46 protein-coding genes are annotated in these 57,671 nt (G+C 45.8%); 18 read left to right on the forward strand and 28 right to left on the reverse strand.

Going from position 1 to position 57,671, the window contains the following annotated elements; all coding sequences use genetic code 11:
* The 9 genes from CWO08_RS15985 to rpoC all read left to right on the forward strand — a co-directional run.
* Positions 1-676 (forward strand): EF-Tu/IF-2/RF-3 family GTPase (locus CWO08_RS15985; RefSeq protein WP_258185372.1); only part of this gene is annotated, 676 nt, incomplete at its 5' end.
* Between the two features lie 223 nt (positions 677-899).
* The gene (secE, locus tag CWO08_RS15990) at positions 900-1,277 is read left to right on the forward strand and encodes a preprotein translocase subunit SecE (protein WP_010435558.1); all 378 of its coding nucleotides are present in this window, start codon (positions 900-902) and stop codon (positions 1,275-1,277) included.
* Positions 1,278-1,290: 13 nt separating this feature from the next.
* Complete coding sequence (gene nusG, locus CWO08_RS15995; RefSeq protein WP_010435556.1) at positions 1,291-1,839, forward strand: transcription termination/antitermination protein NusG; 549 nt, start codon at positions 1,291-1,293, stop codon at positions 1,837-1,839.
* 213 nt (positions 1,840-2,052) lie between these two features.
* Positions 2,053-2,481, forward strand: coding sequence for a 50S ribosomal protein L11 (gene rplK / locus CWO08_RS16000; protein WP_010435555.1), 429 nt, complete (start codon positions 2,053-2,055; stop codon positions 2,479-2,481).
* 4 nt (positions 2,482-2,485) lie between these two features.
* Positions 2,486-3,190 carry a 50S ribosomal protein L1 gene (gene rplA / locus CWO08_RS16005; RefSeq protein WP_048659214.1) on the forward strand — a complete coding sequence of 235 codons (705 nt, stop codon included), beginning with the start codon at positions 2,486-2,488 and terminating at the stop codon, positions 3,188-3,190.
* Between the two features lie 250 nt (positions 3,191-3,440).
* Positions 3,441-3,935 (forward strand): 50S ribosomal protein L10, encoded by a 495-nt coding sequence (gene rplJ / locus CWO08_RS16010; RefSeq protein ID WP_010435550.1) that lies wholly within the window; start codon positions 3,441-3,443, stop codon positions 3,933-3,935.
* Between the two features lie 57 nt (positions 3,936-3,992).
* Positions 3,993-4,361, forward strand: coding sequence for a 50S ribosomal protein L7/L12 (gene rplL / locus CWO08_RS16015; protein ID WP_017631516.1), 369 nt, complete (start codon positions 3,993-3,995; stop codon positions 4,359-4,361).
* Between the two features lie 235 nt (positions 4,362-4,596).
* On the forward strand, positions 4,597-8,625 hold the full coding sequence (gene rpoB, locus CWO08_RS16020) for a DNA-directed RNA polymerase subunit beta (protein WP_017060526.1): 4,029 nt from the start codon (positions 4,597-4,599) through the stop codon (positions 8,623-8,625).
* Positions 8,626-8,717: 92 nt separating this feature from the next.
* The gene (gene rpoC / locus CWO08_RS16025) at positions 8,718-12,920 is read left to right on the forward strand and encodes a DNA-directed RNA polymerase subunit beta' (RefSeq protein ID WP_017060527.1); all 4,203 of its coding nucleotides are present in this window, start codon (positions 8,718-8,720) and stop codon (positions 12,918-12,920) included.
* A 391-nt stretch (positions 12,921-13,311) separates the two neighbouring features.
* On the opposite strand, the gene CWO08_RS16035 is transcribed toward rpoC, so the two are convergent.
* Positions 13,312-13,809 (reverse strand): Rsd/AlgQ family anti-sigma factor, encoded by a 498-nt coding sequence (locus CWO08_RS16035; protein ID WP_048605474.1) that lies wholly within the window; start codon positions 13,807-13,809, stop codon positions 13,312-13,314.
* A 165-nt stretch (positions 13,810-13,974) separates the two neighbouring features.
* Here CWO08_RS16035 and nudC point away from each other — a divergent pair, with 165 nt between their 5' ends.
* Together nudC and hemE are read left to right on the forward strand one after the other, a co-directional pair.
* Positions 13,975-14,784 carry an NAD(+) diphosphatase gene (gene nudC / locus CWO08_RS16040; protein WP_108020771.1) on the forward strand — a complete coding sequence of 270 codons (810 nt, stop codon included), beginning with the start codon at positions 13,975-13,977 and terminating at the stop codon, positions 14,782-14,784.
* Between the two features lie 299 nt (positions 14,785-15,083).
* Complete coding sequence (gene hemE, locus CWO08_RS16045; RefSeq protein WP_017060530.1) at positions 15,084-16,151, forward strand: uroporphyrinogen decarboxylase; 1,068 nt, start codon at positions 15,084-15,086, stop codon at positions 16,149-16,151.
* A 103-nt stretch (positions 16,152-16,254) separates the two neighbouring features.
* On the opposite strand, the gene CWO08_RS16050 is transcribed toward hemE, so the two are convergent.
* Complete coding sequence (locus CWO08_RS16050) at positions 16,255-16,848, reverse strand: uracil-DNA glycosylase family protein (protein ID WP_102433247.1); 594 nt, start codon at positions 16,846-16,848, stop codon at positions 16,255-16,257.
* The gene (locus CWO08_RS16055) at positions 16,848-17,774 is read right to left on the reverse strand and encodes a D-2-hydroxyacid dehydrogenase (RefSeq protein WP_055319891.1); all 927 of its coding nucleotides are present in this window, start codon (positions 17,772-17,774) and stop codon (positions 16,848-16,850) included. The genes CWO08_RS16050 and CWO08_RS16055 overlap by 1 nt, the downstream gene beginning before the upstream one ends.
* Before the next feature lie 71 nt (positions 17,775-17,845).
* Here CWO08_RS16055 and CWO08_RS16060 point away from each other — a divergent pair, with 71 nt between their 5' ends.
* Positions 17,846-18,433: a YjaG family protein gene (locus tag CWO08_RS16060; RefSeq protein WP_017062699.1), complete on the forward strand. Its 588-nt coding sequence runs from the start codon at positions 17,846-17,848 to the stop codon at positions 18,431-18,433.
* An 80-nt stretch (positions 18,434-18,513) separates the two neighbouring features.
* Here the strand turns inward: CWO08_RS16060 and CWO08_RS16065 are convergent, their stop codons facing one another.
* Positions 18,514-19,695: a CNNM domain-containing protein gene (locus CWO08_RS16065; RefSeq protein WP_102433245.1), complete on the reverse strand. Its 1,182-nt coding sequence runs from the start codon at positions 19,693-19,695 to the stop codon at positions 18,514-18,516.
* A 270-nt stretch (positions 19,696-19,965) separates the two neighbouring features.
* Here CWO08_RS16065 and hupA point away from each other — a divergent pair, with 270 nt between their 5' ends.
* Both hupA and CWO08_RS16075 read left to right on the forward strand, forming a co-directional pair.
* On the forward strand, positions 19,966-20,238 hold the full coding sequence (gene hupA / locus CWO08_RS16070; RefSeq protein WP_004729753.1) for a nucleoid-associated protein HU-alpha: 273 nt from the start codon (positions 19,966-19,968) through the stop codon (positions 20,236-20,238).
* 47 nt (positions 20,239-20,285) lie between these two features.
* Positions 20,286-20,984, forward strand: coding sequence for a DUF1481 domain-containing protein (locus CWO08_RS16075; RefSeq protein ID WP_048659209.1), 699 nt, complete (start codon positions 20,286-20,288; stop codon positions 20,982-20,984).
* 182 nt (positions 20,985-21,166) lie between these two features.
* Here the strand turns inward: CWO08_RS16075 and purD are convergent, their stop codons facing one another.
* Positions 21,167-22,456 (reverse strand): phosphoribosylamine--glycine ligase, encoded by a 1,290-nt coding sequence (purD, locus tag CWO08_RS16080; RefSeq protein WP_048612396.1) that lies wholly within the window; start codon positions 22,454-22,456, stop codon positions 21,167-21,169.
* 282 nt (positions 22,457-22,738) lie between these two features.
* Entirely contained in the window at positions 22,739-24,349 is a 1,611-nt protein-coding gene (gene purH / locus CWO08_RS16085; RefSeq protein WP_108020772.1) for a bifunctional phosphoribosylaminoimidazolecarboxamide formyltransferase/IMP cyclohydrolase, read from the reverse strand.
* A 325-nt stretch (positions 24,350-24,674) separates the two neighbouring features.
* On the opposite strand from purH, the gene zntR reads away from it, so the two are divergent.
* Positions 24,675-25,115: a Zn(2+)-responsive transcriptional regulator gene (zntR, locus tag CWO08_RS16090; RefSeq protein WP_048659207.1), complete on the forward strand. Its 441-nt coding sequence runs from the start codon at positions 24,675-24,677 to the stop codon at positions 25,113-25,115.
* A gap of 89 nt (positions 25,116-25,204) precedes the next feature.
* Here zntR and fis read toward each other — a convergent pair whose 3' ends face one another.
* The 9 genes from fis to CWO08_RS16135 all read right to left on the reverse strand — a co-directional run bounded on the left by fis (position 25,205) and on the right by CWO08_RS16135 (position 34,997).
* Entirely contained in the window at positions 25,205-25,501 is a 297-nt protein-coding gene (fis, locus tag CWO08_RS16095) for a DNA-binding transcriptional regulator Fis (RefSeq protein WP_004729744.1), read from the reverse strand.
* Between the two features lie 23 nt (positions 25,502-25,524).
* Positions 25,525-26,493 carry a tRNA dihydrouridine synthase DusB gene (gene dusB / locus CWO08_RS16100; protein ID WP_032546269.1) on the reverse strand — a complete coding sequence of 323 codons (969 nt, stop codon included), beginning with the start codon at positions 26,491-26,493 and terminating at the stop codon, positions 25,525-25,527.
* A gap of 140 nt (positions 26,494-26,633) precedes the next feature.
* On the reverse strand, positions 26,634-27,521 hold the full coding sequence (gene prmA / locus CWO08_RS16105) for a 50S ribosomal protein L11 methyltransferase (RefSeq protein WP_009844690.1): 888 nt from the start codon (positions 27,519-27,521) through the stop codon (positions 26,634-26,636).
* A 170-nt stretch (positions 27,522-27,691) separates the two neighbouring features.
* Complete coding sequence (gene accC / locus CWO08_RS16110; protein ID WP_017062706.1) at positions 27,692-29,035, reverse strand: acetyl-CoA carboxylase biotin carboxylase subunit; 1,344 nt, start codon at positions 29,033-29,035, stop codon at positions 27,692-27,694.
* A gap of 15 nt (positions 29,036-29,050) precedes the next feature.
* Positions 29,051-29,506 (reverse strand): acetyl-CoA carboxylase biotin carboxyl carrier protein, encoded by a 456-nt coding sequence (gene accB, locus CWO08_RS16115; protein ID WP_048659206.1) that lies wholly within the window; start codon positions 29,504-29,506, stop codon positions 29,051-29,053.
* Between the two features lie 74 nt (positions 29,507-29,580).
* Positions 29,581-30,030: a type II 3-dehydroquinate dehydratase gene (gene aroQ, locus CWO08_RS16120; protein WP_010435475.1), complete on the reverse strand. Its 450-nt coding sequence runs from the start codon at positions 30,028-30,030 to the stop codon at positions 29,581-29,583.
* A 322-nt stretch (positions 30,031-30,352) separates the two neighbouring features.
* Entirely contained in the window at positions 30,353-32,302 is a 1,950-nt protein-coding gene (acs, locus tag CWO08_RS16125) for an acetate--CoA ligase (RefSeq protein ID WP_009844693.1), read from the reverse strand.
* A gap of 218 nt (positions 32,303-32,520) precedes the next feature.
* Positions 32,521-33,153: a 3'-5' exonuclease gene (locus CWO08_RS16130; protein WP_048663023.1), complete on the reverse strand. Its 633-nt coding sequence runs from the start codon at positions 33,151-33,153 to the stop codon at positions 32,521-32,523.
* 11 nt (positions 33,154-33,164) lie between these two features.
* On the reverse strand, positions 33,165-34,997 hold the full coding sequence (locus tag CWO08_RS16135; protein ID WP_108020773.1) for a DUF294 nucleotidyltransferase-like domain-containing protein: 1,833 nt from the start codon (positions 34,995-34,997) through the stop codon (positions 33,165-33,167).
* 230 nt (positions 34,998-35,227) lie between these two features.
* Between CWO08_RS16135 and CWO08_RS16140 the strand changes: the two genes are divergently transcribed.
* Entirely contained in the window at positions 35,228-36,418 is a 1,191-nt protein-coding gene (locus tag CWO08_RS16140) for a 3-phenylpropionate MFS transporter (RefSeq protein WP_099165046.1), read from the forward strand.
* 111 nt (positions 36,419-36,529) lie between these two features.
* The gene (locus CWO08_RS16145) at positions 36,530-39,961 is read left to right on the forward strand and encodes a PAS domain-containing hybrid sensor histidine kinase/response regulator (protein WP_107899214.1); all 3,432 of its coding nucleotides are present in this window, start codon (positions 36,530-36,532) and stop codon (positions 39,959-39,961) included.
* 93 nt (positions 39,962-40,054) lie between these two features.
* Here CWO08_RS16145 and CWO08_RS16150 read toward each other — a convergent pair whose 3' ends face one another.
* From CWO08_RS16150 to CWO08_RS16165, 4 genes are all read right to left on the reverse strand, one after another.
* Positions 40,055-41,440 carry a lyase family protein gene (locus CWO08_RS16150; protein WP_102530071.1) on the reverse strand — a complete coding sequence of 462 codons (1,386 nt, stop codon included), beginning with the start codon at positions 41,438-41,440 and terminating at the stop codon, positions 40,055-40,057.
* Positions 41,441-41,452: 12 nt separating this feature from the next.
* Entirely contained in the window at positions 41,453-41,836 is a 384-nt protein-coding gene (locus CWO08_RS16155) for a hypothetical protein (protein ID WP_026084247.1), read from the reverse strand.
* A gap of 192 nt (positions 41,837-42,028) precedes the next feature.
* Entirely contained in the window at positions 42,029-43,732 is a 1,704-nt protein-coding gene (locus CWO08_RS16160; protein WP_017062715.1) for a sodium:solute symporter family protein, read from the reverse strand.
* A 10-nt stretch (positions 43,733-43,742) separates the two neighbouring features.
* Positions 43,743-44,009 (reverse strand): DUF4212 domain-containing protein, encoded by a 267-nt coding sequence (locus CWO08_RS16165; protein WP_010435433.1) that lies wholly within the window; start codon positions 44,007-44,009, stop codon positions 43,743-43,745.
* A gap of 416 nt (positions 44,010-44,425) precedes the next feature.
* On the opposite strand from CWO08_RS16165, the gene CWO08_RS16170 reads away from it, so the two are divergent.
* Positions 44,426-46,177, forward strand: coding sequence for a potassium/proton antiporter (locus tag CWO08_RS16170; protein ID WP_108020774.1), 1,752 nt, complete (start codon positions 44,426-44,428; stop codon positions 46,175-46,177).
* Here the strand turns inward: CWO08_RS16170 and CWO08_RS16175 are convergent.
* The 9 genes from CWO08_RS16175 to CWO08_RS16230 all read right to left on the reverse strand — a co-directional run bounded on the left by CWO08_RS16175 (position 46,174) and on the right by CWO08_RS16230 (position 57,393).
* Positions 46,174-46,803: a response regulator transcription factor gene (locus CWO08_RS16175; RefSeq protein ID WP_108020775.1), complete on the reverse strand. Its 630-nt coding sequence runs from the start codon at positions 46,801-46,803 to the stop codon at positions 46,174-46,176. The two genes, CWO08_RS16170 and CWO08_RS16175, sit on opposite strands and share 4 nt — an antisense overlap.
* Positions 46,804-47,014: 211 nt before the next feature.
* A complete protein-coding gene (locus CWO08_RS16180; protein ID WP_108020776.1) occupies positions 47,015-48,880 on the reverse strand; it encodes a protein-disulfide reductase DsbD in 1,866 nt (621 codons plus the stop codon).
* Between the two features lie 175 nt (positions 48,881-49,055).
* Positions 49,056-49,544 carry an arginine repressor gene (locus tag CWO08_RS16185; protein WP_048659199.1) on the reverse strand — a complete coding sequence of 163 codons (489 nt, stop codon included), beginning with the start codon at positions 49,542-49,544 and terminating at the stop codon, positions 49,056-49,058.
* A 326-nt stretch (positions 49,545-49,870) separates the two neighbouring features.
* Positions 49,871-50,335, reverse strand: coding sequence for an aspartate carbamoyltransferase regulatory subunit (pyrI, locus tag CWO08_RS16195; protein ID WP_004729721.1), 465 nt, complete (start codon positions 50,333-50,335; stop codon positions 49,871-49,873).
* A 15-nt stretch (positions 50,336-50,350) separates the two neighbouring features.
* On the reverse strand, positions 50,351-51,280 hold the full coding sequence (pyrB, locus tag CWO08_RS16200) for an aspartate carbamoyltransferase (RefSeq protein ID WP_017062721.1): 930 nt from the start codon (positions 51,278-51,280) through the stop codon (positions 50,351-50,353).
* A 481-nt stretch (positions 51,281-51,761) separates the two neighbouring features.
* The gene (locus CWO08_RS16210) at positions 51,762-52,772 is read right to left on the reverse strand and encodes an ornithine carbamoyltransferase (RefSeq protein ID WP_048663019.1); all 1,011 of its coding nucleotides are present in this window, start codon (positions 52,770-52,772) and stop codon (positions 51,762-51,764) included.
* Between the two features lie 147 nt (positions 52,773-52,919).
* Positions 52,920-53,831 (reverse strand): carbamate kinase, encoded by a 912-nt coding sequence (arcC, locus tag CWO08_RS16215; protein WP_048659197.1) that lies wholly within the window; start codon positions 53,829-53,831, stop codon positions 52,920-52,922.
* A 72-nt stretch (positions 53,832-53,903) separates the two neighbouring features.
* Positions 53,904-55,127, reverse strand: a complete 1,224-nt coding sequence (gene arcA / locus CWO08_RS16220) for an arginine deiminase (RefSeq protein ID WP_017062724.1) — start codon at positions 55,125-55,127, stop codon at positions 53,904-53,906.
* Positions 55,128-55,944: 817 nt separating this feature from the next.
* Positions 55,945-57,393: a YfcC family protein gene (locus tag CWO08_RS16230; protein WP_048659196.1), complete on the reverse strand. Its 1,449-nt coding sequence runs from the start codon at positions 57,391-57,393 to the stop codon at positions 55,945-55,947.
* Between the last annotated feature and the right edge of the window lie 278 nt (positions 57,394-57,671).

Here is a 57,671-nt window from a genome sequence, read left to right on the forward strand (position 1 = left end):
TATCCAAGGTTCTGCACTTGGCGCACTAAACGGCGAGAAGCAGTGGGAAGACAAGATCGTTGAGCTTGCAGAAGCACTAGATTCTTACATTCCTGAGCCAGAGCGTGCAGTTGACCAACCGTTCCTACTACCAATTGAAGATGTATTCTCAATCCAAGGTCGTGGTACTGTTGTAACTGGTCGTATCGAGCGCGGTATCCTACGTGTAGGTGACGAAGTAGAAATCGTTGGTATCAAAGAGACTACTCTTACTACTTGTACTGGTGTTGAAATGTTCCGTAAACTGCTTGACGAAGGTCGTGCAGGTGAGAACGTTGGTGCACTTCTACGTGGTACTAAGCGTGATGACGTTGAACGTGGTCAAGTACTTTCTGCGAAAGGTTCTATCAACCCACACACTAAGTTTGAGTCTGAAGTATACGTACTTTCTAAAGACGAAGGCGGCCGTCACACTCCTTTCTTCAAAGGTTACCGTCCACAGTTCTACTTCCGCACAACTGACGTAACAGGCGACATCACTCTACCAGAAGGCGTAGAAATGGTAATGCCAGGTGACAACGTTCAAATGACTGTTGAGCTAATCGCTCCAATCGCAATGGACGAAGGTCTACGTTTCGCAATCCGCGAAGGTGGCCGTACAGTTGGTGCTGGTGTTGTAGCTAAAATCTTTGCATAAGATTTGACGAACCACTAGTAAAAAGGGCATCATTTGATGCCCTTTTTCTGCGCTAAAAAAAGAGTTGGATGTTTTGACATCGATTTTTGCTCTTAGCAAAGAATTAAACGGTCGTTTTGACTAAAATGACTGTTAGATGTGTTGTTTTGCAACGCAAAGGAATGTGCCCTGCAACAGCGGGGTTATTGTCGTCTATATTTAAGACTTATCACAGGTTGGTTTTATGAAAGCAAACGCTGAAACTCCTGATAGCTCAGGTGCAGCAGATACAATGAAGTGGATTGTCGCTTTTGTTCTGTTGGCTGCTGCTGTTGTGGGTAATTACCTGTATGGTGAATTGTCTGTTGTAATTCGCGCTGCAGGTGTAGTTGTGCTGATTGCTGCCGCACTAGGCGTTGCAGCAACAACAACTAAAGGTAAAGCTGCGATCGATTTTGCAAAAGAATCTCGTATGGAGATTCGTAAAGTTGTTTGGCCTACTCGCCAAGAAACTATGCAAACTACATTGATCGTTTTAGCTGTATGTATTGTTATGTCTCTAGTGCTTTGGGGAATTGACGGCATTATGGTCCGTCTAGTTTCTCTAGCAACTGGGGTGTAGAGGGTTCTGATTCATGAGTGAAGCTCCAAAAAAACGTTGGTATGTAGTTCAAGCCTTTTCTGGCTTTGAAGGTCGTGTTGCACAGTCGCTACGCGAGCATATTAAAATGCACAACATGGAAGAACTATTTGGCGATGTGCTAGTACCTACTGAAGAAGTAGTGGAAATGCGTGCTGGCCAACGTCGTAAAAGTGAACGTAAATTCTTCCCTGGCTACGTATTAGTTCAAATGATCATGAATGATGAATCATGGCACTTAGTACGCAGCATTCCGCGTGTTATGGGCTTCATTGGTGGTACCTCTGATCGTCCTGCACCAATCACTGATAAAGAAGCTGATGCTATCTTGAACCGTCTAGAGAAAGCGAGCGAGTCTCCACGTCCTAAGACAATGTTCGAAGCGGGTGAAGTGGTTCGTGTGAACGATGGTCCATTTGCTGACTTCAACGGTACTGTTGAAGAAGTAGATTACGAGAAAAGCCGCATTAAGGTATCTGTATCGATCTTTGGTCGTGCAACACCAGTTGAGCTTGAATTTGGTCAGGTTGAAAAACTGGACTAAAACTCTGACATTTGAGCAAGCTGTGGATAAATGCTTCATAAGTTGTTCAAAATAAAAGAGTATAAAAAATCACCTTTTTAGGGTTGTTAAAGGCGCGAATTATGATTATAATTTCGCGCCTTTTTGCTTCTGCGGAAGTAAAAAAGAGTTAATTGAATTTATGGGGAGCTCGCCTTACGGCTAGCGCATGTACCCAAAATATTAGGAAATATCATGGCTAAGAAAGTTGAAGCTTATATCAAACTGCAAGTTGCAGCTGGTATGGCAAACCCAAGTCCACCGGTTGGTCCTGCTCTAGGTCAACACGGCGTGAACATCATGGAATTCTGTAAAGCGTTCAACGCAAAAACAGAATCTGTTGAGAAAGGTCTACCTACTCCAGTAGTTATTACTGTTTACAACGACCGTTCTTTCACGTTCGTAACTAAGACTCCACCTGCTGCTGTTCTTCTTAAGAAAGCTGCTGGCGTTAAGTCTGGTTCAGGTCGTCCAAACACTGAGAAAGTTGGTACTGTAACTGACGCTCAAGTACAGGAAATCGCAGAAACTAAAGCTGCTGATATGACTGGTGCTGACATCGAAGCAATGAAGCGTTCTATTGCTGGTACTGCTCGTTCAATGGGCCTAGTGGTAGAGGGATAAGATCATGGCTAAACTTACTAAGCGTATGCGCGTAATCCGCGACAAAGTTGACGCGACTAAAGAATACGAAATCAACGAAGCTGTTGCTCTTCTTAAAGAACTAGCGACTGCTAAATTCGTTGAGTCTGTAGATGTTGCTGTTAACCTAGGCATCGATGCTCGTAAATCTGACCAAAACGTTCGTGGCGCAACTGTGCTACCTCACGGTACTGGCCGTGACATCCGCGTTGCTGTGTTCACTCAAGGTGCAAACGCAGAAGCAGCTAAAGCAGCTGGCGCAGATATCGTTGGTATGGAAGATCTTGCTGAGCAAGTGAAAAAAGGCGAAATGAACTTCGACGTTGTTGTTGCTTCTCCAGATGCAATGCGTGTTGTTGGTCAACTAGGTACAATCCTAGGTCCACGCGGCCTTATGCCAAACCCTAAAGTTGGTACTGTAACTCCTAACGTTGCTGAAGCGGTTAAGAACGCTAAAGCTGGTCAGGTTCGTTACCGTAACGACAAGAACGGCATCATCCACACTACTATCGGTAAAGCATCTTTCGAAGCTAACCAGCTTCAAGAGAACCTAGAAGCTCTTCTAGTTGCTCTTAAGAAAGCTAAGCCTTCTTCAGCTAAGGGTACTTACCTGAAGAAAGTGAGCATCTCTACTACGATGGGTGCTGGTGTTGCTGTTGATCAAGCTAGTCTTGACACTCAAGCAAACTAATTTGCTTAGGCGCAGATTTAGTGTATACTTCTGCGCCTAATATTTGTGGTTGGGTGGTTTTAAAGCAATTTGAAATCATCTATCCCAAGACCGTAGGCGCTGTCGATTTTCATTAGATTATTGATAGCTTAATAAAACCTACGTAGGCGATGTTGTGGTTTGAAGTGAATTTATTCATTTTTAAATAACATCGTAAACGCTCATTACATTTTGTATTGAGTGCTGTAATCACAACCAGAGGTTAATCCAAATGGCTTTAAATCTTCAAGACAAAAAAGCAATTGTTGCTGAAGTCAACGAAGCTGCCAGTGGTGCACTTTCTGCAGTTGTAGCTGATTCTCGTGGCGTTGAAGTTGGCGCAATGACTTCTCTACGTAAACAAGCTCGCGAAGCGGGTGTTTACATGAAAGTTGTTCGTAACACACTAGCACGCCGTGCGGTTCAGGGTACAGACTACGAGTGTCTAGTAGACACTTTCACTGGTCCAACTCTGATCGCATTCTCTAATGAGCACCCAGGTGCTGCAGCGCGTCTTTTCAAAGACTTCGCTAAAGAGAATAAAGATTTCGAGATCAAAGCTGCTGCATTTGAAGGCGCAGTTACTGATGCTGAAGTACTAGCGACACTACCAACTTACGACGAAGCTATCGCACGCCTAATGATGTGCATGAAAGAAGCTTCTGCTGGCAAGCTGGTTCGTACTATCGCTGCTGTTCGCGACCAAAAAGAAGAAGCTGCGGCATAAGCCTTGCTTTTCACTGGTTGCTATTTAAACTTATTGTTGACTTAAAAGAGAATTGTTATGTCTATTACTAACGAGCAAATCCTAGACGCAGTTGCAGAAATGTCTGTAATGCAAGTTGTTGAGCTTATCGAAGCTATGGAAGAGAAATTCGGCGTTACTGCAGCTGCTGCTGTTGTAGCTGGCGGCGCAGCTGGCGGCGACGCTGCTGCTGAGCAAACTGAATTCGACGTTATCCTAACTGCTGCTGGCGCTAACAAAGTACAAGTTATCAAAGCTGTACGTGGCGCAACTGGCCTAGGTCTTAAAGAAGCTAAAGGTCTTGTAGACTCAGCTCCTGCAGCGCTTAAAGAAGGCGTTGACAAAGCTGAAGCTGAAGCTCTTAAAGCACAGCTAGAAGAAGCTGGCGCTTCTGTTGAAATCAAGTAATTATTACTTAATTTCATAGCCGCAAGGCTAATGGCTGGTGGTTTATTAACCACCGGCCTTTTTGCGCTGTAGGGCTATGACGAAATTTCCGCTGTTTAACCGTCATAATCCGAGCAAAAAAACAGTCATTTTTTCGAAATGATTGTTCACTACCACTAAACAGCTGTTTGTCACCACCCCCTCTGAAGAGTGTTTTGGGTGGTTTGGGTCACTTATCAGCGAGCTGAGGAACCCCATGGTTTACTCTTATACCGAGAAAAAGCGCATCCGTAAGGATTTTGGTACTCGTCCACAAGTTTTGGACATTCCATACCTGTTATCGATCCAGCTTGATTCTTTCGACAAATTCATCGAACAGGATCCAGAAGGTCAATACGGTCTTGAAGCTGCTTTCCGTTCTGTATTTCCAATTCAGAGCTACAACGGCAATTCTGAGCTGCAATACGTTAGCTACCGTCTTGGTGAGCCAGTTTTTGACGTTAAAGAATGTCAAATCCGCGGTGTTACTTACTCAAAGCCACTACGCGTAAAACTACGTCTAGTTATCTTTGATCGAGATGCACCAGCAGGTACTGTAAAAGACATTAAAGAACAAGAAGTCTACATGGGCGAAATTCCGCTTATGACAGACAATGGTACTTTCGTAATTAATGGTACCGAGAGGGTTATCGTATCCCAGCTGCACCGAAGCCCAGGCGTGTTCTTCGACAGTGATAAGGGTAAGACCCACTCATCAGGTAAAGTTCTTTATAACGCACGTGTAATTCCTTATCGTGGCTCATGGTTAGACTTTGAGTTCGATCCTAAGGATAACTTATTCGTACGTATCGACCGTCGTCGTAAGCTACCAGCATCGATTATTCTTCGTGCACTTGGTAAATCGACTGAAGAGATCCTTGATCTATTCTTCGACAAAGTGAACTTCGAAGTTAAAGACCAAACTCTTCTTATGGAGTTGGTTCCTGATCGTCTACGTGGTGAAACTGCGTCATTCGACATCGAAGCAAACGGCAAAACTTACGTTGAGACTGGTCGTCGTGTTACTGCTCGCCATATCCGTCAACTTGAGAAAGATGGCGTTGAGCACATCGAAGTACCAGTAGAGTACATCGTTGGTAAAGTTGCATCTAAAGATTACATCAATGAAGCAACTGGTGAGATCATCGTTGGCGCGAACCAAGAGATTAGCCTAGAAGCACTTGCTAACCTGTCTCAAGCAGGCCACAAGGCTCTACAAACTCTGTTCACGAATGACCTAGATCACGGTCCATTCATGTCAGACACTCTACGTGCAGATAGCACAGTAGATCGCATCTCTGCATTGGTAGAAATCTACCGCATGATGCGTCCTGGCGAGCCACCAACGAAAGAAGCTGCAGAGTCTCTATTCGAAAGCCTATTCTTCTCTGAAGAACGTTACGACCTATCAACTGTAGGTCGTATGAAGTTCAACAGCTCTATCGAGCGTGAAGAAGAAGAAGAGCGCGGTACTCTGGATGAATCAGACATCATCGAAGTGATGAAGAAACTGATTGGTATCCGTAACGGTATTGGTGAAGTGGACGATATCGACCACCTTGGCAACCGTCGTATCCGTTCTGTAGGTGAAATGGCAGAAAACCAATTCCGTGTTGGTCTAGTTCGTGTAGAACGTGCCGTTAAAGAACGCCTAAGCCTTGGTGACCTTGATGCAATCATGCCTCAAGATCTTATCAACGCTAAGCCGATCTCTGCTGCAGTTAAAGAATTCTTTGGCTCTTCACAGCTTTCACAGTTCATGGACCAAAACAACCCATTGTCAGAAGTTACGCACAAACGTCGTATCTCTGCTTTAGGTCCTGGTGGTCTTACTCGTGAGCGCGCAGGCTTCGAAGTACGTGACGTTCACGTAACTCACTACGGTCGTCTATGTCCGATCGAAACGCCTGAAGGTCCAAACATCGGTCTAATTAACTCGCTATCTGCGTTTGCACGTTGTAACGATTACGGTTTCCTAGAAACTCCGTACCGTCGTGTAGTTGATGGTGTAGTAACAGAAGAAGTTGATTACCTGTCTGCAATCCAGGAAGGTCAATTCGTAATCGCGCAAGCAAACACCATTCTTACTGAAGAAGGTACGTTTGCAGATGAGCTAATCACAGCTCGTCAAAAAGGTGAATCTGGTCTTCACCCACGCGATCACGTTGACTACATGGACGTTGCGACAAACCAGGTTGTATCTATCGCTGCTTCGCTTATCCCGTTCCTAGAACACGATGATGCGAACCGTGCATTGATGGGTGCCAACATGCAACGTCAAGCTGTACCAACACTTAAGGCTGATAAGCCTCTAGTAGGTACGGGTATCGAACGTAACATCGCAGTTGACTCTGGTGTTACAGCGGTTGCTAAACGTGGTGGTCAAGTTCAGTCTGTAGACGCTTCTCGTATCGTAGTTAAGGTTAACGAAGATGAATTGGTACCTGGCGAAGCTGGTATCGATATCTACAACCTAACTAAGTACACGCGTTCGAACCAAAACACATGTATTAACCAACGTCCAACTGTACTTCCAGGTGAACCAGTTGCACGCGGTGATGTTCTTGCTGATGGTCCTTCAACAGACCTTGGTGAACTTGCTCTTGGCCAAAACATGCGTATCGCATTCATGCCTTGGAACGGTTACAACTTCGAAGACTCGATCTTAGTATCTGAGCGCGTAGTTCAAGAAGACCGTTTCACGACAATCCACATCCAAGAACTATCTTGTGTGGCTCGTGATACTAAGCTGGGTTCTGAAGAGATCACAGCTGATATTCCAAACGTAGGTGAGTCTGCTCTGTCTAAACTAGACGAGTCAGGTATCGTTTACATTGGTGCTGAAGTTAAGGGTGGCGACATCCTAGTTGGTAAAGTAACCCCTAAAGGTGAAACTCAACTGACTCCTGAAGAGAAGCTACTACGTGCTATCTTCGGTGAGAAAGCATCTGATGTTAAAGATACTTCTCTACGTGTACCAAACTCTGTTTCGGGTACTATCATCGATGTACAAGTCTTCACTCGCGATGGCGTAGAGAAAGACAAGCGTGCACTTGAAATCGAACAGATGCAGCTTAAAGAAGCTAAGAAAGACCTAACTGAAGAGTTCCAAATTCTTGAGGGTGGCCTTCTTAACCGTGTTAAAGCTGTACTTCTGTCTGGTGGTTACTCTGAAGCTAAGCTTGATACTATCGGTCGTAAGCAATGGCTAGAGCAAGTTCTAGAAGACGATGCGCTACAAACACAGCTTGAGCAACTTGCTGAGCAGTGGGATGAGCTAAAAGCAGACTTCGATAAGAAGTTTGAAACTAAGCGTCGTAAAATCACTCAAGGTGATGATCTAGCGCCTGGCGTTCTTAAGATTGTTAAAGTTTACCTAGCGGTTAAACGTCGTATCCAGCCTGGTGATAAGATGGCCGGTCGTCACGGTAACAAAGGTGTAATCTCTAAGATTAACCCTGTTGAAGACATGCCATACGATGAGAAAGGTCAGCCTGTAGACATCGTACTTAACCCGCTGGGTGTACCATCGCGTATGAACATCGGTCAGATCCTAGAAGTTCACTTAGGTTTGGCTGCGAAAGGTATCGGTGACAAGATCAACCAAATGGTTAAGGAACAACAAGAACTGCATAAGTTCCGTGAGTTCCTACAGAAGGTTTACGATCTTGGTGATACTCGTCAGAAAGTTGATATTGCTGAACTGTCTGATGATCAAGTTCGTACACTGATCAAGAACCTACGTGGCGGTCTACCGATTGCTACTCCTGTGTTCGACGGTGCTTCTGAATCTCTAATCAAAGAACTACTTAAACTGGGTGATCTGCCAGAATCTGGTCAGCTTAAACTGTTTGATGGTCGTACTGGTGATTCGTTTGAGCGTCCTGTAACTGTTGGTTACATGTACATGCTGAAACTGAACCACTTGGTTGATGACAAGATGCACGCTCGTTCAACTGGTTCTTACAGCCTAGTAACTCAGCAACCACTTGGTGGTAAAGCTCAGTTCGGTGGTCAGCGTTTCGGTGAGATGGAAGTATGGGCACTAGAAGCATACGGTGCTGCATATACTCTACAAGAAATGCTAACAGTTAAGTCGGATGACGTTAACGGCCGTACTAAGATGTATAAGAACATCGTAGACGGTAACCATAGCATGGAACCTGGTATGCCTGAGTCGTTCAACGTACTGTTGAAAGAGATTCGCTCGCTAGGTATCAACATCGAGCTAGAAGACGAAGAGTAATCCCTCCTCTTTTTTAAAAGAAGATAGGATTATTTGGTAAAAGGGAGCTTGCTACAGCAGTGAGCTCCTTTAACTCCTTACAGGAGCTGAATGTGAAAGACTTATTAAACTTTCTAAAAGCACAGCATAAGACCGAAGAATTTGATGCAATCAAAATCGGTCTATCTTCACCAGACATGATCCGTTCATGGTCTTTTGGTGAAGTTAAAAAGCCGGAAACAATTAACTATCGTACGTTCAAACCTGAACGTGATGGTCTGTTCTGTGCACGTATTTTTGGTCCAGTTAAAGACTACGAATGTCTTTGTGGCAAATACAAGCGCCTGAAGCACCGTGGTGTTATCTGTGAGAAGTGTGGCGTTGAAGTTACACAAACTAAAGTTCGTCGTGACCGCATGGGCCACATCGAGCTAGCTTCACCAGTTGCTCACATCTGGTTCCTAAAATCACTACCGTCTCGTATCGGTCTACTAATGGATATCCCTCTACGTGATATCGAACGTGTTCTTTACTTCGAGATGTACGTAGTAACTGAACCAGGTATGACTGATCTAGAAAAATCTCAGATGCTTACTGAAGAAGAGTATCTGGATCGTCTAGAAGAGTGGGGTGACGAATTCACTGCTAAGATGGGTGCTGAAGCGATCAAAGATCTGCTTGCAACAATGGACCTTCATCAAGAAGTGGAAGAAATGCGCGAAGAGTTAGAAACAACTAACTCAGAAACTAAGCGTAAAAAAGTTACTAAGCGCCTGAAGCTAGTTGAAGCGTTCATTGCATCGGGTAACGATCCGCAATGGATGATTCTGACTGTACTTCCGGTTCTGCCGCCAGATCTACGTCCTCTAGTACCACTAGATGGCGGTCGTTTTGCGACTTCAGATCTGAACGACCTTTACCGTCGTGTGATCAACCGTAACAACCGTTTGAAGCGTCTTCTAGAGCTAGCTGCTCCGGACATCATCGTACGTAACGAAAAACGTATGCTGCAAGAGTCTGTTGATGCACTTCTAGATAACGGTCGTCGTGGTCGTGCTATCACTGGTTCGAACAAGCGTCCTCTGAAATCTCTTGCTGATATGATCAAGGGTAAACAGGGTCGTTTCCGTCAGAACCTTCTAGGTAAACGTGTAGACTACTCTGGCCGTTCTGTAATCACAGTAGGTCCATACCTTCGTCTACATCAGTGTGGTCTTCCTAAGAAGATGGCACTTGAGCTATTTAAGCCGTTCATCTACAGCAAGCTAGAAACTCGTGGCATGGCTACGACAATCAAAGCTGCTAAGAAGATGGTAGAGCGCGAAGAAGCTATCGTTTGGGATATCCTAGACGAAGTAATCCGCGAACACCCAGTACTGCTTAACCGTGCACCTACACTTCACCGTCTAGGTATCCAAGCGTTTGAACCAGTACTAATCGAAGGTAAAGCGATTCAGCTTCACCCACTAGTGTGTGCGGCATACAACGCCGACTTCGATGGTGACCAAATGGCGGTACACGTGCCTCTAACTCTAGAAGCACAGCTTGAAGCACGTACACTGATGATGTCGACGAATAACATTCTGTCGCCAGCGTCAGGTGATCCGATCATCGTACCTTCTCAGGACGTTGTATTGGGTCTTTACTACATGACACGTGACAAGATCAACGTGAAAGGCGAAGGTATGTACCTTGCTGGCCCTGCTGAGGCTGAAAAGGCATACCGTACTAAGACTGCTGAGCTACACGCTCGCGTTAAAGTACGTATCACCGAGACTGTAGTAGACGAAGATGGTAACAGCACTACTGAAACGAAGATGGTTGATACAACTGTCGGCCGTGCAATGCTATGGCAAATCGTTCCAGCTGGCCTACCGTACAGCATCGTTAACCAAAAGTTAGGTAAGAAGCAGATCTCTACTCTTCTTAACGAGTGTTACCGTAAGCTTGGTCTAAAAGATACAGTAGTATTTGCTGACCAAATCATGTACGCAGGTTTTGCATACGCTGCACTTTCTGGTGTTTCTGTAGGTATCGACGATATGGTTGTACCTCAAGCGAAATACGATGAAATTGAATCTGCTGAAGAAGAAGTTCGCGAAATCCAAGAGCAATTCCAATCTGGTCTTGTTACTGCGGGTGAGCGCTACAACAAAGTTATCGATATCTGGGCATCTACGAATGACCGCGTTGCGAAAGCAATGATGGATAACCTATCTTCTGAAACAGTTATCAACCGTGACGGCGAAGAAGAACAGCAAGAATCGTTCAACAGCATCTACATGATGGCCGACTCGGGCGCACGTGGTTCTGCAGCTCAGATTCGTCAGCTAGCAGGTATGCGTGGTCTGATGGCGCGTCCAGATGGTTCAATCATCGAAACGCCGATCACCGCGAACTTTAAAGAAGGTCTAAACGTCCTTCAGTACTTTATCTCAACGCACGGTGCTCGTAAGGGTCTTGCGGATACAGCACTGAAAACAGCAAACTCGGGTTACCTAACTCGTCGTCTAGTAGACGTTGCTCAAGACGTTGTAGTACACGAACATGACTGTGGCACGCATGAAGGTATCGACATGATGCCTCACATCGAAGGTGGTGACGTTAAAGTTGCACTTTCTGAGCTTGCTCTAGGTCGTGTAGTAGCTGAAGACGTTCTTAAGCCTGGTACTGAAGATGTACTGATTCCACGTAATACTCTGATTGATGAGAAGTGGTGTCAAATCATGGAAGACAACTCAGTAGATAGCATGAAAGTGCGCTCTGTTGTTACCTGTGATGCAGACTTCGGTTGTTGTGCACAGTGTTACGGTCGTGACCTAGCACGTGGTCACCTAGTGAACCAAGGTGAAGCAGTTGGTGTTATCGCTGCACAATCTATCGGTGAACCGGGTACACAGCTAACGATGCGTACGTTCCACATCGGTGGTGCGGCATCTACTGCAGCAGCAGAGAACAGCATCCAAGCTAAGACAACTGGTACTGTGAAACTTCACAATGCTAAGTTCGTAGTTAACAAAGATAAGAAACTGGTTATCACTTCTCGTGCATCTGAGATGACGATTATTGATGAATTCGGCCGTACTAAAGAGAAGCACAAACTTCCTTACGGTTCGATGCTAACCAAAGGCGACAACGCAGCAGTTACTGCTGGTGAAGTTGTAGCTAACTGGGAAGCGCATACCATGCCAATCATCACTGAAGTGGCAGGTCGTATCCAATTCGTAGATATGATCGATGGTATTACAGTTTCTCGTCAAACTGACGATCTAACGGGTCTTTCTTCAAGTGAAGTTACAGACGCAGCAGCTCGCCCAGCAGCAGGTAAAGATATGCGTCCAGCTATCAAACTTGTTGATGAGCAAGGTAACGACGTAATGATCCCTGGTACTGATATGCCAGCTCACTACTTCCTACCTGGCAAAGCGATTGTAAACATTGAAGATGGCGCTGAAGTTGGCATTGGTGACACACTATCTCGTATCCCTCAAAAATCGAGCGGAAACAAAGATATCACCGGTGGTCTACCACGCGTAGCTGACCTATTCGAAGCTCGTAAGCCTAAAGAGCCTGCGATCCTTGCTGAGCACACAGGTACTGTGTCTTTCGGTAAAGAAACGAAAGGTAAGCGTCGTCTAGTAATCACTCGTGAAGGCGGTGACGCTTACGAAGAGATGATTCCTAAGCATCGTCAATTGAACGTGTTCGAAGGTGAGAAGATTGAACGTGGTGATGTAATCGCCGACGGTCCTGAAACTCCACACGATATCCTGCGTCTACGTGGTATCCACGCAGTAACTCAGTACATCGCGAACGAAGTTCAAGAAGTTTACCGCTTACAAGGCGTAAAGATTAACGATAAGCACATCGAGACTATCGTTCGTCAAATGCTACGTAAGTGTACAATCACTCATTCTGGTGACTCTCCGTTCCTACCTGGCGAACAAGTTGAGTACCACAATGTTAAGATTGCTAACCGTAAGCTAGAAGCTGAAGGTAAAGAACTAGTACGTTTCGAACGTGATCTACTAGGTATTACTAAAGCATCTCTTGCAACTGAGTCATTCATCTCAGCTGCATCGTTCCAAGAAACGACTCGCGTACTAACAGAAGCTGCGGTTTCTGGTAAGCGTGATGACCTTCGCGGTCTGAAAGAGAACGTAATTGTTGGTCGTCTGATCCCAGCTGGTACTGGTTTCGCATACCACCAAGAGCGTCAAAAGCAACGTGAAGAAGAGCAAGAAGGTCCTTCAGCTGAACAAGCTACTGACAACCTAGCAGCACTTCTAAACGCTGGTTTCTCTTCAGAAGAGTAAGCTCTACGAGTAGTCTCTAAGAGATAAGAAAAAGGCACCTTTGGGTGCCTTTTTTGTATCTGGCGTATTGGTGTTTAACGAGGGCCTATAGATTAGAATCTGATAGGTTTGCTTGATTGCTTGATTGCTTGATTGCTTGATTGCTTGATTGCTTGATTGCTTGATTGCTTGGCTGGTGGACTTAGTCACGAGTACTTTTTCGAAGGTAGTTTTGAGTGTTTGCAGGAAGAGCGTGAGGGTGAAACTGGTGACAAGTGTTAAGTCTGGTTATCGCAAAACATCAGAGTAGGGACGAACCAATAACCTCTGGTAGAAGAGTTGGATGTTTTAGGTAACGCTACAGACAAAACAAAAAGCTTGCACAGAGGCAAGCTTAGAAGATGTTAAGCCATTACGCTCCTGGTGGGACCGCTAGGCTGTCGGCAATTTGTTGTATCAGTTGGTCTTCAACCGCAAATCTCGCCTCAAGAATCTCACCAACGAGTGATAGCTCACTATCAAAGCTTTCTAATGTATCGGTCGCTTCAATGGCAGCGTATTTATCGGTGAAGTTGAGCAGTGGATCTGTGGTAAGAACGATATGACCATAAGATTGGTTGATTTCGTCTGTTGCTTTGAAGCCAGTAGACTGCCATTTATCCATCACCATGTCATAGATTTTGAAATGACCTTCAGAGATGTAATCAACAAGGTGTTGGCTGAATTTTTGGAGCTCTTCTGGAGAAGGCAGTTCGGTGATTGCAGTTGCTTTCGACGATGAAGGCTGCAGAGCGGCAAGCTTACAATACTCAACGATTAGAGACTGTCGAGTTTCGAGCCAATGATCGATGACCTCATTAGAGCCACCCCATTGTTCTTGTATTTGTTTGAATTTATTTAGCATGACCATGTCCTCATGATCTGATCACAACCTTGTGATCAAGTAATTGCCTAAGCAGGGTCCGTTTTATTGGTAGCTACTAAAAGTAATAGCTTGAAATATTCTCTGCTACAACTCTAGTATGAAATTAGATTGCCAGTAAAATGAACGAACTGCAAGCAATGAGGCATAGGGATGTTAAAAAAAAGTGATAAAAAAATGACAGAGCAAGCTTATTGGTGCGTCGTTTCTGGTAGTGATATTTGGGTTAATAATGATCAGTTTCCGTTTGGCTCTGCTGAAGAGCTAGGGCTGAGTATTGAGCATGCAATCTGTATTGGTCAACATCAAGGTCGCAAGGTGTATTGGCTCAACGATTGTGATGTGGAGAATAAGTTGAGCATGGTCAACCTAAGAGAGTTGCTGCACTGGCCTGAAGCGAGTTTCTTGACTGCAAGCAAAGCCATCCAATATGGGCATATGACTCAAAGTATGCGCTTTTGCCCTCAATGTGGCGGCCGTAATCACCTCAATCATAACCAGGTGGCGATGCAGTGTGGAGATTGCCGCACGCTTCATTATCCTCGTATCTTCCCGTGCATCATTGTCGCTGTACGAAACCACAACAAGATATTGCTTGCGCAGCACCCAAGACATAAAACAGGCATGTATACCGTGATAGCGGGCTTCCTAGAGGTCGGAGAAACCTTAGAGCAGTGTGTGGCAAGAGAAGTCAAAGAAGAAACGGGTATCGATGTCGACAACATTCGTTACTTTGGCAGTCAGCCATGGGCGTTTCCATCGAGTATGATGATGGGCTTTCTTGCAGATTATGCTGGTGGTACGCTTAAGCCTGACTATAGCGAGCTATCGGATGCTCAATGGTTTGGCGTAACAGGCCTACCTGATGTTGCTCCTGTTGGAACCATTGCGAGACAGTTGATTGAGAAAACAGTTGATGACGTGATGAAAGATGGTGTGACGGAGCAGATGCTAGAGCACTAATTGGCCTGTGATAGTATTTAGCCTATGGGTAGTCAAAAGCTAAAAAAAACCCTCCACAAGTGGAGGGGGTAAGTAAGATGTCGTTATGAGATGCTGAGTAGTGACTACTCAGATGTTATAATTGTAATTTTCGCTAGCGAACAAATTTTTAACATGCTCCCGTAATTGGGTGCAAATTAAGCATTGATTTAAAAGTTAATAACTTGATCTAGGTTGCAAAGCACACAGCTTTTACCCTTCAATCAGTGTTAGAATACTTGCCATCAAAACTAGACAAGATTGAATTGGAATTTAACGGAATGACCGAATTAAAAAACGATCGCTATTTACGCGCACTTTTAAAACAGCCTGTTGATTACACACCGGTATGGATGATGCGCCAAGCTGGCCGCTATCTTCCTGAGTACAAAGCAACGCGCGCTGAAGCGGGCGATTTCATGTCTTTGTGCAAAAACGCGGAACTGGCATCAGAAGTAACACTTCAACCTTTACGTCGTTTCCCGCTTGATGCGGCAATCTTGTTCTCAGACATCCTAACTATCCCTGATGCAATGGGCTTAGGTTTGTACTTTGAAACAGGTGAAGGTCCTAAGTTTGAGCGTCCTATCACGTGTAAAGCTGACGTAGAGAAGATTGGCTTACCCGATCCAGAAGGTGAGCTTCAATACGTAATGAATGCCGTTCGTCAGATCCGTAAAGACCTGAAAGGCGAAGTGCCGCTGATTGGTTTCTCTGGTAGCCCATGGACTCTAGCGACATACATGGTTGAAGGTGGGAGCTCTAAAGCATTCACTAAGATCAAAAAGATGATGTACGCAGAACCACAAACACTGCACCTGCTTCTAGACAAGCTGGCTGACAGTGTTATCGAATACCTGAACGCGCAAATTAAAGCGGGTGCTCAATCAGTAATGGTATTTGATACATGGGGTGGTGTACTGACTCCTCGTGACTACAACCTATTCTCACTGCAATACATGCACAAAATCGTTGATGGCTTAATCCGTGAAAACGAAGGTCGTCGTGTACCGGTTACTTTGTTCACTAAGAACGGTGGCATGTGGCTTGAGTCTATCGCAGCAACAGGTTGTGATGCGGTTGGTCTAGACTGGACAATCAACATCGCAGATGCAAAAGCTCGCATCGGCGACAAAGTTGCTCTGCAAGGTAACATGGATCCTTCAATGCTTTACGCTCAGCCTGAACGTATTCGCGAAGAAGTGGGCAGCATCCTAGAAGGCTTCGGCGACGGTGGTACAGGTCATGTATTTAACCTAGGCCACGGTATCCACTTAGATGTACCGCCAGAGAACGCTGGTGTATTCGTTGACGCTGTTCACGAATTGTCTAAGCCTTACCACAAGTAACTCTGAGTAAGATGACTGAAAGCGCTGTTGGGAAACCAACAGCGCTTTTTTATTGTCTGAAATTGGTATTTGATCGCGGTTTAATCTTGTTGTGTGCAGTTAATTAGGTATTTGGATCATGGTAGGCCAAATGCTCTGAGATGTGTTTCCTGATATAGGGAATGACTTCACTTTCAAACCAAGGGTTCTTCTTTAGCCAGATATTATTGCGTGGCGAAGGGTGAGGTAATGGCAAAAATTCAGGCGCCCAAGCCTGCCAGTTTTTGACTGTTTCTGTCAGCGTTTTGGTGGTTCTTTCCTTTAAATAATAGTTTTGCGCATATTGACCAATCAATAGTGTCATTTGAATGTTGGGCAATGACTGCAGTACCTTTTTGTGCCAGAGCTCTGCGCATTCTTTGCGTGGTGGCAGATCGCCACTCTTCGCTTTGCCTGGGTAGCAGAACCCCATAGGAACAATCGCGACCTTTTGTTCGTCATAAAAGGTATCGCTGTTTATCCCTAACCATTCTCTTAATCGTTCGCCACTGGCGTCATTCCAAGGGATCGACGACTCATGCACCTTGATACCCGGCGCTTGACCTATGATCAGCAAACGCGCATTTGGGTGTGCTTGAATTACTGGGTTGGCACCGTGTGATAGGTGAGGTTCACAAGCTCGGCATTGTCGAACCTCTTTAAGTAACGAAGAGGACATCAGTAACCTTTATCAAAATCGATGACATGATTAAGTGTAAAGCCATCTCGCCATTGTTGGTAATTCTCTGCGAAGATCTCGACCACTTGTCTTGGCTCACTGAGTGCAGCGATGTGCGGAGTGATGGTGACTTGCGGTAGTTTCCAGAAAGGGTGTTCTTGCGAGAGGGGTTCACTTTCAAACACATCTAAAAATGCGTGTTCTACCCATCTATTTTTTATGGCGAGCAACAAGGCTTTATTGTCGATGCTCTCTCCTCGACCGACATTAAACAGCAACACATTAGAGCAATAGCCTAACGTGGTTTGGTTCAACAACTGATAGGTTTCAGCAGTTGATGGCAGGGTGTTGACCACAATATCGGCCTGCTTGAGGGCAGCCTCTATCTCATTGATGTGGAACGTCTCTTTAAAGGTTTCTTGTTTGGATGGGATGCCCGTACGGTTGACACCTATGGTATGAATACCAAAAGCGGCCGCGGTTTTTGCTAAATGACTGCCGATTGAACCTGTTCCTAAAATCACCATAGTTTTGTCAGTTAGGCTAGTATAAAGCTGTGGCTGCCAGTTTCGTTGTTGTTGATGCTGGTGGTAATGAGGAAAGTGTCTACAGTGGCTGATTGCGTAACCTAAAACGTACTCCGCGATAGCAGGACCGAAGATACCTTTGACGTTGGTCAGCGTGTAATCCTGACGAAGGTCTGGCTGAGTGAGTTTATTGATGCCAGCGTAGGTACTCTGTACCCAGTCTAGCTCTTTAAACTCGCCAAGGCGCTCGGCTATCAGGGGAGGCGAGGCTAATACAATTTCAGCTAACTCGGGGTTTTGAGTGATTTCTAGGTCGGGTAAATCCTGGTTTAGAATCAGTTGCGTATAGGTATCGTTATGCTCAGTAAGAATATAGAGCTTATTCGTGAAATTGTTCATCGGCTTACCTTTTCCCCCCAGGGTTTATCAAGTACACTTTCGCTGTCTTTTTCTGCAATTATTGAGTGACTATGCTTCAGAATCCACTGCAGGTTCGTCTTGAAAAGTTAGAACCTTGGCAACAAATTACCTTTATGGCGTGTCTATGTGAGCGTATGTACCCTAACTATGCCATGTTTTGTGAGAATACAGAATTTGCGGAAGCTCGAATCTATCGTGATGTTTTGGATAGCATTTGGGAAATCCTGACGGTTAAAACAGCAAAGGTGAACTTTGAGCGTCAACTTGAGAAGGTTGAAGAGCTATTCCCTAGCGGTGATGATTTTGATTTTTATGGTGTTTACCCAGCAATGGACGCATGCCAAGGCCTAGCAACGCTAATTCATGGCCTGCTTGACCGTGAACATATGTTGGAAGCGGTAATTAAAGTGAGTCAACAATCGGTGAAGACGGTTGCTGAGCTTGAGTTTGCTCAAGGCGCTGAAGAAGTGACCAACGAAAACCAGAAAGAAAACGAAGCGGTATGTGAAGAGTGGGACGTTCAGTGGGCCATTTTCCGACCTCTACGTGAAACGACTGAGCGTGACTTAGAGTTGATCAAAGACCTACGCCACGAACTGCGTGAAGACCCAGTCAGTAACATTGGTGTTGCGTTATAATTCGCTATCGCACCAAGGTACGAATAAAAACAAAGGCTCCCTAGGGAGCCTTTATTGTATCTGACGATATCAAATTTAGATTAAGCGTCTTTTTTGTCTTCGTTCTGCGCTTTGTCTTTTGATGCCTTATCTTTTGATGCGTCGTCGTCATCCGCTGATGTTGAATCTGAGGAATCGTTGTCTGCTGGAGTTTCTTCCTCTAGCTCGTCCTCGTCATCGCGGTTTTCGATAACACCGTGTGTCTCTTTCCACTTTTCCCAGCGTTGGAACGCCAGTTCTTGCATGTCAGTCGTCTTATCCGCTTCGTCGACAATCTCTTCACCCACTAGGTGTTCAAAGATATCTTCTAGGGTGATGATGCCCTGAATGGTGCCGTACTCGTCCACAACTAAAGACAGTTGCAGGCGGTTTGCCATCATCTGGTCAAAGGCCTTAGCCAAGCCCATGTTGTTCAGCAACACGTGGATAGGGCGCATTACCTCACCCAGAGCTTTCTCACCACAACCGGCTTGCTGCAATCTAAACAGCTCTAAGCGGTGAACAAAACCGATGATGTTGTCACTCTGCTCGCTGTAAACCAGCGGGCGTGAGAATGGCGTATCTTTATGTTGTTCTAGGAAGGTATTCACACTCATTTCCGCATCAACACGGAATACCACTGGGCGCGGCGTCATTACCTGAGTCACGGGTACATCTTGAATACCCAGTAGGTTGCTCAGGATTTTTGATTCGCCTTCTGCAAACTCGCCGCTCTCTTTTGCCAAAATCGCCATTGCAGATAGTTCATCACGCATTTTGGGTGCTTGGTGGCCACGAGCAAGACGTTTGGTGATCTGTTCTGAGAACCATACAAACGGTGTTAGGAAGAACACCATCCAACGCAGCACACTTGCTGAAGTAGGAGCAAGTTGACGCCAGTAGGTTGCACCAATGGTTTTTGGAACAATCTCAGACAGTACCAAAATACCTAGCGTTAGCACGGCAGAGAAGACACCTAACCATTGGCTACCAAAAACGACAGCCGCTTGTGCACCTGCTGTCGCAGCACCGATAGTATGCGCGATGGTGTTGAGCGTTAAAATTGACGCAAGCGGGCGGTCAATATCTGTTTTCAGTTTGTCTAAAGACTCTGCTGCAGGGTGCCCATTTTGTTTTAGTTGAGCAATGTAGCTCGGACTAATACTCAAAAGTACAGCTTCCAAAACAGAACAAATGAAAGAAACTCCAATAGCAATGGAGACGTAAATAGTTAGCAGCAGCATGTTTGCCCTTAAATTAAATTGTACGCTTTAGCAGCGATTCAGCGTGGATTATAGTGAAAAAGTAGTGGCTAGGTCATCATTAATTTTGCTCTCAGCCCCTTTTAAACAAGGGCTTGCTTAATAAAATCAGTAACAAATTGTGAGTTATTACTCATATTATGGCTAAAACTACGGCATTAGAGCTAAAGATCGACGACAAACCTTTGCCAGATGGGGCATTTATGTTTTAGAGTGAATTGAATTCAAAAATACAAAGAAGGGAAACCTAAAATGAACAAGACTCAATTAATCGACTTTATTGCTGAAAAAGCGGACCTTTCTAAAGCACAAGCTAAAGCTGCTCTAGAAGCGACTCTTGGCGGTGTTACAGATGCTCTTAAAGATGGCGATCAAGTTCAGCTAATTGGTTTTGGTACTTTTAAAGTAAACCACCGTGCAGCTCGCACTGGTCGTAACCCAAAAACTGGTGATGAGATCCAAATCGCTGCTGCAAATGTTCCAGCATTTGTTGCAGGTAAAGCGCTGAAAGATTCAGTGAAATAATCTAAACTGTACCGAGGTAGTCGTATTCCACCTCGGTACAGGTTTTTATGAAAAAAGCATTTCTTCTCGTTTCACTATTATCTACATTTCTTATTGGCTGTTCTTCAACAAGCCCTCGCAAAAACCTAGAGCAATTTGAAACTCACACCGGCGGCCAAGTCATGGGCGACGCGACAAGTTTTTACTGGGTTACAAACAAGCTAACACAACCTCATACTTCAGCTGACTACGTCACTGTAGGCGATTACGGCTGGTACCAAACTGACTATGCTTGGTCAGAAAGTGTGCTTCGTGAATTCATTCGTGAAGGCGAGCAGCGTAACTCTTCTAATAAGCTGGTTCCTTATCGTGTCCATGTGCGTTTCAATAAGTCGGGCGAAGCTGTGTATCAACAGTATCGTATCGACAGCAAAATCTTACCTATCCAAGCTAAGCAGCTTGAAAACTACCAGAAAGAAGCTAAATCGGTTCTAGAGACTACGATGAAGCAGAATGACGAAGGGCTAAGATTGGTTCAGGGTTACTGGGATGGCAGCTCTTTTAAGACGTGCGCTGGTGGTGAATTTGATCGCATTGAATTTAACCAGACTTTACCAAGCTTCGTGATCGACCGATTGGCATCTGTGGAAAGCTATGCGGCGTTTCTTGGCAGTGATTCACTGGGTAAGATGAGCGTGAAAGAGTTACTGATGCTGGCTGAAGACAGCCATGATTGTGTCGTTAGGCCATCATTGTTGAAAGAATAGCTAACAATCAAAGGTTTGAGAGTATTTGGCCTACTGTAGGCCAAGTGCTAATTTGTCTGTACAGGCGCAGATTCCTAGAAAGATTGAGTAATAAAAAAGGCGCCTATCGAGGCGCCTTTTGCTGTTATTCGCTTACTGCTATTTGCTTACTGTTATGGAAAGTAAGCGAGTAACAAAATTGATTACTGCTCTTGCTCGCGCGCAATCGCACGGTAACCAATGTCATTGCGGTGGAACATACCATTCCAGCTAACTTGCTTCGTCAACGCGTAAGCACGCTCTTGAGCTTCAGAAACCGTGTTACCCAGTGCCGTTGCACAAAGTACACGACCACCGTTTGTCACCACGTCGCCAGCTTCGTTATTTGTCGTACCTGCGTGGAAAACCTTTTGGCCTTCAACTTCGCTTGTTGGTAGTGAAATTACGTCACCTTTTGCGTAGTCAGCAGGGTAACCGCCAGCCGCAAGAACAACACCGATAGAAGCGCGTGGATCCCACTTCGATTCTGCTTCGTCTAGTTTCTCGTCGATAGCCATTAGGCAAAGCTCAACAAGGTCTGACTCCATACGCATCATGATAGGTTGCGTTTCTGGATCGCCGAAGCGGCAGTTGTATTCGATAACCTTAGGTGTGCCGTCAGCATCGATCATTAGGCCAGCGTAAAGGAAACCAGTGTAAGGTGCGCCCTCTGCGTCCATACCACGTACCGTTGGGTAGATAACTTCCTCAAGGATACGGTTGTGGATTTCAGGCGTCACAACTGGAGCAGGAGAGTAAGCACCCATACCGCCAGTATTAGGACCAGTGTCTTTGTCGCCAACACGTTTGTGATCTTGGCTGGTGGCCATAGGAAGCACGCTAGAACCGTCAACCATTACGATGAAGCTTGCTTCTTCGCCTTCAAGGAACTCTTCGATAACCACGCGGCTGCCAGCTTCGCCAAATGCGTTGCCCGCTAGCATGTCTTTGATTGCGTCTTCAGCTTCTTCAAGTGTCATCGCAACGATAACGCCTTTACCTGCTGCAAGACCGTCAGCTTTTACTACGATTGGCGCGCCTTGCTCACGTACGTAAGCGATAGCCGGCTCAATCTCAGTGAAGTTCGCGTAGTAACCCGTTGGGATGTCATGACGAGCTAGGAAATCTTTAGTGAATGCTTTCGAACCTTCAAGCTGTGCTGCCGCTTGAGTTGGACCAAAGATAGGCAGACCCACTTCGCGGAATGCGTCAACCACACCAATAACTAATGGCGCTTCAGGGCCAACGATAGTCAGTTCGATTTTTTTCTCTTGAGCAAACGCCACTAAACCAGCGATGTCTTCAACACCGATGTTTACGTTCTCAAGTTTCGGCTCAAGTGCAGTACCTGCGTTACCTGGAGCAATGAATACCGTTTCAACGTTTGGGTTTTGTGCCGCTTTCCAACCTAGTGCATGCTCACGACCGCCGGCACCAATAATCAATACATTCATGTTTTAAAATCCTTATAGCTGCTTCAGAGCCTTTATTTCTGTGTCAAACATGCTCACTTATAGTCATAAGCTCCGCGTGTTTTCCTTGAACTAAAGTCACTGACTTGCTCTACGTATTTCAAATATCGGAATATTTAAAAAACAAAATTATAAATTCTGCTCAAAGTAGTTGGTGATGTGGCTAGGCAGCAATTGAGCCCATCCCCGGTCACATAGCCCGCTATGTGACCGGGGTGGACGAAAGCAGCTAACGACGCCACAGTGCCAAATACGAAGAGGAAATTAGTGGCGGAAGTGACGCATGCCAGTAAAGATCATCGCCATGCCGTGTTCGTCTGCTGCTGCGATAACTTCGTCATCACGCATAGAGCCGCCCGGTTGGATAACACATTTGATGCCAGCTTCTGCCGCCGCGTCGATACCGTCACGGAATGGAAAGAACGCGTCAGATGCCATCACACAACCTTCAACCTGTAGACCTTCGTCTGCAGCTTTGATGCCTGCGATTTTCGCAGAGTAAACGCGGCTCATCTGGCCAGCGCCTACACCGATTGTCATATCGCCTTTCGAGTAAACGATAGCGTTAGATTTAACGTACTTCGCTACTTTCCAGCAGAATAGAGCATCTTTTAGTTCTTCAGCTGTAGGTTGGCGCTTAGAAACCACTTTAAGGTCATCTTCAGACACCATGCCTTGGTCGCGGTCTTGAACTAGCAAACCACCGTTAACGCGTTTCACGTCAAAGCCAGTTGTCTTAGTGGTCCACTCGCCACACTCAAGTAGGCGAAGGTTTTTCTTAGCCGCTACGATCTCTACTGCTTCAGCAGAAACTGATGGTGCAATGATAACTTCAACGAATTGACGCTCAGTGATAGCCGTTGCTGTTGCAGCGTCTAGCTCACGGTTGAAAGCGATGATGCCGCCAAATGCAGACGTTGGGTCTGTTTTGAATGCACGGTCGTAAGCTTCTAGGATGTCTTCACCTAGTGCAACACCACATGGGTTAGCGTGCTTAACAATCACACATGCTGGTTGGTCGAACTCTTTCACACACTCAAGTGCAGCGTCAGTGTCAGCGATGTTGTTGTAAGAAAGGGCTTTACCTTGAATTTGGCGAGCAGTAGATACTGACGCTTCTTCAGGGTTTGCTTCAACGTAGAATGCGGCTGCCTGGTGGCTGTTCTCACCGTAGCGCATGTCTTGTTTTTTCTCGAACTGTTGGTTGAACGTGCGAGGGAATTTAGACTCTTCGTCAGCCTTCTTTCCTTCTTCATCAAGTAGAGAGGCACCGTAAGATGGAACCATAGTGCCGAAGTAGTTAGCGATCATGCCGTCGTAAGAAGCGGTGTGCTCGAATGCTGCGATAGCGAGGTCGAAGCGAGTCTCTAGTGTTAGAGATTTATCGTTCGCGTCCATTTCAGCGACAACGCGCTCGTAGTCGTGTGCGTTAACAACGATAGTGACGTCTTTGTGGTTTTTCGCTGCAGAGCGAACCATTGTTGGGCCACCGATGTCGATGTTCTCAACAGCGTCAGCAAGGGTACAACCTTCTTTAGCAACGGTTTCTGCGAATGGGTATAGGTTTACAACAACCATATCGATAGGGTTGATACCGTGAGTTTCCATCACGTCATCATCTTGACCACGACGGCCTAGAACACCACCATGAACTTTTGGGTGCAGAGTCTTAACACGGCCATCCATCATTTCTGGGAAACCAGTGTAGTCAGATACTTCTGTAACAGAGATGCCTTTTTCAGCAAGCAGGCGAGCAGTGCCACCGGTAGATAGGATATCTACACCACGGTTAGCAAGAGCTTGTGCAAATTCAACGATACCAGTTTTGTCTGATACGCTGATTAGAGCGCGGCGAATTGGACGAGCGTTATTCATGCTTCCATCTTCCTCAAATTCATGGGGTTAAAATAAAGATATTTGCCAAAAAAGAACTTGTTTCTATCTTCTTAGCGTGGATTATCTTAGATACCAGTAAGAGATAAAATATTGGCCAGTTTTGGTAAAGACCTTTTGGGTTAGTCTTATGATTAAGCTATAAGATAACCAACTCCAAATTTGATGGCGCAGATTCTAACTAATTTATTACAAAAAAGCTCGCGCAATCGTTTGGCATCTCAAAATTAATTATGAAAAGTGCCATTTCAGCCTGAAAAGTAACGATAAGGTTAATTGTGGAATGGACGAAACAGTAGGAAAAAACATGTTTCAGATCGGTGAATTAGCGAAACGATGCGGTGTAACAGCCGATACCTTGCGATTTTATGAGAAGAATAACCTGATCGCGCCAGCCAGTCGCAGTGAGTCGGGTTATCGCTTATATGATGAAAATAACCAAAAGCAGGTGACGTTTATTCTCAAATCTAAAGAGTTAGGGCTGAGTTTAGATGAAATCAAAGAATTGCTTGAGATTCGTCTCGAGGCCACACAGCACAGTTGCGCCGAAGTGAAGTCGATTACTTCAGCAAAACTAGAGATGATTGATGAGAAGATTACCGAGTTAACTAAGATTCGAACGGCACTCAAAAAGATTAATGATGCGTGTTGCGGCCACGTAGACGACGATGCAAGTCACTGTTCGATTCTGGCAGCCTTGGACTCCGCAAATGTCGACAAAGGGCGTTGTTGTCGCACTGGAGAGTAGTCAGCCATCTATCACGGTTCGACAAGCCAAAAAAAAGCCAAACTCAAAAATGAGCTTGGCTTTCAATTCAATAAATTACGAAAGAACGATTAGTTCATGCCGTATTTTTTAAGTTTCTTGCGAAGAGTACCGCGGTTAATACCCATCATGGTTGCTGCGCGAGTTTGGTTACCGCGAGTGTACTGCATGATAGTGTCTAGTAGTGGCTGTTCAACTTCAGCTAATACTAATTCGTATAACTCGCTGACTTCTTGACCGTTTAATTGAGCAAGGTAATTTTTCAATGATGCTTTAACTGAGTCACGTAGTGGCTTCTGCGTGATTTGGTCTTGTGATGTAACTGTAGTTACTGTCAATGCTTCTGAAGTCAGATTTTGTTCGAACATATTCGGTCTAGCTCTTCTCGTAATTATGGTGCAACGTTATCAAAAAAACCTTCTAGCGCTTCAAGCTGCAGATCACCTGCTTCGAATGCGTTGAAGGTACGGCGAAACTCACTCGCTTGTTCATGTTCTTTTAGATACCAACCCACATGCTTACGAGCGATGCGAGGGCCTAAAAACTCTCCATAAAATTCATGTAGAGCGTGCACATGACCAAGCATGATGTCTTTCACTTCCGAAATCGGGAGTGGGTCCATCGTGGTGCCGTTTTCCAAATAGTGTAGGATTTCGTTAAAAATCCAAGGACGTCCTTGGGCAGGTCGACCTATCATTAAAGCATCAGCGCCGGTGTACTCCAGCACAAACTTCGCTTTTTCCGGACTATCGATATCACCGTTAGCGATAACCGGAATAGATACTGCTTGTTTCGCTGCTTTAATGTGTTTGTATTCTGCCTCACCTTTGTACATACAAGCGCGAGTTCTTCCGTGAAGGGCAAGAGCTTGTATGCCGCAGTCTTCGGCTATTTTCGCGATTTGGACACAGTTTCTATTGTCTGTATCCCAGCCTGTGCGCGTTTTCAACGTTACTGGAACGTCGACAGCATTTACCACCGCCTTCAGAATGTCTTCAATGAGTTCTGGATGCTGCAGTAGGGCTGAGCCCGCAAGCTTTTTATTCACTTTTTTAGCTGGACAACCCATGTTGATATCGATGATTTGCGCACCGTTATCGACATTAAATTGAGCAGCCTCGGCCATAAGCTGTGGATCTGCACCAGCGATTTGTACTGAACGAATGCCCGATTCGCCTTCATGTACCATACGCTGCTGAGACTTTGACGTTTTCCAAACTTTCGGATTGGAGGACATCATTTCACTGACTGCCATCCCCGCACCGTAGCGAAGACACAACTCACGGAATGGTCTATCCGTTACGCCAGCCATAGGAGCGACGATTAGATTGTTCTTAAGTTGATAATTTCCGATTTTCAAAAATGTCATCACAGTTCTGTACCAGCAAGGGCGCGCATTTTACGCATTTTTTCGCTGCGTGAAAAGACTAATATTTGAGCATTTACAATTTGTTTTTGTAATTTGTTTAAATTTCAGTCAATTAGCGCCCAAAGTCTTGTCTAGCCTTGCTTGCGACCTGAGATTCGGCACCATTCTTGTTGTTCAATGATCGGATCAATGTGAAGCTCATCACGATAATAAGTCGCCACATCTTCCGCTTGTGTATCTAAAACACCCGACATCGCAAGCACACCATTTGGCTTAACTAGGCCTTTGATGATGCCAGAAAGGTCGCGTAATGGACCTGCAAGAATGTTGGCAACAACAACGTCAGCCAGCAAACCTTCCGGTTGATCTTGTGGTAAGAACACTTCGAGTTGTTCAGCAACGCCATTGCGTTGTGCGTTGTCTTTTGATGCAAGCAGAGCTTGAGGATCAATATCGATCCCGATAACTTTTGCCGCGCCTAGTTTGATCGCCGCGATCGCTAGGATGCCTGAGCCACAACCGAAGTCGATTACGGTTTTGCCTGTCAGGTCTAAGCCTTCAAGCCACTCAAGACACAGTGCCGTTGTCGGGTGAGTACCGGTACCAAATGCAAGGCCTGGGTCTAGCATTACGTTGACAGCGTCAGGTTCAGGGATATCGCGCCAGCTAGGGCAGATCCATAAACGCTCACCAAACTTCATTGGGTGGAAGTTGTCCATCCATTCACGTTCCCAATCCTTGTCTTCAATTTGCTCTACTTTATGAGCAAAGTCTGCAGGGAACATGTTACTTGCTTTAATCTGCGCTAGAACGACACCAGTATCAGTCTCAGCGTCGTAAAGCGCGAGAATGTCAGTATCACCCCAAAGGCGAGTTTCGCCCGGCAGAGGCTCAAATACAGGGGTATCTTGTGCATCCAGGAAAGTTACAGAAAGAGCACCAGTCTCTTCCATTAACATGTCGCCGATTTGTTCGGCATTTTCATTGGTAGCATTAAGCTTGATTTGAATCCAAGGCATGGCTGCATCTTCTATATGAGAAAAATTGGATGGCGAGTCTAGCAGAAAATATGAGCAAATTCACCAAAACCCCACGGAATATAATGGGGATTAAAGATTGAGTTTTTCGGCGGCTCAAAAACAAAAATGCTCACCGAAGTGAGCATTTTGACTGTTCTTAAACGAACGGATTATGACAGACCAAGTTTCTTCTCAAGGTAGTGGATGTTTGCACCACCGTGTTGGAAGTTTTCGTCGTTCATAATAGACAGTTGAAGCTCAGTATTAACGTTAATACCTTCAACAATCATTTCACCCAATGCGTTCTTCATACGAGCGATAGCCACATCACGGTTCTCACCGTAAGTGATCAGCTTACCAATCATTGAATCGTAGTGTGGTGGCACTGTGTAACCCGTGTAGATGTGAGATTCCCAACGTACGCCCATGCCGCCTGGTGCGTGGAAACGTTCAATCTTACCTGGTGAAGGTAGGAAACGAACTGGATCTTCAGCATTGATACGACATTCGATTGAGTGGCCGCGCAGCTTAATATCATCCTGAGTGAATGATAGAGGCTGACCAGCTGCAATACGTAGCTGTTCTTTCACTAGGTCGATACCCGTTACCATTTCAGTAATCGTGTGCTCAACCTGAATACGAGTGTTCATTTCGATGAAGTAGAACTCACCGTTCTCGTATAGGAATTCAAATGTACCTGCACCGCGGTAACCGATCTCAATACATGCACGTGTACAGCGTTCGCCGATGTACTTACGCATCTCTTCAGTGATACCTGGAGCTGGCGCTTCTTCCACAACTTTCTGGTGACGACGCTGCATTGAACAGTCACGCTCACCTAGGTGGATAGCATTACCTTGGCCATCTGCAAGCACTTGTACTTCAATGTGACGTGGGTTTTCTAGGAATTTCTCCATGTAAACCATGTCGTTGTTGAAACATGCTTTTGCTTCAGCGCGAGTCATCGCGATAGCTTCTGTTAGCTCTGCTTCAGAACGAACAACACGCATACCACGACCGCCGCCGCCGCCAGATGCCTTGATGATTACTGGGAAGCCAATACGCTTAGCGTGCGCTTTGTTTTTCGCTTCGTCGTCATCAAGAGGACCGTCAGAACCTGGTACACAAGGTACGCCAGCTTTCTTCATTGACGTGATAGCTGACACTTTGTCACCCATCATGCGAATGGTTTCAGCTTTAGGGCCAACGAAGATAAAGCCACTGCGTTCTACCTGTTCTGCGAAGTCTGCATTTTCAGATAGGAAGCCGTAGCCAGGGTGAACTGCTACTGCACCTGTAACTTCAGCTGCGCTGATGATACGAGGGATGTTTAGGTAGCTATCGATACCACGAGCTGGACCGATACAAATGGTTTCGTCTGCAAGTAGTACGTGCTTAAGATCACGGTCAGCAGTTGAGTGAACCGCTACCGTTTTAATGCCAAGCTCTTTACATGCACGCAGAATACGTAGTGCAATCTCACCACGGTTCGCGATTACTAATTTATCTAACATAATGAGTGCTCTCTATTATTCGATAATTACTAGAGCTTGGTCGAATTCTACTGGTTGACCGTCTTCAACTAGGATAGCTGTTACAACACCAGATTTATCAGCTTCGATTTGGTTCATCATTTTCATTGCTTCAACGATACATAGAGTTTCGCCAGCAGTTACAGATTGACCAACTTTAACGAATGGTTTTGCGTCTGGGCTTGGAGCGCCGTAGAAAGTACCAACCATTGGAGAAAGAACTTGGTGGCCCGCTGGAACTGCAGGTGCCGCTGCTTCTGCTGCTACAGGTGCCGCCGCAGGAGCTGCTGCCGCTGCTACAGGAGCTGGAGCTGCTGCATATTGAACAGGTGCTACAGGTGCAGTGCTGTTACGACTGATTCGTACTGACTCTTCACCTTCAGAGATTTCTAGCTCAGAAATACCAGACTCTTCAACCAATTCGATTAGCTTTTTGATTTTGCGAATATCCATTGTTTCTTTCTCTTTATCTGTTAATTGAACTTACTCTTTGACTGAGTAGGTTAGTAATAGTTCGTTGTTTATGTTTACTTTGAGTTGAGCTTGCTGAGCGCAGCGGTCAAAGCAAATTGATAACCTTGGGCACCTAAGCCACAAATCACACCTTCTGCTTTATCAGATAGGTAAGAGTGGTGACGGAATGGCTCACGTGCGTGAACATTCGATAGATGGACCTCAATAAATGGGATTGCAACGCCAAGTAGTGCATCACGCAGTGCCACACTGGTATGTGTAAAGGCTGCTGGGTTGATAATAATAAAATCAACATTTTGATAAGCACTATGGATCGCTTCAATCAGTTCATACTCGCGATTTGACTGTAAGTGAGATAGCTCAACATCGTGTGCTTTCGCTTGCTCGGTCAGTGAGCTAATAATCTGGTCAAGTGTTTGAGAACCGTAGTGTGCAGGCTCTCTAAGGCCTAACAGGTTAAGGTTTGGGCCATTTAAAACTAGAATGCGAAACTTTGTAGACATCGTGGGGCTATCTTCCTTTATCGTGTTTACGAACGTGAATGTTGCCATTTTATTGAAAATTTGGGGTTAATTTCCAGTGAGAAAAACCCAAATTTAAAAATTAGAACCAGATTATAGCTAATTCAGCGCAAATCGCAGCAATTTACTGGTCTAATCTCCTATTGATACAGCGTGGAATTGTTACCAACTTAACAAAAAAGCGTCATAGCCTTAATTTTGTCGAGGATATTTGAGATCAAGATCAGCCATAAAAAAACCGCCACATAGGTGACGGTTTAGGTAAGGTCTGTTTTAAACAGTAATTCAGAGTGTAACGGGTTGCTTATGCCAGTTCTGCTTTCTCAGCAATCAGCTTATCAACCACGCTTGGGTCGGCTAGTGTTGAGGTATCACCTAGGTTACCTGTATCTCCGGTAGCAATCTTACGCAGGATACGACGCATGATTTTACCTGAACGAGTTTTTGGCAGAGAGTCAGTCCAGTGCAGTACATCTGGCGTTGCAATTGGTCCAATTTCTTTACGTACCCAGTCTTTCACTTCTTTATGAAGCTCTGCGGTTGGGAACTCACCATCATTCAGCGTGATGTAAGCGTAAATTGCTTGGCCTTTAATATCATGAGGGATACCGACAATCGCAGCCTCTGCAATCTTATCGAACGCTACTAGAGCAGATTCAATCTCAGCAGTACCCATACGGTGACCAGAGACGTTAAGTACGTCATCGACACGACCAGTAATCCAGTAGTAACCGTCTTCATCGCGACGAGCGCCGTCACTGGTGAAGTACATGCCCTTAAATGTAGAGAAGTAAGTCTGTTCGAAGCGGTCATGATCGCCATGAACGGTACGCATTTGGCCCGGCCAAGAGTCTAGAATGACTAGGTTGCCGTCTGTTGCACCCTCAATGATATTACCCATGTTATCAACTAACGCAGGTTGCACACCAAAGAATGGACGCGTCGCTGAACCTGGTTTTAGATCGGTTGCGCCCGGTAGCGGTGCGATTAAGATGCCGCCCGTTTCTGTTTGCCACCAAGTATCGACAATTGGAGACTGTTCGTTACCAATCGTTTTGTAGTACCACTCCCAAGCTTCAGGGTTAATCGGTTCACCCACTGAGCCCATGATTCTTAGGCTGTCACGAGATGTGCCTTCAACGGCTTCATTGCCTTTCGCCATCAATGCACGAATCGCAGTTGGTGCTGTGTAAAGAATATTCACTTGGTGCTTATCGACCACTTCACTCATACGGCTTGTGTTCGGGTAGTTTGGCACGCCTTCAAACAAAATAGTTTTTGCACCATTAGCTAGTGGCCCGTAAACAAGGTATGTGTGACCCGTAATCCAGCCCACATCCGCAGTACACCAGAAAGTCTCGCCTTCTTGGTAATCGAACACGTATTTGAATGTCATCGCTGCATAAACAAGGTAACCACCTGTGGTGTGCATAACACCTTTAGGTTTACCCGTTGAGCCTGATGTATAAAGGATGAATAGTGGATCTTCTGCGTTCATCTCTTCTGGTGGGCAATCTGCCGATACGTTTGCAATAGCATCATGCCACCACACATCACGGTGTTCATGCCAAGCCACATCACCGCCAGTACGCTTGAATACTACAACCTTCTCGATGTTCTTCACTTCAGGGTTGGTCAGAGCTTCATCGACGTTTTTCTTCAGTGGAACCGCACGGCCGCCACGCACGCCTTCATCGGCAGTGATAACGACTTTAGAGTTTGAATCGATAATACGACCAGACAGTGCTTCTGGTGAAAAACCACCAAATACTACCGTGTGAACCGCACCGATACGGGTACATGCCAGCATTGCTACTGCCGCTTCTGGCACCATTGGCATGTATAAACAAACCACATCACCTTTGCGTACGCCTTGCTCTTTTAGAGCATTCGAAAACAGGCACACTTCTTTGTGCAGTTCATTAAAAGTTAGAGTTTTATCATCTGCCGGGTCATCGCCTTCCCAGATGATAGCGACTTCATCACCGCGCTCAGCAAGGTGGCGGTCGATACAGTTAGCCGAAACGTTAAGCGTGCCATCTTCAAACCAGCGGATGTCGATGTGGCCAGGGTCGAAAGAGGTGTTTTTTACCTGTGTGAAAGGCTTGATCCAATCAACGATTTTTCCGTGTTCACCCCAAAAGCCTTCAGGGTCAGAAACAGATTGCTGGTACATGGCTAGGTAAGTGTCATTATCCGCGTGTGTGGTTGATTTAATATTTTCTTTTACCGGATAAACGTGGGCTTCACTCATTGCATCTCTCCTTGTGCCTACATTCCTAATGAACTGGCAACTTCCTTTGTGTTCAGTTTCTAGGTCTATTACAGAACCATCTTTGTGTTATCACTCTCGGCTAGGACGGCGATTTCCACAATTAGACTTTAGGATGAGACGCTGCTTTTCACTTACAAAATAGCGAGTTAAGTTCATTTTTGAGATATTGCTCTCTATGTGAAGCGCCAGTGGTTGAATTAAGAATAAGAAGAGTTGAAACGGGGCAGGTCACCATGTTTAAGGCGTACAAAGATCAGCGCAGCGGAGATAGCGTCTTGTAATGCATCATGTTTATTGACTGGAATCGGTAAATCGAGCTGGCGACAAATCGCATCCATACTGAGATCAAAATAGGCATTGGGCAGCTGTCTTTCGAGTTTGTCTTGATAGAGTTGGCTCACTTCGACTAATCGGTTAGGCAGTGGAAATCCAAGTTGTTTTAAACAGGCGCGGTCGAGAATTTTTTTATCATAGCGGATGTGATAGCCGACTAAAGGACGATTACCAATGAAGTTCAGTAGCTCAACTAAAGCCTGTTTTTCTTCGATGCCGTGCTTTAGATCTTGATGACGAATGCGGTGGATTTTTATTGAATTGCAATCGAGCGATTGCGGGGCGCGCAATCGGACTTCAAAAGGTTGGCTAGTAATGATTCGGTTACCGATGATCTTGGTCGCGGCAATAGTGACTAATTCCGCCTGATTGGGGTCTAGGCTGGTGGTTTCACAATCGAGTGATACATATTCATGATCAATAGGCGCAGTAAATAGAGGCTGGTAAAGAGAGCCTTTGAGCTTGTGATGCCAGTAATAGCGAACCAACCTATTCATCGTTCAATTGCCTAATCTCGTATCTGATAGTGGTAGCCGAGCCATTGCTTGAATTTCTTCACCACGTGCAGGCTATGACGAAGCAAATCTCTGTCTGCTCGCTCCATCAGTTTGACGTTAATTTTGTTGCTGCTGTGCTGTTGAGAAAGCCTTTGGGCTAAGCGCCACTTAAAGAATTGCTTGAGTGCTTCACTGAGATTATCCGCGGTGCTTTGCTCTAATACCTTCTTGCTGACCAGCTGCTCAATGCGTTCGAAGGTGTTGTTTACGGTGACACCATGCTCAAGACAAAGTGCTCTCACACCATGCACTATAGGGAAAATACCGCCTTGTTTGATATCGAGCCCTGACTTGGATTGCTTCACATTGCCAAATAGAGTGAGGGGTACTGAGAAGTTCAGCGCTGGGCGGCAGAATTCCGTCAAAATCAACTCTTGTCCTAGCATTAAATCACTGAGGTGCCGCTTGACTGGTTTTAATAGTTCCCTATTACCCGCCACAGCGTGTGCGTCCGCCATGATGGCGATATCCATCACTGTCTCTGGCGTTGCTTTGCTTACCCAGCTGGTGAGGGTTTGCTTCCACTCTTGTTGTGAATGAACCCATTTCGGGTTGTTGACCATCACGTTGCCCGGACATAGTGGGTAACCCAATTGCTGCAATGTATGGGTTAGGTCGTTCATGGCACTTTGGCATTGATGCCACTCCAAACCATCTTGAATAATCAGAGCGTTGTCTTGATCGGTTTTGAGAATTTGCTCTCCGCGACCTTCTGAACCCAACACAATTAGGCAGCAGTGGTTATGCAGTGCAGGAGGGATAATCAACTCAAAAGCCTTCTCTATGATCTGTTCGTTGACCGCAGAAATCAGTTCCATGATAAAGCGTGTGCGAATCCCATTACTGAGTAAGCTCTCGACCAGTTGACGCTGTTTGTTAGAGGCCATGGCCAACTCTTCAACGCTGGTGGCACGAGCAATACGCAAAGTGAGAACGTGAGAGTGTGTGGAAAATGCACTCAGAATCTGCGTCATATCCACCATACCAACAGCATTTGGACCATCACAAACCATCAACCTTTTTACGCGATTTCGGGTCATGGTGATCATGGCGTTAAACAAGAAGTCCCCTTGATTAACGTGCAGTACCGGGAACGTTGCTATCTCGCCAACCGCGGTATCGAGCGGATGGTTATCGAGCATCACCGCGTGCAATAAATTGGTTCTTGTGACGATTCCATACGGAAAGGAACATGACGATCCAAAAGCTTTTGAATCATCATGTTCTAAATGAATTAGAGCCGAGTCCAACCCTTGCTCTTTAAGGGTTTGAGTGACTTGGTTGATTGGTTGGCTGGGTTCCAGTATCAGTGGAGGGTGATAGATCGACTCGTCCACTTTGGTCAGTATGAACTCTGCAAGATTTTGTTGCTGTTGGGCAGCTTCAATTAGCGCTTTTCGTGTCGAAAGGTTGCTATCAAAGTAAGCGGCAAACTGGCCATTGGCGTGGTACAGCTCGAGAAAGGTCTCGGTTGGCAGTAGATAACTTAGCGTATCTTCAAGTGCGATATATTGGTGTTTGGTGTGAGGCTCAAACTGACTTCGTACATCGAAGATATCGTCATTGGCATAATGTGCGTAGATCTCTCCATCGCTGCTGGCGCGCTCCTCTACGGCTCCTTTAATCAGAATATGCAGATGGCGACTAGGGCGGTCTGCCTCCAATATCACCTCGTGTGCTCGGTAATAAACCACATCCAATGAGGAACGCAGCGTTAACTGCTCCGTGTCGGACAGGCTATCGAAAGGCGGGTGCTGCATATTAAATTTATCAGGCATAAGCATCGAAAGAAGTAGGAGTCTCTTTTCAGTCTGACAAATTACCAGCGAAGCTCCAGACGACTTTAGTCTAAATGCGATCGTGGGTGCGGGTGAGCGCCGGATACCTCACTCAAATGGGATATCGATATTCATTGAATACAGGAATACTATCTCTTCAATAATTCCCTTTTTCATCTTTTGTGACCTAGGCATAATTGGCGCTTCCTTGTTCCACACATTTTTATAGGTCGCCTATGTTTAATCCTTCCCCTTATGGCTGGATATCCCAGTATTTTCTTGGTTTCTTTTTTGCCTATGGCGTTTATCTGCCATTTTGGGCGCTGTGGTTTGAAGACCAAGGCGTTTCTGCAGGGGACATTGGCGTATTGATTGGTGTGGGTTTGGCTACGCGTTGTGTTGCCAACTTTGTGATCACCCCACGTATCCATAAAGTTGAGCATTTAATACCAGCATTGCGTTGCCTCAGTTTTGTCGCGCTATTATTTGTTGGTTTCCATTTCTTTACTGGTGGTAGCTTTTTATTGATGTTGCTAGCAACGGTAATGTTCAACCTCTGCTATGGACCGATTATTCCGCTTTCTGATGCAATGGCGAACCATTACAGCCGTCTCAAGATGCTTGATTACGGACGTACACGTTTGTGGGGTTCAGTGGCATTTATTGCTGGTTCAACGGTGGTTGGTTATCTGGTGGCTGAATTTGGCACGGATATGATTTTGTATACTGCGCTGGCAGGAGTTTTGGTTTCTCTGTTGTTCGCGATGAGAAACCCGAACGTAATGCCGGTGACAGAATCAGAGCAAGTCGCTGAAAGACCTAAACTTGGTCAACTATTACGTGAATCGTCGGTAGTGAAGTTTCTTGCATTGATGGCACTGCTGCAAGGAAGCCACGCCGCGTATTACAGCTTTAGTGCGATTTACTGGAAAGAGGCGGGGCACTCTGAGGCGATCATCGGTTATCTGTGGAGCTTGGCTGTGGTTGCTGAGGTGGCTGTATTTGCTCTGAGCAAGCGATTGTTTGCTGGATTATCATTGCGCACTCTGTTTGTGATTGCTGGCATCGGGGTAATGGCTCGTTGGGGTATCACAGCATCAACGATTGCGATTCCAGTATTGATAGTGGCTCAGTTGCTGCACGGGGTGACATTCGCCATGGCACACATCGCGGCGATTCAATACATCCAATCTGAAGAACAGAACAAGATGGTTGCCCTGCAAGCTCTGTACAACGCGATTCCATTAGGTGCCTTTATCGCGTTAATGACGACCTTAAGTGGTTGGGGTTATGAGCTTTGGGGAGCGAATATTTTCTGGGGCATGGCTGCGATGGGTGGATTGGCCTTGTTCATTAAACTGGATGAAAGAAGTTCAGTGGTTGAAGTCAATCAAACAGCCTCAGCTCAATCTGATGCTCAGAATTAAAGCCCAAAGCACATAATTTAAGCGATGCGATTGAGTTAAACGCACTTCCCTAGTTAAATGAAACCTCTCCCTTATGGAGAGGTTTTTTTATGGATGAAGAAAGGGTTTTCAATGCAAGGATGGGTAGTAATTCCAGTCTCTTTAGCTTACTTGGGCGTGTTATTTCTGATCGCATGGTATGGAGACAGGCAAGTTCGCTGGCTATCACGCTGGCGTCCATGGATCTATAGCCTTTCTATTGCGGTGTATTGTACCTCTTGGACCTTCTACGGAACGGTGGGGCAGGCGAGCAATAACCCTTGGTCTTTTTTACCCATTTATCTCGCCCCGATTCTGGTCTTTACACTAGGGTGGCGGATCTTGGCGCGGTTGATCCTGATTGCGAAGCGAGAACACATCACCTCGATTGCCGACTTTATCGCGGCTCGTTACGGAAAATCTCAGGGCTTAGCGGTAGCTGTGACGGTTATCGCAGTGGTCGGTATTCTTCCTTATATCGCGCTGCAACTGCGCGGTATTACCATGGGGCTCGATATTGTTGCTCCTAGTCTGGCTCAAGATTTTGGCTATCAGGATTATCACGTCTCTTGGTTTGTGGTTGGCGCGCTGGCCATCTTTACGATGTTGTTTGGTACCAGGCATATAGATAACACGGAACATCACCGTGGCATGATGATGGCTGTGGCATTTGAGTCCATCGTTAAGCTGGCGGCCTTCTTGATTGTTGGTCTGTTTATCATGTACTTGGCGATGAGCAGCGACAAAATCGACTTGCTTGATGTGGCGGCTTCCACCTACGAATCACCGAATATTCCGACTCTAATCATTCATACCGTTTTAACTATGTTGGCGATTGTTTGTCTGCCACGCCAATTCCATACCATGGTGGTAGAGAACGAACGTCCTCAAGATCTACACACAGCACGTTGGTTATTTCCGCTTTATCTGATTTTGATGGGGCTGTTTGTTCTTCCTATCGCATGGGCGGGGCAAGGGCTGCTTCCAAGCATGCCTGCAGATACGTATGTGATTAGCCTGCCGATGGCTGAAGGCGCCAATCATATTGCCTTGCTTGCGTTCCTTGGTGGTACGTCTGCCGCAAGTGGTATGGTGATCGTATCGACTATCGCATTGGCGATCATGGTTTCGAACGATTTAGTTATGCCATTGCTTCTGCGTCGCATGCGCCTAACTCAAAGAACCCATCGTCATTTTTCGGGGCTGCTACTCGTAATTCGTCGCGGGCTTATTTTATTGCTTCTGCTTGGTGCTTGGTTGTTCTATCAGGCGCTCGACACCATTCACTCCTTGTCTGCGATCGGCTTCCTTTCGTTTGCGGCGATTGCTCAATTTGCTCCGGCACTGATTGGTGGTTTGTACTGGCGTCCGGGTAACCGAAAGGGTGTGTATGTCGGCTTAATGGTCGGTTCAGTGATTTGGCTGATTACCCTGATGAGTCAAACCAGCATGTTGGCAGGCGATAGTGAAAGTAACCTTTTGCTGTGGATGATCACGCCGCCAGAACTGCTCAGTAGCTGGAATATCAGCAGTTCGAACTGGGGCATTGTGCTGAGTATTGTACTTAATACCTTGTGCTATGCCGTGGTTTCGATGTCGACCAGGCCAAGCCTAAGTGAGCGCTTACAATCAGCAGCATTTGTTGGCACGCCGCTGCCTGAAAATGAGAACATTAGCCTTTATCAAAGCCGTGTAACCGTGGCTGAATTAGAGATGTTGGCGTCGCGTTTTGTCGGTCGAAAGCGAGCGAAAAGTGCCTTACACAGCTATTGGCAACAACACGGGCAGCCGTTACTTCCTAATCAACAAGCACCTGCGAGTTTGATTCGACACGCAGAGCGTGTACTCGCCGGTGTATTCGGTGCCTCTTCTGCTAAGTTAGTACTTACTTCCGCTTTACAGGGCAGAAACATGCAGCTTGAAGAAGTAGCGACCATCGTTGATGAAGCCTCTGAACTGTACGATTTCAGCCGTGGTTTATTGCAAGGCGCGATTGAACATATTGGCCAAGGCATTGCTGTAATAGACAAACAAATGAGGCTGGTGGCGTGGAATCAACGTTACTTAGAGCTGTTTGAATTCCCTGCGGGTTTGATTCAGGTTGGACGACCCATTTCAGATGTGATTCGTCATAATGCTGAACAAGGTTTGTGTGGCCCGGGTGACCCAGAAGATCACGTTCGCCGCCGTGTTTATCACCTTGAACAAGGCACTCGACACACCTCTTCTCGTATTCGTCCTGATGGCCGAGTGATTGAGGTGCAAGGTAATCCGATGCCAAGTGGCGGCTTCGTAATGAGCTTCACTGATATCACGGTATTCCGACAAGCAGAGCAAGCGCTAAAAGATGCTAACGAAAGCTTGGAATCAAGAGTGCATGAGCGAACTCAAGAGCTCGAGAAACTGAATCATCGCTTGGTAAAAGCAACTCAGATTTCGGATCAAGAGTCCCAATCAAAGAGTCGTTTTCTCGCCGCGGTAAGCCACGATTTAATGCAGCCGCTCAATGCTGCGCGCTTGTTTGCTTCGTCACTTTCTGAGGTGGCGAAAGAGCAAGAGGTGAAGCAACTGTCATCTCACATCGAGAGTGCGCTTGGTGCTGCTGAAGATCTGATTGGTGACTTACTGGATATCTCTCGACTGGAATCAGGGAAGCTAGAAACCAACATTCATGCGATTGCTGTACACGATGTGCTAACCAACTTAAATGCGGAATTTAGTGCCTTAGCGAGACAACAAAAAATTGAGTTCAAGATGATCCCATCGTCATTGTTCATTCACTCTGATCCTAAGTTATTGAGACGTGTGATTCAGAACTTTTTGACCAACGCCTTTCGCTATAACCCGGAAGGTAAAGTGGTTCTGGGTGCAAGGCGAGTGAACGGGCAAGTGCGAATCGATGTGTGGGATAACGGAACCGGTATCGATGAAGACAAGCAACAAGAGATCTTCGAAGAATTTACTCGTGGCAGCCAAGTGCGTTCTGATCAAGGGTTGGGGTTAGGGTTAGCCATCTCGAAAGGTATTGCTCATGTACTTGGTCATCAAATTTCGATGCGCTCATGGCCGGGTCAAGGTAGTGTCTTTTCCATCACCTTAGCTCGAGCGGAAAAAGTGGCTCCAGTTGTGCAAGCTTCAGCGCCAATGGCGACCAGCGACATCGAACATCTGAAAATATTGTGTGTCGATAATGAGCGCAAAATTTTGGTCGGGATGGAGAACCTGATTGGTCGTTGGGGTTGTGAGGTTAAGACCGCGGTTGATCTGGTTGAAAGCTTGAAGTGTCTCGATGACGACTGGCAGCCGGATGTGATCTTCTCTGATTATCGTCTCGACAATGGTCGAACGGGACTTGAGGTGTTGCAACAGTGTCGACTGCGCCTTGGAGACTCTTTTGAAGGGGTCATCATCAGTGCCGATAGAACAGATGACATGTTGGCAGCGATAAAGGCCAACAGCTTTAGTTTTATTGCCAAGCCTGTGAAGCCGCTAAAACTCAGAGCGGTATTGAATCGCGTGAGTTAATTCAAATCACTATTTTTAATTAACTATTAGAGACTAAAAGGCCTCAGATGAGGCCTTTTTTTGATCCGATAGACTTGCTATGAGTTACTGGTTTTAACCAGCAATACCACCCTGCGTCAGTGTGGTTGGATCAAGCAGTTTGCTGAGTTCTTCTCGGCTGAGATCGGTTTCTCTTTCTGCAACCTCAAGGATTGGCAAACCCTCTTTGTAGGCTTTCTTAGCAATATCCGCAGCTTTCAAGTAACCAATCACAGGGTTGAGTGCCGTGACCAGAATTGGATTCTTTGAAAGTGCTAAATCAAGATTGTCTTGGCGCACAGTAAAGGTCGCAACGGCTTTATCAGCCAATGCGATGGAGCTGTTAGCTAAAAGCTCGATACTTTCTAATACGTTATGAGCAATGACTGGCAGCATCACATTCAGTTGGAAGTTGCCTGATTGGCCTGCCACAGTAATCGTCGTGTCGTTACCAATCACTTGTGCTGCTGCCATCGCTGCGGCTTCTGGAATCACAGGGTTCACTTTGCCCGGCATGATAGAAGAACCCGGCTGTAGCGCCTGCAATTCGATCTCACCTAAACCTGCTAGCGGGCCTGAGTTCATCCAGCGAAGATCGTTTGAGATCTTCATGATCGCAACTGCTGCAGTTTTGAGCTGCCCTGAAAAGGCAACGATCGCATCTTGGCTGCTGAGGTTGAAAAAGAAGTTCTCACTCGAGTTAAAACTGATCTTTGTCGATTGAGATAGGTGACTTGCAAACTTATCGGCAAAGCGTGGGTCGGCATTGATCCCGGTTCCTACCGCTGTTCCACCTTGAGCGAGCGCCTTGATAGCGGGCAGGGTGCTTTCAATGGCTTGCTTGGCGTGTTCAATCTGGAACTTCCAGCCACCAAGCTCTTGAGCAAAGGTAATTGGCATCGCATCCATTAGATGAGTACGACCGGTTTTCACTACCTCAGCAAGCTCTTGCTGTTTAACGGTAAGTGCTTCAGAAAGGTGAGTTAATGCAGGCAGTAGTTTGTTTTCAGCCATAAGAGCGACACTGACTTGAATTGCAGTTGGTACCACATCGTTGCTGCTTTGACCCATATTGACGTGATCATTCGGATTCACGTTACCCTGCAAACTTCTTGAAGCGAGTGTTGCAATCACTTCATTAGCATTCATGTTGGAGCTAGTACCAGAGCCAGTTTGATAAACATCGATCGGGAATTGATCGAGGTATTTACCATCGATGATCTCTTGGCTCGCTTCGGCAATCGCGTTGGCGATATCACCTTCCAATAAACCCAACTGAGCGTTGGTGTCTGCGGCGGCCTGTTTAATGAATGCCAATGCTTGAATGAAGCTGGTTGGCATCTTGTGTGAACTAAAAGCAAAGTTATCTGCAGCACGTTGAGTTTGTGCTTGGTATAGCGCATCAGCAGGGACTTTCACTTCCCCCATGCTGTCTTTCTCAATTCGATATTGTAGGGTCATGTTCTATCCTTGTTAGCCAAGTGGGGCTTGGACTTGTTGTAGTGTTTGGCTGAGATTCAAAAAACGCGCTTGGCCTTGAGGCTGCTGGCAGTAGTGGCGTTTCAAATAAAATAGTGGTGAGTGAATAGAGTCTAGGCAGATATGACGAAAGGCGAAACTGCGCTCAGGAGACTCAATCGCTTCAATCAGATGGAAGAAAACTTGGCGCAGGTACAGCTCGCATAACAAGATGTTTTCTTGGGCGGCGTGCTTTTCATAGTAAGCGGAAAGCGTCAGTGCGCACTCGATGTAGTCTCGAATCACAAATGGCTCATGGCCTTGGACTTGTTCTAATGAAGCAAAGCGATCTTGTGCTTTGTAAAACCTCGAATAGAGACCCTGCTGTTCTTTCATCATCACTTGCATCTCTCTATTGGATCTTAATGATAATTATTATCAAATGAGATTTTAAAAACAACCTTTTGTTTGTCTTTTTATAAAATAAAACGGGAAAAGAAAAAGCCGATACATAACGTATCGGCTTTCTGAGATTCAGTACTTAATCCCTACAATGTAAGTACTGATTCATTTTTTGCTAAACATCTCTGCTTAGTGGTCGTGAGCTTCACCAGCACCTTTCGGGTAACGAATGTTCTCAACCATATCTTGTACATCTTGTGGCACTTCAGCAGTTACCTTGTTTACAGCAATTGATACTACGAAGTTTAGGCACATACCTAGCGTACCGATGCCCTCTGGGCTGATACCAAACCACCAGTTTTCAGGTGTGCTTGCTGCTGGGTTAATGAACTTGAAGTAGATGATGTAGCTTGCTGTGAAGGCAATACCTGACAACATACCTGCAATTGCGCCTTCCTTGTTCATCTTCTTGTAGAAGATACCTAGGATAATCGCTGGGAAGAAGGATGCTGCGGCTAAGCCGAAGGCAAACGCTACTACCTGTGCTACGAAGCCTGGTGGGTTAATACCCAAGTAACCTGCACCGACAATCGCGACCATAGCTGCCAAACGAGCGGCTAACAGCTCCTGTTTGTCGGTCATGTTTGGTCTGAAGCCTTTCTTCAACAAGTCATGTGAAATCGACGTAGAGATTACCAGTAGTAGACCTGCGGCAGTTGATAGTGCGGCTGCTAGGCCACCGGCTGCAAGCAGTGCTACAACCCAGTTTGGTAGTTTCGCTAGCTCTGGAGAAGCCAATACGATGATGTCACGGTTAATCTTCATCTCGTTGCGTTCATCGCCCGAGTAGAACATTTTTCCATCGCCGTTCTTATCTTCCCAACCTACTAGACCTGTGCTTTCCCAGTTTTTGTACCAGCTTGGTGCGTCTGCTGCTGCGACACCTTGCATGTCAGGGCCGTTGATTGTTTCGATCATGTTTACACGAGCGAATGCTGCAACACCTGGTGCTGTTGTGTATAGCAATGAGATGAACAGTAGAGCCCAACCCGCTGAGATACGAGCATCACGTACTTTTGGTACAGTGAAGAAACGAATGATTACGTGTGGAAGACCCGCAGTACCTACCATTAGAGCCGCACAGATGAAGAATACATCCACCATGCTCTTGTTACCTTCGGTATAGGCGGTAAATCCGAGTTCTTCGGTGAGTCCATCCAGTTTATCAAGTAAGTAAACATCTGTGCCTGATAGCGTAGAACCCATACCAACTTGTGGAAGTGGGTTACCTGTCATCATGATTGACGTAAAGATTGCTGGAACAAGGAAGGCGAAAATGAGGACACAGAATTGAGCTACCTGCGTATAAGTGATGCCTTTCATGCCACCAAGCACTGCGTAGAAGAACACAATACCCATACCAATGATGATACCTAGGTTAATGTCGACTTCTAGGAAACGAGAGAATACAACGCCTACACCACGCATCTGACCTGCAACGTACGTAAATGATACGAAGATTGCACAGAATACCGCTACCATACGGGCAGTTTTCGAGTAGTAACGCTCACCGATGAAATCAGGAACCGTAAACTGACCGAACTTACGTAGGTAAGGTGCTAAACATAGCGCAAGTAGTACGTAACCGCCTGTCCAACCCATTAGGTAAACCGCACCGTCGTAACCAACGAATGAGATGATACCTGCCATTGAGATGAATGATGCTGCCGACATCCAGTCAGCGGCGGTCGCCATGCCGTTTGCTACTGGGTGTACACCACCGCCAGCAACGTAGAACTCACTCGTAGACCCTGCACGAGCCCAGATTGCGATGCCGATATATACCGCGAAAGTAATACCGACGAGAATAAACGTCCAAGTTTGAATATCCATGTTCTAGCCTCTAGTCTTCCTGTACGTTGTATTTTTTGTCGAGCGCATTCATGCGAACAACGTAAATAAATATCAGCGCCACGAAGGTGTATATCGAACCTTGCTGAGCGAACCAAAATCCTAGCTTGAACCCGCCAAACTGAACGGTATTGAGGGCATCCACAAATAAGATGCCAGCGCCGTAAGACACTGCAAACCAGACCGCGAGCAGTGTTCCCATAATTCCCAAGTTTTCCTTCCAGTAGGCTTGAGCATGTTCCGTAGATTCGAACGCCATTGCCTTCTCCTTTATGTCGTTTCCGTAGAAACTGTTTCTGTAGAAAATTATCGTGTTAACGTAATGTTACGATTTAGAATGTAGCAAGGATAAGTAAAGGGATCTGTGCAACTTTAGTCGGGACGCGATTAGCGCTAATCCACTGAAATATGGGAGTTGGAAGACATAAACATAGAAAAATGTGATGTTGCAATGTTGTTAAATTAGCCTAAGGTCTAACAAAAACGCATGAATTAGGGTGCGAGTCATAAAATTTAACAACTAAATGACCGAGAAACGGTATTTAGTCCTGCATATGACACGAAGCGAAACATAAGTTTGTTATAGTATCAGCGGCACTTTTACCGACCGCGCCTTGCTTAACTGCAGAAGATCAACATGCTTAAAGCTCGGGTTTTATTCTTTGGGGGGACGAATTGGACGCAATAACTATTAACCATTTATTTTTAACTGGTGCGGTGCTCATCGCCATCAGTGTGCTTTTTTCGCAAGTCTCCTCTCGCTTGGGCGTTCCTATTCTTTTGATCTTCCTTTTCGTTGGCATGTTAGCTGGTGAAGATGGGCCCGGTGGCATCAATTTCGATGACTACTCCCTAACTTATTTGGTGAGTAATCTTGCGCTTGCCGTGATCCTGCTTGATGGCGGTATGCGGACTAAGGTTGCAAGCTTCAAGGTCGCTTTCTGGCCGTCACTGTCACTAGCCACAATAGGCGTGGCCTGTACTGCGACCTTAACTGGACTTATGGCTTCTTGGCTGTTCGACCTGTCACTGATGCAGGGCATTTTGGTGGGTGCGATTGTCGGCTCCACCGATGCGGCAGCGGTATTCTCTTTGTTGAAAGGGCAAAGCCTCAATGAGCGTGTTGGCTCAACCTTAGAGATCGAATCGGGTACCAACGACCCAATGGCAGTCTTCCTGACAGTGACCTTAATTGCGCTACTTGGCACCCCAGATGCCGAGATGGGAATGAACTTCCTACTGAAAAGTTTCGCGATGCAGTTTGGTGTCGGCACGCTTATCGGCCTTGGTGGCGGTTGGGTTCTGTGGAGTCTAATCAATCGAGTGCAGCTGGCTGATGGCCTGTATTCGATTCTGGTGCTCAGTGGCGGTGTAGCTCTGTTTGCCTTCTCTAACATGCTTGGCGGCAGCGGTATCTTATCGATTTACTTAGTGGGCTTGTTCATTGGTAATCGTCCGACACGCTCTCGACACTCGATTCTTAATGTCCTTGATGGCATGACGTGGTTAAGCCAAATCGTGATGTTCTTGGTATTGGGTTTACTGGTGACGCCATCGACGCTGATGGACATTGCTCTGCCTGCGTTAGCACTGGCCTTCGGTATGATTTTGTTTGCTCGTCCGCTGTCGGTTTGGTTGGGTTTGCTGCCGTTCAGAAGCTTTACCACCAAGGAACGTTGGTTTGTTTCTTGGGTCGGTTTACGTGGTGCGGTGCCGATCATTCTGGCCGTGTTCCCGATGATGGCTGGCCTGCCTAATGCTCAGCTGTATTTTAATATCGCCTTCTTCGTGGTTATGGTGTCGCTGATTGTTCAAGGCGGCAGCTTGATGAAAGTCGCGAGATTGGCTCAAGTGACTTTACCTCCAACACCGACACCGATTTCTCGTACAGGCATTGAAATCTACCCTGCCAGTGAGTGGGAGATGTTTGTCTACAAGCTGAAAGAAGAGAAGTGGTGTGTGGGCGAACCACTGAAACGCTTGTCTATGCCAGAAGGAACGCGAATTACTGCACTGTTTAGAAAGGATGCCTTGCTTCACCCATCGGGCAGTACCGTGCTAGAGGCGAACGATATTCTCTGTGTGCTTGGTCAAGATAAAGACCTAGATAGCCTAAGTGAGCTATTCAGTGAGGCACCTTTAGCCGAAGACGCAGCTCGATTCTTTGGTGATTTCTTCCTTGAGGTTGGGTTATCGATTGCTGCCGTGAGTGACTGCTATGGCATTGAACTTGGCTCGGAAGAAGAGCGCGACATGACGCTAAAACAATTGGCTGAGCGCGAACTTGGCGCGCACCCAGTATTGGGCGATAGCTTCGAGTGGCATGACATCACTTGGGTAGTCGCAGAGATAGATGATCATAAAGTCGTCAGGTTGGGTTTATGTTTACCCAAGACGACTTTAGAAGAGGATATGAGCGAAGCCTAATTGTGGACTTCTTGTAGCAAGATAACCGCTTGAGTACGATTTTTCACATCCAGTTTACGGAAGATGGCCGTCATATGTGCCTTGATGGTCGCTTCCGAAACATTCAATTCATAGGCGATTTGCTTGTTCAGCAAGCCGTCAGAAAGCATCCCTAATACCTTGTACTGCTGAGGCGTCAGTGTGGAAATCTTTTCTGCAAGGTCGCTACAGGCAGCATTGTTGGTAATCAGTCCTTCAGGGAAGAACTGGTCGCCATTCAGCACTTGATTCAGTGCACTCACCAATTCACGCATATCACTCGACTTAGGAATGAAGCCAAACGCACCGTGGCTTTTCACTTGAGTCACTACGCTGGCATCTTCACTGGCAGAAATCACCACAATCGGTAGATCTGGGTATTCAGCGCGCAGTTGAATTAAGCCTGACATGCCATTGGCACCCGGCATTTTCAGGTCGAGCAGCAGCAGGTCGGGTTCATCTTCTTTCTTAAGCAGAGTCAGTAAGGCGTCGAGAGAATCAGCCTCAAGCAGGTTCGCACCGCTGATCGCCATATGAACTGACTGAAACAGGGCGTTGCGGAAGAGAGGGTGGTCATCAGCAATGATGATGGTATAGGTCGAGTCCATGACGTTCATACTTTTAACAATTTAGTTAATATTTATTATCATCCTGATTGAGTATGTGGACAATATCTATGCATTAAAAGTCTGAACCATATCGACTTTTATCCCTGTTCTTGGAAAGCGTTTCCTATAATCACAAAAAAGCCGCACTGCCATCTCGTTATGAGGAGCAGTACGGCTTGCGTTAGAGCTTATATTTAGACGAATGTCGTAGTTATAGCTGGTGGTCTTGCATGTGTTTTAAGAATACATCGGCAGGCATAAAACCAGTGACACGAGCATTTGGAACACGGTTACCCTCGCCATCCCAGAACTCAATCGTTGGTAAGCCGAGTACCTGTAATTGTTTAAGCAGTTCAATATCTTGAGGCATGTTTCTTGTTACGTCAGCCTGAAGCAGTACGAAGTCAGAAAGTTTGTTCTCAACATCAGCTTGATGGAAGGTGTACTTCTCGAACTCTTTACACGCCACACACCAATCGGCATAGAAATCGAGCATCACTGGTTTACCCAGCTTTTTCGCTTCGATGAGCTGGATTTCTAGCTCTTCAACGGTATTGATGCGTGCAAATTGGATATGCTGTTGTTCTACCGTTACGCTCTTCTCCGCAAACCAATAGTTCAATGCAGGCTGTGCGGAAGCAAACAAGCCAAGCATTGCGATGATACCGACCGCACTTTGCTTCCAGCCGCCGAATGGCAGTGCATTTTTGCTGTGGTACAGCCAACCGAAGGCGATGAAGCCAAGGCCAGACCAAAGCACTGTTGCCCATAACTCAGGGATAATACGCTCTAGCAGGAAGATTGGTGCTGCCAGCAAGATAAAGCCGAATACGATTTTTACCTTGTCCATCCAGCTGCCCGCTTTCGGTAGTAGCTTATTACCAAATACCGCAACTAAGATCAGCGGGATACCCATACCCATCGCCAATGCGTATAGAGCGATCGCGCCAGTAAACAGGTCACCACTTTGAGCCACATACAACAGCGCACCCGATAGTGGCGCTGTGGTACAAGGCGAACACACTAAGCCAGAGATAGCACCCATCGCGAACACGCCCAATGTATTGCCACCTTGTTGCTTGTTGCTTTGGTTATTGAGCCACGTTTGGATGCTGCTTGGCAATTGCAGGTTATAAACGCCAAACATCGACATGGCTAACGCCACGAACAGAACGCTCAACGCAATCAATACGTAAGGGTGTTGCATCGCCGCTTGGAACTGCATACCTGCAGAGGCAACCACTAAACCTAACAGGGTGTAGGTTAGCGCCATACCTTGCACATAGATGAACGACAACATCAGCGCACGACCTTGGCTGAGCTTGCCGCCACCTAAAACGATACCCGTTAGAATTGGGTACATCGGCAGAACACACGGTGTAAAGGCTAAGCCAACACCAAGTGCTAAGAATAATAATGGCGTCCACCAACTGTCGCCGAGCTTATCGGCTAGGCTCGCTTCTTTTGAAACGGGTGCACTTGATTGTGGAGTGGTGTTAGTTGCAACGTCTGCTTTTAGAGAAGCTTGTTGCGTTGCAACATCGGTTTCATTGTTTGCAGCCGATGACTCTTGCGATACCGCATTAGCTTGAGAGTCGCCTGAACCAGAACCAAAATCTGTAGCCGCAAATGGTTCAATGTCGATGATTCGAGTTTCGGGTGGATAGCAGAAACCCGCATCCGCACAGCCTTGATATTTAACGATCAGCTGTGAGCCATCTTGGTAACTCTGTAGGGGAACTTGCACGAATAACGGCTGGGTATAAATGCTCACCTCACCAAAGAATTCATCTTGGTGTGGCTTACCATCTTCTAATTCAACGTTACCGATCACGAGATTTTGCCCAGTGAAAGAGAGGCTATGTTGGTAGAGGTAGTAGCCTTCTTTTACTTGCCAGTCGAGAAGCACCTTGCCGTCTTGCTGGTAGTAATTGAAAGGGAAAGCTTGGTCTACAGGGACAAAACCGTTGTTATTGCCTCCGAAGCTTGGCTCGGCGTTGTCATTTCCAAAAAGCGCCCACGCAGGCTGGGTGAACAGGGAAACACAAACAAAAAGTAATGTGGCAAGTCGTCGCATACTATTTAGTCATCAAATTGGAGTTGAAGGTATCTTAACTCAATCAGACCGTAATAGTTTGTGATTAGTTTCATCGACCAGCAAATATCCGCTAGGGCGGGTGAGCCACTTTGCTAGGCAGTCGAGAGAGGGTTAGCTGCGCAACTGCAGTGAACAGCCCTTGCCAGTAAGACATTTAGGCAACACCTAAGCGTGCTCTTACTACTTGTTCGCAAGCATCAATGTTCATCGTATCTTTTGGAATAATGAGCACAGTGTCATTGCCGCCAACAGTACCGATAATCTCTGTATGTGGGTCGATATCGACTAACCTTGCGACCAACTGCGCACAACCAGGGTTTGTTTTGACGATCACCATCGCTTGGTTGTGAGTAATTAATTCGATTTGCGATGAGATGGAGGCATCGACACGCACAGGCGCGCTTTCAACTGTAATGCAGTAAACCTTTTTACCACAGGCATTCTGAATTTTGACAACGCCAAGCTGTGACAAAATGCGAGAGACAGTCGATTGGCTAATGCCTGTATAACCGATCTCGACCAGTTTCTCGCGCAGTTGATTTTGGGTCGAGAAGCTTTGTTGTTGTAGTAAGCGTTTGCACGCCGCAGTCAGTGTTTTATCTTCAGCTGAATACAAGCAACCGTGCTCAGTGATTTCGTTCATGAACAACTCCTTAAGGTCAACGTGTGGATATCGCTTGTCCATAGCGCAGAACGCACTCCCAAAGCCGTAGAGTACGATTATTAATTAGGCTTACCGATGAATCCCGAAGTAGAGAAGGAAGGGTATGCGAGATGTATGATCATCTATGCATTGAGTCTACCACTAAAGGATAGTTATCTTTTTGAAGGCGATCACCAAATAATATTCTGGTTTATTGCTTTTATTTTGGGGTTTTATTCTTTGGCTAATGGATATTTATTCCGCGTTGGGAATAAATATCCATAAACTATAAAGGGTTTTTACTGCGGAGGTAATAGCGCTAAGGGTTAGCGAATTTCACTCATGATCTCGCGAGAGAATACTTTTTCACAGTAGTGACATTTTAACTGTACGTTTTCGTGTTTTAGCTGCACTTTAAAGCTACTTTCGACAGGTTCACCGTGTGAAATACAGTTGCTATTTGGGCAGGCGAACACACTGTTGATTTGTTCTGGCAGTACAAGTGTTAGCTTGTTGACCACTTTGTACTCTTCAATCTGATTCACTGTCGCTTGTGGGGCGTACAGAGCCAATTGATTGGCTTGTTCCTTGGTCAGAAAGATGTTCTCAATCTTGATTAGGTCTTTGTTGCCGAGCGCTGATGATGGCAGGTTTAGCCCCATCGTGATGCGTTGCTCTGTTTTATGCAGCTTGAACAGTTTGAGAATTTTAATCCCAAGATGAGCAGGGATGTGGTCAATCACGCTGCCGTTACGGATCGCTTCTACTTGTAGCTGAGTTTGTTTAACCATGACTGTATCTCCTGCTTATAAAGTGTCGTTTAGAACTAGGGCTAATAAAGCTTCACGTGCATATACACCGTTTTCAGCTTGTTCGAAGTAGTAAGCGTGTGGCGTTTTATCAACGTCAGTTGTGATTTCGTCGACGCGTGGCAGTGGGTGAAGTACCTTCATGTTTTGACGAGCATCTTTCAGCGTATCGGCCGTTAGGATGTAAGCCGACTTCATGTGCGCGTATTCCGATGCATCGAAGCGCTCTTTCTGTACGCGAGTCATGTACAGGACATCCAGTTCAGGCACCACTTCTTCAATGCTGCTGTGGGTGCTGTATTGGATACCCATCTCTTCTAATTCTTCACAGATATAATCTGGCATCTCTAACACTTCTGGCGCGATAAAGAAGAAACGCACGTTATTGAATTTTGATAGTGCTTGCGTCAGGGAGTGCACAGTTCGGCCATATTTTAGGTCGCCGACGAATGCGACATTGAGGTTATCAAGCGTGCCTTGCGTTTCGTAAATCGAGAACAGATCCAACAAGGTTTGAGTCGGGTGTTGGTTTGCACCGTCGCCGCCATTCACTACCGGAACCCCATTCGAAAATTCAGAGGCCAAACGTGCTGCGCCCTCTTGTGGATGACGCATCACAAAGGCATCGACGTAAGATGAAATAACCTGCACCGAATCGGCAAGTGTTTCGCCTTTCTTGGCCAGCGATGTATTGCCGCCATTATCAAAGCCGATGACGGTGCCACCAAGACGCTGAACCGCGGTTTCAAATGAAAGGCGAGTTCGAGTTGAAGGCTCAAAGAAGCAGCTCGCAACGACTTTGTTTTTCAGCAACTCTGGGTTTGGCTCAGCCTTGAGCCTTGCTGCTGTGTCGACGATAAGCTCTAGTTCATTACGAGTGAGCTCAGGTATGGAGATGATGTGCTTGTTAAATAACGAATGCGCCATAACGGGTCTTCCTTCTATGCATACAGTCAAATTGCGGACAAAAAAAAGCCCCCTAAAAATAGGAGGCTTCGAAACGATCAATAGAGCAAAATAAAAATGACACCAACGCCACTCTTTGGCGTGTGGTTTGACAATTATGTGCGACAGAATTGCGGTTCATTTTTTGCTCTCTTTAGACAAATTGCGGAGGATTATACTCAGATAAAAAGACCATGCAATACTTTCTGTAAAGTATTCATTTAATGGATTTTTATGCGAAATTGCGTCCGTTTTTAGCTTTCATTTAAGCCTTTGTCGGAACTGCGAATCTCAGGTTTTTTCAGGTAATAATCCTTTCTAGTACATGAAAAAAAATGCGGGTTTTATCCAAGGTCAAAATCCCAAGAACGCCACCCGCATTTCCCTGTTATTGCACTTAACTTGTCAACGTCTTGCGAACAAGTGAGTGCTTAACTTATTAACTTATTAACTTATTAACTTATTAGCTGCCTAGTGTCGCAACCATTACTGCTTTGATGGTGTGCATGCGGTTTTCAGCTTCGTCGAACACGATAGAGTATTCAGACTCAACCACTTCATCTGTCACTTCAACGCCGTCTTTTAGTTGTGGATATTCAGCAGCAAGTTGTTTGCCTACGGTGGTATCTTCGCCGTGGAAAGCCGGTAGGCAGTGCATGAATTTCACATGTGGGTTGCCAGTCGCTTTGATCATGTCCATGTTGACTTGGTAAGGCATCATTAGGTTGATGCGCTCAGCCCACGCTTCTTTTGCTTCGCCCATCGATACCCAAACATCGGTGTATAGGAAGTCACAACCTTGCACGCCTTCTTGAACATCTTCTGTTAGCGTGATTTTGCCGCCTGTGTGTTCAGCAATTTCACGACATTCAGCTAATAGTTCTTCTTGTGGCCAGAATTGTTTTGGAGCAACAAGGCGAATGTCCATGCCCATTTTCGCAGCGCCAACCATTAGAGAGTTACCCATGTTGTTACGAGCATCACCTAGGTAAGCAAAGCTGATTTCATGCAGTTGTTTACCACGGCCGTATTCCGTCATAGTTAGGAAGTCAGCCAGGATTTGTGTTGGGTGGAATTCGTCAGTCAGGCCATTCCATACTGGTACGCCAGCGTAAGCGCCTAGCTCTTCAACGATCTCTTGACCGAAGCCGCGGTATTCAATGCCATCGTACATACGGCCAAGAACGCGAGCGGTATCTTTCATTGATTCTTTGTGGCCAATTTGAGAGCCAGATGGGCCTAAGTAAGAAACTCGAGCACCTTGGTCGAATGCAGCAACTTCAAATGCACAGCGAGTACGAGTTGAGGTTTTCTCAAAGATAAGTGCGATGTTTTTGCCAGTCAGTGTTGGCTGTTCGTAACCGTTGTACTTCGCTTTTTTTAGCTCCATAGAAAGATCTAACAAGTGTTGAATTTCGCGTGGAGTGAAATCTAGTAGTTTTAGGAAGTTACGATTGCGTAGGTTAAAAGCCATGATGTATTCCTTCTTAGATTTAGGCGCTTTCCTGTTACAGGGAAAGAAAATTCAAGAAAGCGCGATTCAATTTTTAGTTAAATTTGTTCGGTTCGGTTTGTTTCGTTTGATTCTGTGTTTACAAGGACATAGAAACTTATTTGTGCGTTAACCTTTGGTGATATTGGTACCCGCTTGGCCTTGCAGGATTTGCAAGCCATCTTCGAGTGCGCCGATACCCACAACCTTGCCGCCTTGCTGAATGAATTCGCACGACGCTTCAATTTTTGGCCCCATAGAGCCTGCATCGAATTCGAACATTGCTAACTCGCTTGGGGTGGTACTGCGCAATGCGTGTTGAGTCGGTTTGCCCCAATCAAGGTAAACAGCGTCCGCGTCGGTCAAAATAAGCAGTGCATCCGCATCCAGTTGTTTCGCCAAGAAAGCCGCTGACATGTCTTTGTCGATAACCGCTTCAACACCCACTAATTTGCCGTTTTCTTTTTTTACTGGGATGCCACCGCCGCCTGTACAAATTACGAGGTGGCCTGCATCGATAAGTTGCGTAATCGCTTCGTGCTCAACAATGCCAGTAGGGCGTGGGCTTGGCACAACGCGACGGAAGTGTTGTCCGTCTGGTTTGACGATCCAGTGGAATTTCTCCGCTAATTCACGCGCTTCAGCTTCTTCGTAGATTGGGCCAATCGGTTTGGTTGGATCCGCAAATGCAGGATCATTTGGATCAACCGTCATTTGGGTCAACATGCAAGAGATGTTGCGGTTAGGCAGGTAGTTCTTAAACTCTTGCATCAACATATAGCCGATCATGCCTTGAGTTTCGCTGCCCAATACATCTAGCGGGTATGGATTTACTTTCTTGTATTCCAAACCTTGCAGAGCAAGTAAGCCAACTTGTGGGCCATTACCGTGCACTAACACCACGTTGTACACTTTTGCGATTTCAGAGATGGTTTTCACAGCCGTTTCAATATTGCGGCGTTGAACATCGGCTTCTAACGGCTCACCGCGACGAAGTAGGGCATTACCACCGAGTGCGACAACAACAGTTTGCTTAGTCATAATTGTGTTCTCTCATTTTGGCCAAGCTGAGATGATTTAAGATCGTTCAACTTGGCCGTTTCGTCTTAGTGATTAGATACCATCACGCTCAATTGGGCAGCTCATGCAGCGTGCGCCACCGCGACCGCGGCCAAGTTCATCGCCTGGAATCGGAAGAACTGTGATGCCTGCTTTGTCGTATTTTTCATTGGTGTATGTGTTGCCTTCGTAGCCAATCACGACGCCAGGTTTAACCGTTAGAACGTTGTTTGCATCGTTCCACTGCTCACGTTCTGCATGGAAGTTGTCACCACCAGTCGTGATTAGGTTTAACTTGTCTACGCCCAATGCTTTTTCGATAGCCGTTACGAAGTAGCCTTCCTCTTTCACTTTTACCGCACCAGACTCATCGCCAGTTAAGTTCCAGCACTGAACGTCTTTACTCACCACTTCAGGGTAAACAGAGAACGTATCTTCGTTCATGTGCGTCATAACGGTGTCTAAGTGCATGCAAGAGCGGTGTTTTGGTAGCTGCATTGCGATAACTTGTTTCGCTTGACCGTGTTTGAATAGGCTAGATGCTAAGTGCTCAACACCTTGTGCTGTTGTACGCTCAGACATACCGATAAGCACTGTGCCACGACCGATAACAAGAACGTCACCGCCTTCAATCGTTGAGTTGTCGTAGCTGATGTTTTCTTCATCGCCGAAGTATTTGATGAAGTCTTGGCCTGCGAATGTTGGGTGCCAGCGGTAAATAGCGCGAACGTGGTTGGTTTCACGTTGACGAGCAGGTTTCGCCATTGGGTTGATTGATACACCGCCATATACCCAACAAGATGTGTCACGAGTAAATAGGTGGTTTGGTAGAGGTTCGATAATGAAGTCAGTTGGTGCGTGCATGCCTTGCATCATTGAAGATGATTTCATTGGCATCTCAGCGTAAGACAGGCCGCCCGTTAGGATTTTTGCTAGCTCTAGGTTTGGTAAGTCGCCCAAGTAGCAGCGCACGTCGTTAGCAAAAGTTTTGCCTAAGCGGTAATCAGAAACTTGATGATTCAAAAGCCAATCTTTCGCTTCTGGCACGGCTAGCGTGTCCGCTAGTAAGTCAGTAAGAAGAAGAACTTCAACACCTTGATCACGTAGCGTTTGAGTAAATGCGTCATGCTCTTTACCTGCACGCTCAACAGCCAGTACGTCATCAAATAGTAAATCGTGACAGTTAGAGGGTGTTAGGTGAGTCAGTGCGCGTCTTGGACGGTGAACTAGAACGCGGCGTAATTGACCTATTTCAGAACCTACATAGAACTTACTCATGATCGTCTCTCTCTTATATATTTGAATTACTTTTATCGCTAAGAGTAATTATTTATTTTCAGTTGAGAAGAATGAATTATTTATTCATATCTCTTGTCTGGAATTAATATTACGCCTGCTAGTCAGGTATTCTTAGAGATCTATCACAAATCGTTTTTTATCCCTCAGCCCTTTAAAATTAAGGGTTTTAACAAACTTTATGCACTTTTAACTATTGGCTATCCCTTCTAAATAGTTAACTCTTTGGGAACATTATGCATACTTTTTTCACTCGTATTACTAGAGTGGGAATTACAGGGGTTTATATGCAAAATAATTTTATTGATAAGAATGAGCTTAAGGTGGAAGTATGCAATGTTAGTATTTATATATTTAATTTTGAATATGAAATTAATTATTCTTTAACAATTTAAATGCGAATAAAGCTATTGCGGTCACACTTTACAATCGAGTGTTTTAATCCGATTTTCTATGAAAATAGCTAATGCTTGTCCTTTGGTTATTACAGATTAATTTACTTTGAATATAATTAACTCTAATAAGTGACTAAGTATTTATCTAAATATAGTAGCGATGAATATTTGATTTTTAATTAACCTTAGTATCGATATTTAAAGGTTATCTTTGCTTTCTAGCAAGTGTCTCAGCTCGTTTAGGCTTTGCGGCTTTGATAGGTAGATAGATTAATAGAGTGGCTTTAAATGATGCGTGTGCAGCTTGTGAGGGTGTTTCGATGGAAGGGTTTTGTTGGTCATCGATAGTGACAAAAAAAGCCGCTAGAAAGCGGCTTTGAGTGAGAAAGTGAGGTGTGTAGGTTTTAGATAAGCGCACCAATACTCAGAACAATGATGCAGAACACCATCAAGATACCGACTAGTGGCATTACCCATTTAACCCAGCGTACATAAGGGACGCGAGCAATCGCCAAGCCACCCATCACCACCGCGGAGGTTGGCGTAATTAGGTTCACCAAGCCAGATGCTGATTGGTACGCGGTGATAACCAGGTCACGACCTACGCCAGCAAAGTCAGCCAGTGGTGCCATGATTGGCATGGTAAGTACCGCCAAGCCAGAGGTCGATGGAACTAAGAACGACAGTAGAATCTCTAAGAAGAACATCACGTTAATGAAGATAACCGAAGAAAGCCCCGTTACCATTTGTTCTGCAGAGAACAGAATGGTATCGGTGATCATACCGCGGTCCATCACCACTACGATACCACGTGCAATACCTATGATAAGCGCAACACCAAGTAGGTCACGGGCACCATCAATAAAGCTGGTGGTAAACTCTTCTTCGCTCATACGAGCCACAATACCGACGATGATGGTTGCTGCTAAGAACATTGCAGAGATCTCTGCCATCCACCATCCAGCAACGGATACACCGTAAATCATTACCGCGAATGAACCACCAAAAATGGTCAGAATCAGTTTACGAGTTGCGGTGAATTCCAGTTTTTCGCCACTTGCGTTGCCAAGGAAGTGCGCTTTGTTCTCTTCGTATTTGTCGTACACAATGGATTTGCTTGGATCGGCTTGAACCATTCTTGCGTAGCGCATCACGTAGGCGACACAGATACCCCAACCAATAATCAACATCGCAATACGCAACACGATACCGTCGGTAAATGGAATGCCAGAGGCGTTGGCAGCGATCACGGTTGCGAATGGGTTAATGGTTGAACCTAGTACCCCAATCCCTGCGCCAAGTAGTACCGTCGCTGCAGCCACCAGAGGGTCAAAGCGAGCAGCCATCATTACAGGCACCAACAATGTATAGAATGGTAGTGATTCTTCCGCCATGCCGTAGACAGTACCGCCTGCGGCGAACAGTGCCATCAGTATTGGTATCATCAACTCTTCTCGCCCTTCTAATCGGGCGGTAACGCGTTCGATACCGGCATCAATCGCCCCCGTCTTAGTTACTAGTCCTAAGAAGCCACCAATGATTAGGATGAACAGCGAAACGTCGATTGCCGCAGCTTCATAGCTATTGTGGTCGTAGAAGCCGTCAATAGGCGCTAGCAGTACGTCAATCACGCCTTGAGGGTTACCTTCTACCGCTTGATAGGTTCCGGTTACGGGTACTTCTCGGCCTAGCTCTTCATTCATTGCTCGGTCGTATTGGCCCGCTGGAACAATCCAGGTAAGCAGAGCGACGAACGCTATCAGAATAAATAGAATGGTGTAGGCAGAAGGGAATTTAAAATTGGCAAAGAAGCCGCCCTTTTTTTTCTCGCTTGGTATCGTTTGAGTTGTCATGGCTATCTCCTTACATCATCTTAAATAGAAGTGATGTGAATTAGCGACTAATGATTTATAGATTGTAAATACACGGACACTTATAAAGCACTCAACGATATAAAGTTGCTGACTTTAAATTAAGTTTGTTTTTATATTTACTAATCCAAATGAAGTTAGATTTAATTTAGCTGCGGTTATTTTATTCCTTACGTCAGTATTTAAGTTTGGTGCTGTTCACAAAAATAATCGCTAATGAATGGTCTGAAAAATGGCAGAAAAACGGCAAGGTTTTTTGG

The sequence above is a fragment of the Vibrio sp. 10N.286.48.B8 genome (genome assembly GCF_003050085.1).
Lineage (GTDB): Bacteria > Pseudomonadota > Gammaproteobacteria > Enterobacterales > Vibrionaceae > Vibrio > Vibrio crassostreae.

What these genes read in the sequence shown, in the direction of transcription:
- acs (WP_009844693.1), bottom strand. Translation starts at nt 32,302, where the DNA reads ATGAGTGAAGCCCACGTTTATCCGGTAAAAGAAAATATTAAATCAACC.
- CWO08_RS16230 (WP_048659196.1), bottom strand. Translation starts at nt 57,393, where the DNA reads ATGACAACTCAAACGATACCAAGCGAGAAAAAAAAGGGCGGCTTCTTT.
- accB (WP_048659206.1), bottom strand. Translation starts at nt 29,506, where the DNA reads ATGGATATTCGCAAAATCAAAAAGCTAATCGAATTGGTTGAAGAGTCT.
- CWO08_RS16060 (WP_017062699.1), top strand. Translation starts at nt 17,846, where the DNA reads ATGCTTCAGAATCCACTGCAGGTTCGTCTTGAAAAGTTAGAACCTTGG.
- fis (WP_004729744.1), bottom strand. Translation starts at nt 25,501, where the DNA reads ATGTTCGAACAAAATCTGACTTCAGAAGCATTGACAGTAACTACAGTT.
- purH (WP_108020772.1), bottom strand. Translation starts at nt 24,349, where the DNA reads ATGAATAACGCTCGTCCAATTCGCCGCGCTCTAATCAGCGTATCAGAC.
- rplK (WP_010435555.1), top strand. Translation starts at nt 2,053, where the DNA reads ATGGCTAAGAAAGTTGAAGCTTATATCAAACTGCAAGTTGCAGCTGGT.
- CWO08_RS16145 (WP_107899214.1), top strand. Translation starts at nt 36,530, where the DNA reads ATGCAAGGATGGGTAGTAATTCCAGTCTCTTTAGCTTACTTGGGCGTG.
- CWO08_RS16140 (WP_099165046.1), top strand. Translation starts at nt 35,228, where the DNA reads ATGTTTAATCCTTCCCCTTATGGCTGGATATCCCAGTATTTTCTTGGT.
- accC (WP_017062706.1), bottom strand. Translation starts at nt 29,035, where the DNA reads ATGTTAGATAAATTAGTAATCGCGAACCGTGGTGAGATTGCACTACGT.
- CWO08_RS16130 (WP_048663023.1), bottom strand. Translation starts at nt 33,153, where the DNA reads ATGAATAGGTTGGTTCGCTATTACTGGCATCACAAGCTCAAAGGCTCT.
- purD (WP_048612396.1), bottom strand. Translation starts at nt 22,456, where the DNA reads ATGAATGTATTGATTATTGGTGCCGGCGGTCGTGAGCATGCACTAGGT.
- aroQ (WP_010435475.1), bottom strand. Translation starts at nt 30,030, where the DNA reads ATGTCTACAAAGTTTCGCATTCTAGTTTTAAATGGCCCAAACCTTAAC.
- CWO08_RS16150 (WP_102530071.1), bottom strand. Translation starts at nt 41,440, where the DNA reads ATGACCCTACAATATCGAATTGAGAAAGACAGCATGGGGGAAGTGAAA.
- nudC (WP_108020771.1), top strand. Translation starts at nt 13,975, where the DNA reads ATGTTAAAAAAAAGTGATAAAAAAATGACAGAGCAAGCTTATTGGTGC.
- prmA (WP_009844690.1), bottom strand. Translation starts at nt 27,521, where the DNA reads ATGCCTTGGATTCAAATCAAGCTTAATGCTACCAATGAAAATGCCGAA.
- rplL (WP_017631516.1), top strand. Translation starts at nt 3,993, where the DNA reads ATGTCTATTACTAACGAGCAAATCCTAGACGCAGTTGCAGAAATGTCT.
- CWO08_RS16180 (WP_108020776.1), bottom strand. Translation starts at nt 48,880, where the DNA reads ATGCGACGACTTGCCACATTACTTTTTGTTTGTGTTTCCCTGTTCACC.
- CWO08_RS16155 (WP_026084247.1), bottom strand. Translation starts at nt 41,836, where the DNA reads ATGATGAAAGAACAGCAGGGTCTCTATTCGAGGTTTTACAAAGCACAA.
- CWO08_RS16055 (WP_055319891.1), bottom strand. Translation starts at nt 17,774, where the DNA reads ATGAACAATTTCACGAATAAGCTCTATATTCTTACTGAGCATAACGAT.
- CWO08_RS16135 (WP_108020773.1), bottom strand. Translation starts at nt 34,997, where the DNA reads ATGCTTATGCCTGATAAATTTAATATGCAGCACCCGCCTTTCGATAGC.
- nusG (WP_010435556.1), top strand. Translation starts at nt 1,291, where the DNA reads ATGAGTGAAGCTCCAAAAAAACGTTGGTATGTAGTTCAAGCCTTTTCT.
- CWO08_RS16210 (WP_048663019.1), bottom strand. Translation starts at nt 52,772, where the DNA reads ATGGCTTTTAACCTACGCAATCGTAACTTCCTAAAACTACTAGATTTC.
- pyrI (WP_004729721.1), bottom strand. Translation starts at nt 50,335, where the DNA reads ATGGTTAAACAAACTCAGCTACAAGTAGAAGCGATCCGTAACGGCAGC.
- arcC (WP_048659197.1), bottom strand. Translation starts at nt 53,831, where the DNA reads ATGACTAAGCAAACTGTTGTTGTCGCACTCGGTGGTAATGCCCTACTT.
- zntR (WP_048659207.1), top strand. Translation starts at nt 24,675, where the DNA reads ATGTTTCAGATCGGTGAATTAGCGAAACGATGCGGTGTAACAGCCGAT.
- CWO08_RS16175 (WP_108020775.1), bottom strand. Translation starts at nt 46,803, where the DNA reads ATGGACTCGACCTATACCATCATCATTGCTGATGACCACCCTCTCTTC.
- secE (WP_010435558.1), top strand. Translation starts at nt 900, where the DNA reads ATGAAAGCAAACGCTGAAACTCCTGATAGCTCAGGTGCAGCAGATACA.
- pyrB (WP_017062721.1), bottom strand. Translation starts at nt 51,280, where the DNA reads ATGGCGCATTCGTTATTTAACAAGCACATCATCTCCATACCTGAGCTC.
- CWO08_RS16050 (WP_102433247.1), bottom strand. Translation starts at nt 16,848, where the DNA reads ATGTCCTCTTCGTTACTTAAAGAGGTTCGACAATGCCGAGCTTGTGAA.
- CWO08_RS16075 (WP_048659209.1), top strand. Translation starts at nt 20,286, where the DNA reads ATGAAAAAAGCATTTCTTCTCGTTTCACTATTATCTACATTTCTTATT.
- CWO08_RS16160 (WP_017062715.1), bottom strand. Translation starts at nt 43,732, where the DNA reads ATGGATATTCAAACTTGGACGTTTATTCTCGTCGGTATTACTTTCGCG.
- arcA (WP_017062724.1), bottom strand. Translation starts at nt 55,127, where the DNA reads ATGAGTAAGTTCTATGTAGGTTCTGAAATAGGTCAATTACGCCGCGTT.
- CWO08_RS16165 (WP_010435433.1), bottom strand. Translation starts at nt 44,009, where the DNA reads ATGGCGTTCGAATCTACGGAACATGCTCAAGCCTACTGGAAGGAAAAC.
- rplA (WP_048659214.1), top strand. Translation starts at nt 2,486, where the DNA reads ATGGCTAAACTTACTAAGCGTATGCGCGTAATCCGCGACAAAGTTGAC.
- hupA (WP_004729753.1), top strand. Translation starts at nt 19,966, where the DNA reads ATGAACAAGACTCAATTAATCGACTTTATTGCTGAAAAAGCGGACCTT.
- hemE (WP_017060530.1), top strand. Translation starts at nt 15,084, where the DNA reads ATGACCGAATTAAAAAACGATCGCTATTTACGCGCACTTTTAAAACAG.
- CWO08_RS16185 (WP_048659199.1), bottom strand. Translation starts at nt 49,544, where the DNA reads ATGAACGAAATCACTGAGCACGGTTGCTTGTATTCAGCTGAAGATAAA.
- rpoB (WP_017060526.1), top strand. Translation starts at nt 4,597, where the DNA reads ATGGTTTACTCTTATACCGAGAAAAAGCGCATCCGTAAGGATTTTGGT.
- CWO08_RS16065 (WP_102433245.1), bottom strand. Translation starts at nt 19,695, where the DNA reads ATGCTGCTGCTAACTATTTACGTCTCCATTGCTATTGGAGTTTCTTTC.
- rplJ (WP_010435550.1), top strand. Translation starts at nt 3,441, where the DNA reads ATGGCTTTAAATCTTCAAGACAAAAAAGCAATTGTTGCTGAAGTCAAC.
- CWO08_RS16035 (WP_048605474.1), bottom strand. Translation starts at nt 13,809, where the DNA reads ATGGTCATGCTAAATAAATTCAAACAAATACAAGAACAATGGGGTGGC.